The sequence below is a fragment of the Sporosarcina thermotolerans genome (assembly GCF_042658975.1).
Taxonomy (GTDB): domain Bacteria; phylum Bacillota; class Bacilli; order Bacillales_A; family Planococcaceae; genus Sporosarcina; species Sporosarcina thermotolerans.
In genome coordinates this window covers 57,672-115,342 of sequence record NZ_JBHSRM010000018.1, presented here as the reverse complement: position 1 = coordinate 115,342, position 57,671 = coordinate 57,672, and the positions used below count along the sequence as shown (strand labels likewise).

General features: G+C 40.2%; 67 protein-coding genes and 1 riboswitch (2 of these 68 cut by a window edge). Of the genes, 44 read left to right on the top strand and 23 right to left on the bottom strand.

Features of this window, described 5'->3' with window-relative positions; genetic code table 11:
• On the top strand, positions 1-631 hold the 3' portion of the coding sequence (locus tag ACFPZG_RS15215; RefSeq protein WP_317940807.1) for a metallophosphoesterase. 515 nt of this gene lie to the left of the window's left edge; only the last 631 of its 1,146 coding nucleotides appear in the window; its start codon lies off the left edge, out of view; the stop codon is at positions 629-631.
• 107 nt (positions 632-738) lie between these two features.
• Positions 739-2,544: a S9 family peptidase gene (locus tag ACFPZG_RS15210; protein WP_317940808.1), complete on the top strand. Its 1,806-nt coding sequence runs from the start codon at positions 739-741 to the stop codon at positions 2,542-2,544.
• Positions 2,545-2,592: 48 nt separating this feature from the next.
• On the opposite strand, the gene ACFPZG_RS15205 is transcribed toward ACFPZG_RS15210, so the two are convergent.
• The 8 genes from ACFPZG_RS15205 to ACFPZG_RS15170 all read right to left on the bottom strand — a co-directional run bounded on the left by ACFPZG_RS15205 (position 2,593) and on the right by ACFPZG_RS15170 (position 10,104).
• Positions 2,593-3,231, bottom strand: a complete 639-nt coding sequence (locus tag ACFPZG_RS15205; RefSeq protein WP_317940809.1) for a 2OG-Fe(II) oxygenase — start codon at positions 3,229-3,231, stop codon at positions 2,593-2,595.
• A 235-nt stretch (positions 3,232-3,466) separates the two neighbouring features.
• Positions 3,467-3,733 carry a YqhV family protein gene (locus ACFPZG_RS15200; protein ID WP_381427809.1) on the bottom strand — a complete coding sequence of 89 codons (267 nt, stop codon included), beginning with the start codon at positions 3,731-3,733 and terminating at the stop codon, positions 3,467-3,469.
• 77 nt (positions 3,734-3,810) lie between these two features.
• Positions 3,811-4,932, bottom strand: coding sequence for a signal peptidase I (lepB, locus tag ACFPZG_RS15195; protein ID WP_283734383.1), 1,122 nt, complete (start codon positions 4,930-4,932; stop codon positions 3,811-3,813).
• Entirely contained in the window at positions 4,913-5,428 is a 516-nt protein-coding gene (locus ACFPZG_RS15190) for an RNA polymerase sigma factor (RefSeq protein ID WP_283734384.1), read from the bottom strand. The genes lepB and ACFPZG_RS15190 overlap by 20 nt, the downstream gene beginning before the upstream one ends.
• Positions 5,429-5,642: 214 nt before the next feature.
• Positions 5,643-6,398: an AAA family ATPase gene (locus ACFPZG_RS15185; protein WP_381427861.1), complete on the bottom strand. Its 756-nt coding sequence runs from the start codon at positions 6,396-6,398 to the stop codon at positions 5,643-5,645.
• 302 nt (positions 6,399-6,700) lie between these two features.
• Positions 6,701-7,450 carry a class I SAM-dependent methyltransferase gene (locus ACFPZG_RS15180; RefSeq protein WP_283734385.1) on the bottom strand — a complete coding sequence of 250 codons (750 nt, stop codon included), beginning with the start codon at positions 7,448-7,450 and terminating at the stop codon, positions 6,701-6,703.
• A gap of 122 nt (positions 7,451-7,572) precedes the next feature.
• On the bottom strand, positions 7,573-8,622 hold the full coding sequence (locus ACFPZG_RS15175) for an SDR family oxidoreductase (RefSeq protein WP_317940811.1): 1,050 nt from the start codon (positions 8,620-8,622) through the stop codon (positions 7,573-7,575).
• 90 nt (positions 8,623-8,712) lie between these two features.
• Positions 8,713-10,104 carry a phospholipase D-like domain-containing protein gene (locus tag ACFPZG_RS15170; protein WP_317940812.1) on the bottom strand — a complete coding sequence of 464 codons (1,392 nt, stop codon included), beginning with the start codon at positions 10,102-10,104 and terminating at the stop codon, positions 8,713-8,715.
• A 367-nt stretch (positions 10,105-10,471) separates the two neighbouring features.
• Here ACFPZG_RS15170 and ACFPZG_RS15165 point away from each other — a divergent pair, with 367 nt between their 5' ends.
• On the top strand, positions 10,472-10,666 hold the full coding sequence (locus ACFPZG_RS15165; RefSeq protein WP_381427804.1) for a hypothetical protein: 195 nt from the start codon (positions 10,472-10,474) through the stop codon (positions 10,664-10,666).
• Between the two features lie 271 nt (positions 10,667-10,937).
• Here ACFPZG_RS15165 and ACFPZG_RS15160 read toward each other — a convergent pair whose 3' ends face one another.
• Complete coding sequence (locus ACFPZG_RS15160) at positions 10,938-11,921, bottom strand: tRNA dihydrouridine synthase (RefSeq protein WP_283734388.1); 984 nt, start codon at positions 11,919-11,921, stop codon at positions 10,938-10,940.
• Positions 11,922-12,177: 256 nt separating this feature from the next.
• Positions 12,178-12,933: an NRDE family protein gene (locus ACFPZG_RS15155; RefSeq protein WP_317940813.1), complete on the bottom strand. Its 756-nt coding sequence runs from the start codon at positions 12,931-12,933 to the stop codon at positions 12,178-12,180.
• A 196-nt stretch (positions 12,934-13,129) separates the two neighbouring features.
• On the opposite strand from ACFPZG_RS15155, the gene ACFPZG_RS15150 reads away from it, so the two are divergent.
• From ACFPZG_RS15150 to ACFPZG_RS15135, 4 genes are all read left to right on the top strand, one after another.
• On the top strand, positions 13,130-14,029 hold the full coding sequence (locus ACFPZG_RS15150) for a DMT family transporter (protein ID WP_317940814.1): 900 nt from the start codon (positions 13,130-13,132) through the stop codon (positions 14,027-14,029).
• A gap of 174 nt (positions 14,030-14,203) precedes the next feature.
• Positions 14,204-14,572, top strand: a complete 369-nt coding sequence (locus ACFPZG_RS15145) for a GntR family transcriptional regulator (RefSeq protein ID WP_317940815.1) — start codon at positions 14,204-14,206, stop codon at positions 14,570-14,572.
• Positions 14,569-15,444: an ATP-binding cassette domain-containing protein gene (locus ACFPZG_RS15140; RefSeq protein ID WP_283734390.1), complete on the top strand. Its 876-nt coding sequence runs from the start codon at positions 14,569-14,571 to the stop codon at positions 15,442-15,444. The genes ACFPZG_RS15145 and ACFPZG_RS15140 overlap by 4 nt, the downstream gene beginning before the upstream one ends.
• Positions 15,441-16,157 carry a hypothetical protein gene (locus ACFPZG_RS15135; RefSeq protein WP_283734391.1) on the top strand — a complete coding sequence of 239 codons (717 nt, stop codon included), beginning with the start codon at positions 15,441-15,443 and terminating at the stop codon, positions 16,155-16,157. The genes ACFPZG_RS15140 and ACFPZG_RS15135 overlap by 4 nt, the downstream gene beginning before the upstream one ends.
• Before the next feature lie 178 nt (positions 16,158-16,335).
• Here the strand turns inward: ACFPZG_RS15135 and ACFPZG_RS15130 are convergent, their stop codons facing one another.
• Positions 16,336-16,761 carry a ferritin-like domain-containing protein gene (locus ACFPZG_RS15130; protein WP_317940816.1) on the bottom strand — a complete coding sequence of 142 codons (426 nt, stop codon included), beginning with the start codon at positions 16,759-16,761 and terminating at the stop codon, positions 16,336-16,338.
• 194 nt (positions 16,762-16,955) lie between these two features.
• Between ACFPZG_RS15130 and hpaB the strand changes: the two genes are divergently transcribed.
• From hpaB to ACFPZG_RS15105, 5 genes are all read left to right on the top strand, one after another.
• Positions 16,956-18,407: a 4-hydroxyphenylacetate 3-monooxygenase, oxygenase component gene (gene hpaB, locus ACFPZG_RS15125; RefSeq protein WP_283734392.1), complete on the top strand. Its 1,452-nt coding sequence runs from the start codon at positions 16,956-16,958 to the stop codon at positions 18,405-18,407.
• A 162-nt stretch (positions 18,408-18,569) separates the two neighbouring features.
• Complete coding sequence (locus ACFPZG_RS15120; RefSeq protein WP_283734393.1) at positions 18,570-19,868, top strand: NCS2 family permease; 1,299 nt, start codon at positions 18,570-18,572, stop codon at positions 19,866-19,868.
• Between the two features lie 167 nt (positions 19,869-20,035).
• A complete protein-coding gene (locus ACFPZG_RS15115; protein ID WP_283734394.1) occupies positions 20,036-20,416 on the top strand; it encodes a hotdog family protein in 381 nt (126 codons plus the stop codon).
• A gap of 76 nt (positions 20,417-20,492) precedes the next feature.
• Positions 20,493-20,777, top strand: coding sequence for a DUF3219 family protein (locus tag ACFPZG_RS15110; protein WP_283734395.1), 285 nt, complete (start codon positions 20,493-20,495; stop codon positions 20,775-20,777).
• A gap of 19 nt (positions 20,778-20,796) precedes the next feature.
• Entirely contained in the window at positions 20,797-21,777 is a 981-nt protein-coding gene (locus tag ACFPZG_RS15105) for an LLM class flavin-dependent oxidoreductase (RefSeq protein ID WP_317940817.1), read from the top strand.
• A 288-nt stretch (positions 21,778-22,065) separates the two neighbouring features.
• On the opposite strand, the gene ACFPZG_RS15100 is transcribed toward ACFPZG_RS15105, so the two are convergent.
• A complete protein-coding gene (locus ACFPZG_RS15100; RefSeq protein WP_283734396.1) occupies positions 22,066-22,281 on the bottom strand; it encodes a hypothetical protein in 216 nt (71 codons plus the stop codon).
• 263 nt (positions 22,282-22,544) lie between these two features.
• On the opposite strand from ACFPZG_RS15100, the gene ACFPZG_RS15095 reads away from it, so the two are divergent.
• Together ACFPZG_RS15095 and ACFPZG_RS15090 are read left to right on the top strand one after the other, a co-directional pair.
• A complete protein-coding gene (locus ACFPZG_RS15095) occupies positions 22,545-23,801 on the top strand; it encodes a GNAT family N-acetyltransferase (RefSeq protein WP_283734397.1) in 1,257 nt (418 codons plus the stop codon).
• Between the two features lie 24 nt (positions 23,802-23,825).
• Positions 23,826-24,692: a GNAT family N-acetyltransferase gene (locus ACFPZG_RS15090; protein WP_317940818.1), complete on the top strand. Its 867-nt coding sequence runs from the start codon at positions 23,826-23,828 to the stop codon at positions 24,690-24,692.
• A 68-nt stretch (positions 24,693-24,760) separates the two neighbouring features.
• On the opposite strand, the gene ACFPZG_RS15085 is transcribed toward ACFPZG_RS15090, so the two are convergent.
• From ACFPZG_RS15085 to ACFPZG_RS15075, 3 genes are all read right to left on the bottom strand, one after another.
• Positions 24,761-25,660, bottom strand: coding sequence for a TIGR01777 family oxidoreductase (locus tag ACFPZG_RS15085; protein WP_283734400.1), 900 nt, complete (start codon positions 25,658-25,660; stop codon positions 24,761-24,763).
• A gap of 336 nt (positions 25,661-25,996) precedes the next feature.
• A complete protein-coding gene (locus ACFPZG_RS15080) occupies positions 25,997-26,638 on the bottom strand; it encodes a hypothetical protein (RefSeq protein WP_283734401.1) in 642 nt (213 codons plus the stop codon).
• Between the two features lie 13 nt (positions 26,639-26,651).
• The gene (locus tag ACFPZG_RS15075) at positions 26,652-26,939 is read right to left on the bottom strand and encodes a hypothetical protein (protein ID WP_283734402.1); all 288 of its coding nucleotides are present in this window, start codon (positions 26,937-26,939) and stop codon (positions 26,652-26,654) included.
• Positions 26,940-27,099: 160 nt separating this feature from the next.
• On the opposite strand from ACFPZG_RS15075, the gene ACFPZG_RS15070 reads away from it, so the two are divergent.
• Positions 27,100-27,915, top strand: coding sequence for a ZIP family metal transporter (locus tag ACFPZG_RS15070; RefSeq protein WP_283734605.1), 816 nt, complete (start codon positions 27,100-27,102; stop codon positions 27,913-27,915).
• 51 nt (positions 27,916-27,966) lie between these two features.
• On the opposite strand, the gene ACFPZG_RS15065 is transcribed toward ACFPZG_RS15070, so the two are convergent.
• On the bottom strand, positions 27,967-28,743 hold the full coding sequence (locus tag ACFPZG_RS15065) for a hypothetical protein (RefSeq protein WP_283734403.1): 777 nt from the start codon (positions 28,741-28,743) through the stop codon (positions 27,967-27,969).
• A 129-nt stretch (positions 28,744-28,872) separates the two neighbouring features.
• Between ACFPZG_RS15065 and ACFPZG_RS15060 the strand changes: the two genes are divergently transcribed.
• The 3 genes from ACFPZG_RS15060 to hutH all read left to right on the top strand — a co-directional run bounded on the left by ACFPZG_RS15060 (position 28,873) and on the right by hutH (position 32,484).
• Positions 28,873-29,433, top strand: a complete 561-nt coding sequence (locus ACFPZG_RS15060) for a sigma-70 family RNA polymerase sigma factor (RefSeq protein ID WP_317940819.1) — start codon at positions 28,873-28,875, stop codon at positions 29,431-29,433.
• A complete protein-coding gene (locus ACFPZG_RS15055; protein WP_283734405.1) occupies positions 29,390-30,715 on the top strand; it encodes a DUF4179 domain-containing protein in 1,326 nt (441 codons plus the stop codon). The genes ACFPZG_RS15060 and ACFPZG_RS15055 overlap by 44 nt, the downstream gene beginning before the upstream one ends.
• Before the next feature lie 290 nt (positions 30,716-31,005).
• Positions 31,006-32,484, top strand: coding sequence for a histidine ammonia-lyase (gene hutH, locus ACFPZG_RS15050; RefSeq protein ID WP_283734406.1), 1,479 nt, complete (start codon positions 31,006-31,008; stop codon positions 32,482-32,484).
• Between the two features lie 47 nt (positions 32,485-32,531).
• Here hutH and ACFPZG_RS15045 read toward each other — a convergent pair whose 3' ends face one another.
• Together ACFPZG_RS15045 and ACFPZG_RS15040 are read right to left on the bottom strand one after the other, a co-directional pair.
• On the bottom strand, positions 32,532-32,906 hold the full coding sequence (locus ACFPZG_RS15045; RefSeq protein ID WP_317940820.1) for a PAS domain-containing protein: 375 nt from the start codon (positions 32,904-32,906) through the stop codon (positions 32,532-32,534).
• 188 nt (positions 32,907-33,094) lie between these two features.
• Entirely contained in the window at positions 33,095-33,517 is a 423-nt protein-coding gene (locus ACFPZG_RS15040; RefSeq protein WP_381427858.1) for a hemerythrin domain-containing protein, read from the bottom strand.
• Positions 33,518-33,855: 338 nt separating this feature from the next.
• On the opposite strand from ACFPZG_RS15040, the gene ACFPZG_RS15035 reads away from it, so the two are divergent.
• The 4 genes from ACFPZG_RS15035 to ACFPZG_RS15020 all read left to right on the top strand — a co-directional run bounded on the left by ACFPZG_RS15035 (position 33,856) and on the right by ACFPZG_RS15020 (position 35,993).
• A complete protein-coding gene (locus ACFPZG_RS15035; protein ID WP_317940821.1) occupies positions 33,856-34,230 on the top strand; it encodes a hypothetical protein in 375 nt (124 codons plus the stop codon).
• 129 nt (positions 34,231-34,359) lie between these two features.
• Positions 34,360-34,674: a hypothetical protein gene (locus ACFPZG_RS15030; protein WP_283734409.1), complete on the top strand. Its 315-nt coding sequence runs from the start codon at positions 34,360-34,362 to the stop codon at positions 34,672-34,674.
• Between the two features lie 247 nt (positions 34,675-34,921).
• Entirely contained in the window at positions 34,922-35,098 is a 177-nt protein-coding gene (locus ACFPZG_RS15025; protein ID WP_283734410.1) for a hypothetical protein, read from the top strand.
• A 145-nt stretch (positions 35,099-35,243) separates the two neighbouring features.
• Positions 35,244-35,993 carry an alpha/beta fold hydrolase gene (locus tag ACFPZG_RS15020; protein ID WP_283734411.1) on the top strand — a complete coding sequence of 250 codons (750 nt, stop codon included), beginning with the start codon at positions 35,244-35,246 and terminating at the stop codon, positions 35,991-35,993.
• Positions 35,994-36,224: 231 nt separating this feature from the next.
• Here the strand turns inward: ACFPZG_RS15020 and ACFPZG_RS15015 are convergent, their stop codons facing one another.
• On the bottom strand, positions 36,225-36,446 hold the full coding sequence (locus ACFPZG_RS15015; protein ID WP_317940822.1) for a hypothetical protein: 222 nt from the start codon (positions 36,444-36,446) through the stop codon (positions 36,225-36,227).
• Positions 36,447-36,822: 376 nt separating this feature from the next.
• Here ACFPZG_RS15015 and ACFPZG_RS15010 point away from each other — a divergent pair, with 376 nt between their 5' ends.
• Complete coding sequence (locus ACFPZG_RS15010; RefSeq protein ID WP_317940823.1) at positions 36,823-37,386, top strand: copper resistance CopC family protein; 564 nt, start codon at positions 36,823-36,825, stop codon at positions 37,384-37,386.
• 3 nt (positions 37,387-37,389) lie between these two features.
• Positions 37,390-38,481, top strand: coding sequence for a copper resistance D family protein (locus ACFPZG_RS15005; RefSeq protein WP_283734413.1), 1,092 nt, complete (start codon positions 37,390-37,392; stop codon positions 38,479-38,481).
• Between the two features lie 40 nt (positions 38,482-38,521).
• Here ACFPZG_RS15005 and ACFPZG_RS15000 read toward each other — a convergent pair whose 3' ends face one another.
• Complete coding sequence (locus ACFPZG_RS15000; RefSeq protein WP_283734414.1) at positions 38,522-39,208, bottom strand: MBL fold metallo-hydrolase; 687 nt, start codon at positions 39,206-39,208, stop codon at positions 38,522-38,524.
• Between the two features lie 384 nt (positions 39,209-39,592).
• On the opposite strand from ACFPZG_RS15000, the gene ACFPZG_RS14995 reads away from it, so the two are divergent.
• The 3 genes from ACFPZG_RS14995 to ACFPZG_RS14985 all read left to right on the top strand — a co-directional run bounded on the left by ACFPZG_RS14995 (position 39,593) and on the right by ACFPZG_RS14985 (position 40,818).
• On the top strand, positions 39,593-39,757 hold the full coding sequence (locus ACFPZG_RS14995; protein WP_283734415.1) for a hypothetical protein: 165 nt from the start codon (positions 39,593-39,595) through the stop codon (positions 39,755-39,757).
• Positions 39,758-40,143: 386 nt separating this feature from the next.
• Positions 40,144-40,482, top strand: coding sequence for a PepSY domain-containing protein (locus ACFPZG_RS14990; RefSeq protein ID WP_283734416.1), 339 nt, complete (start codon positions 40,144-40,146; stop codon positions 40,480-40,482).
• Between the two features lie 132 nt (positions 40,483-40,614).
• The gene (locus ACFPZG_RS14985) at positions 40,615-40,818 is read left to right on the top strand and encodes a hypothetical protein (protein ID WP_283734417.1); all 204 of its coding nucleotides are present in this window, start codon (positions 40,615-40,617) and stop codon (positions 40,816-40,818) included.
• On the opposite strand, the gene ACFPZG_RS14980 is transcribed toward ACFPZG_RS14985, so the two are convergent.
• Positions 40,806-41,567, bottom strand: coding sequence for a glycosyltransferase (locus tag ACFPZG_RS14980; protein ID WP_317940824.1), 762 nt, complete (start codon positions 41,565-41,567; stop codon positions 40,806-40,808). The genes ACFPZG_RS14985 and ACFPZG_RS14980 overlap by 13 nt on opposite strands.
• Before the next feature lie 542 nt (positions 41,568-42,109).
• Here ACFPZG_RS14980 and ACFPZG_RS14975 point away from each other — a divergent pair.
• The 6 genes from ACFPZG_RS14975 to ACFPZG_RS14950 all read left to right on the top strand — a co-directional run bounded on the left by ACFPZG_RS14975 (position 42,110) and on the right by ACFPZG_RS14950 (position 46,105).
• Complete coding sequence (locus ACFPZG_RS14975) at positions 42,110-42,859, top strand: hypothetical protein (RefSeq protein ID WP_283734419.1); 750 nt, start codon at positions 42,110-42,112, stop codon at positions 42,857-42,859.
• A gap of 173 nt (positions 42,860-43,032) precedes the next feature.
• A complete protein-coding gene (locus tag ACFPZG_RS14970) occupies positions 43,033-43,470 on the top strand; it encodes a hypothetical protein (RefSeq protein ID WP_317940825.1) in 438 nt (145 codons plus the stop codon).
• Between the two features lie 132 nt (positions 43,471-43,602).
• A complete protein-coding gene (locus tag ACFPZG_RS14965) occupies positions 43,603-44,040 on the top strand; it encodes a hypothetical protein (protein ID WP_317940826.1) in 438 nt (145 codons plus the stop codon).
• A gap of 12 nt (positions 44,041-44,052) precedes the next feature.
• Positions 44,053-44,292 carry a hypothetical protein gene (locus ACFPZG_RS14960; protein WP_283734422.1) on the top strand — a complete coding sequence of 80 codons (240 nt, stop codon included), beginning with the start codon at positions 44,053-44,055 and terminating at the stop codon, positions 44,290-44,292.
• A 367-nt stretch (positions 44,293-44,659) separates the two neighbouring features.
• Positions 44,660-45,058: an NUDIX hydrolase gene (locus ACFPZG_RS14955; RefSeq protein ID WP_283734423.1), complete on the top strand. Its 399-nt coding sequence runs from the start codon at positions 44,660-44,662 to the stop codon at positions 45,056-45,058.
• 141 nt (positions 45,059-45,199) lie between these two features.
• Positions 45,200-46,105 (top strand): 5'-3' exonuclease, encoded by a 906-nt coding sequence (locus ACFPZG_RS14950; protein ID WP_381427784.1) that lies wholly within the window; start codon positions 45,200-45,202, stop codon positions 46,103-46,105.
• Here ACFPZG_RS14950 and ACFPZG_RS14945 read toward each other — a convergent pair.
• A complete protein-coding gene (locus ACFPZG_RS14945; protein ID WP_283734424.1) occupies positions 46,102-46,620 on the bottom strand; it encodes a C39 family peptidase in 519 nt (172 codons plus the stop codon). The two genes, ACFPZG_RS14950 and ACFPZG_RS14945, sit on opposite strands and share 4 nt — an antisense overlap.
• A gap of 143 nt (positions 46,621-46,763) precedes the next feature.
• Positions 46,764-47,081: a thioredoxin family protein gene (locus ACFPZG_RS14940; RefSeq protein ID WP_283734425.1), complete on the bottom strand. Its 318-nt coding sequence runs from the start codon at positions 47,079-47,081 to the stop codon at positions 46,764-46,766.
• A gap of 256 nt (positions 47,082-47,337) precedes the next feature.
• Between ACFPZG_RS14940 and ACFPZG_RS14935 the strand changes: the two genes are divergently transcribed.
• From ACFPZG_RS14935 to ACFPZG_RS14885, 11 genes are all read left to right on the top strand, one after another.
• Positions 47,338-49,722 carry a 3-hydroxyacyl-CoA dehydrogenase/enoyl-CoA hydratase family protein gene (locus ACFPZG_RS14935; protein ID WP_283734426.1) on the top strand — a complete coding sequence of 795 codons (2,385 nt, stop codon included), beginning with the start codon at positions 47,338-47,340 and terminating at the stop codon, positions 49,720-49,722.
• 43 nt (positions 49,723-49,765) lie between these two features.
• Positions 49,766-50,941 carry an acetyl-CoA C-acetyltransferase gene (locus tag ACFPZG_RS14930; protein ID WP_283734427.1) on the top strand — a complete coding sequence of 392 codons (1,176 nt, stop codon included), beginning with the start codon at positions 49,766-49,768 and terminating at the stop codon, positions 50,939-50,941.
• Between the two features lie 36 nt (positions 50,942-50,977).
• Positions 50,978-52,765, top strand: a complete 1,788-nt coding sequence (locus ACFPZG_RS14925; RefSeq protein WP_317940827.1) for an acyl-CoA dehydrogenase family protein — start codon at positions 50,978-50,980, stop codon at positions 52,763-52,765.
• 74 nt (positions 52,766-52,839) lie between these two features.
• Complete coding sequence (locus ACFPZG_RS14920) at positions 52,840-53,202, top strand: arsenate reductase family protein (protein WP_283734428.1); 363 nt, start codon at positions 52,840-52,842, stop codon at positions 53,200-53,202.
• A gap of 84 nt (positions 53,203-53,286) precedes the next feature.
• Positions 53,287-53,670: a glycine cleavage system protein GcvH gene (gene gcvH, locus ACFPZG_RS14915; protein WP_283734429.1), complete on the top strand. Its 384-nt coding sequence runs from the start codon at positions 53,287-53,289 to the stop codon at positions 53,668-53,670.
• Between the two features lie 87 nt (positions 53,671-53,757).
• Complete coding sequence (locus ACFPZG_RS14910; protein ID WP_283734430.1) at positions 53,758-54,099, top strand: toprim domain-containing protein; 342 nt, start codon at positions 53,758-53,760, stop codon at positions 54,097-54,099.
• A gap of 19 nt (positions 54,100-54,118) precedes the next feature.
• On the top strand, positions 54,119-54,418 hold the full coding sequence (locus tag ACFPZG_RS14905; protein WP_283734606.1) for a thioredoxin family protein: 300 nt from the start codon (positions 54,119-54,121) through the stop codon (positions 54,416-54,418).
• 55 nt (positions 54,419-54,473) lie between these two features.
• A riboswitch (SAM riboswitch) is annotated at positions 54,474-54,578 on the top strand.
• A gap of 96 nt (positions 54,579-54,674) precedes the next feature.
• A complete protein-coding gene (locus ACFPZG_RS14900) occupies positions 54,675-55,688 on the top strand; it encodes a methionine ABC transporter ATP-binding protein (RefSeq protein WP_283734431.1) in 1,014 nt (337 codons plus the stop codon).
• Positions 55,681-56,349, top strand: a complete 669-nt coding sequence (locus ACFPZG_RS14895; RefSeq protein ID WP_283734432.1) for a methionine ABC transporter permease — start codon at positions 55,681-55,683, stop codon at positions 56,347-56,349. The genes ACFPZG_RS14900 and ACFPZG_RS14895 overlap by 8 nt, the downstream gene beginning before the upstream one ends.
• Positions 56,350-56,404: 55 nt before the next feature.
• Positions 56,405-57,220 (top strand): MetQ/NlpA family ABC transporter substrate-binding protein, encoded by an 816-nt coding sequence (locus tag ACFPZG_RS14890; protein ID WP_283734433.1) that lies wholly within the window; start codon positions 56,405-56,407, stop codon positions 57,218-57,220.
• A 146-nt stretch (positions 57,221-57,366) separates the two neighbouring features.
• Positions 57,367-57,671, top strand: the beginning of a protein-coding gene (locus tag ACFPZG_RS14885; RefSeq protein WP_317940828.1) for a dicarboxylate/amino acid:cation symporter. The gene runs 883 nt beyond the window's last position; only the first 305 of its 1,188 coding nucleotides appear in the window; its start codon is at positions 57,367-57,369; the stop codon falls past the right edge of the window.

Below are 57,671 nucleotides of genomic sequence, written 5' to 3'. Positions count from 1 at the left end.
TCTTGAAAGCATAGTTGAGAATATAAATTTACTTGAACCCGAGATTGTTACGATAGCTGGAGATCTATTTAACGACGATTATAACGCAATTAAAAATCCTGAAAAAGCCATTGAATTACTAAAAAATATTAAGACAAAATATGGTGTATATGTTAGCTTGGGAAATCATGATGGGGGAGATACCTTTGATGAAATGGTTCGCTTCCTTGAGAAAAGCAATATAACGCTTCTTAATGATGAACATGTGATTATTGATGACAAATTTATATTGGTCGGAAGGGTAGATCCATCGCCAATAGGAGGTTTCGGTGGGTTACAACGGAAAGATATAATGGAAATTTTAACGTCGATTAATGATATAGATTTACCTATTATTGTTATGGATCACACACCATCCAAACTTGAATTATATGAAGACAAAATCGATCTATTGCTTGCCGGTCATACGCATAGAGGGCAACTATTTCCGGGCAGCTTAATAACAAATGCAATTTTTGAAGTAGATTATGGACATTATCAAAAGAACGCAACCAGTCCGCATGTTATCGTATCATCGGGCGTCGGGACCTGGGGGATGCCGATGCGAGTTGGAACGAATAATGAAATTGTAAGCATCAATTTGCGTAGATAAATGCAGATAATTAATGCTAATGACTTGTACTGAAATTTGTCATAGTAGTCTAAATAGTTTACTATATTAGTGGGGTGTAGTTTGAAAAAGGGAAAAGGGGCGAAGAAATGATTGGTGTAAAGAAAAAGTATTCTATTGAACAATTCATCAGTTGTGAAAGGCTTGTAGGGGTATCGATATCCCCGGATGACGAAAAGATTTTAGTTGGTAGTGATAGCTCGGGTGTCTACAATACGTATGCAGTATCCCGTACAGGAAACGATGTCGAACAATTAACGAACTCACAGGATAATTTTATGATACCGGTTGGTTATTTTCCCGATGGACGTAATTTTATGTACAGAAGTGATCAAGGCGGGAATGAAATAACACATCTATATATGCAAGCAGAAGATGGGACAAGTGTCGATCTTACTCCAGGCAAAGAAGAAAAAGCGGAGTTTCAACGTTGGAGCCGGGATGATAAGCATTTTTTCTATGAATCAAATGTAAGGGATCCGCGTTTTATGGATTTGTATGAAATGGATATTGAATCGCTAAAACCAACTTTATTGTTTAAAAATGAAGAAGGCTATTATGTTTCAGCGATTTCACATGATAAAAAATATATTGCCTTACACAAGCCGCGGACATCGAATGATTCGGATATGTTTATCTACACAGAAGAAGATGGTGTAAAACATTTATCGGAACATGATGGTGATGTTCAATATCAACCAGTCGCATTTGACTTGGATTCTGCTCATTTATACTATCTGACAGATGAAGACCATGAGTTTCAGTACGTAAAACGACTTTGCCTCACGTCAGGAAACAGCGAGGTTGTCGCGAAAGAAAACTGGGATATCTTAACTGCCCGCTTTTCCCCTAATCATAAATACCTTTACTATTATGTAAATAATGACGGGAAAATCGAAGTGAAAGTTATCGAATCGGAAACAGGGGAGTCTGTTGAGATAGCAAATTTCCCGGAAGGCCAAATTAGCGGGTTGTCCATTTCCAAAAGCGAACGGTATATGGCGTTTTTAGTAAACCGCTCAACAGCTCCAGCTAATCTGTATGTCTACGATTTTGAAGCAAAGGAATTAAGTTGCTTAACGGATACTCTTAATCCTGAAATTGACGAGAATGACCTTGTGAATGCGAAGGTTGTTCATTACCCTTCATTCGACGGACTTGAAATCCCTGCAATTTATTATGAGCCTCATCTTGAAGATGGTGAAAAGGCGCCCGCACTTATTTGGGTGCACGGTGGTCCAGGTGGCCAGTCGACAGTCGATTTCAGCCCGATGATCCAGTATTTGGTGAACCACGGCTATGCGGTACTTGCAGTAAATAACCGGGGGAGTTCTGGTTACGGGAAAACATTTTTCAAGGCAGCCGATTTGAAACATGGTGAAGTGGACTTGGCCGATTGTATTGAAGGGAAGAAGTTTTTAATTGGGACAGGGCGGATCGATGAAAATCGAATCGGGATTATCGGGGGAAGTTACGGCGGTTTTATGACGCTTGCTGCACTTGCATTCCAACCTGATTCGTTCGAAGTCGGGGTCAATATATTTGGGGTATCCAACTGGGAGCGAACGCTGAAGAGCATTCCACCATGGTGGGAAGCGGCGCGTGAATTGTTATACAAAAAGATTGGCGATCCATATGAGCAGACCGAATATATCCGTAGTATTTCGCCTCTTTTCCATGCTGAAAAGATTAACAAGCCACTCATCGTTTTGCAAGGCGCAAATGACCCGCGAGTGTTGCAAGTCGAGTCTGATGATATCGTCGAAAAGGTAAAGGAAAATGGCGTTCCTGTTGAGTACATCATTTTTGAAGATGAAGGACATGGCTTTACAAAACGCGAAAACCAAATTAAAGGCTATCGCGCCATCCGAGAATTTTTGGATACGTATTTGTAAGTATAAAAAACTCCAGTGCAGCATAAAGGCACTGGAGTTTTTACTATTTCACCTTACTTTTTGTTTTCTCATCCACTGTGTTGCGACCCACTTTTCTCCTTTTATAACTGGCGCTCCACCATGTAAAGTTAATTCGTTTAAATTTTGATCGTTGTAAAAGTACTCGAAGTAGACTGCCATACCTTTTTTAGGTGATACTGAAAAATTCATCTTGGGGAAGAAGGTTTCTCCACCTTCCTCAACATCATTTAAGTACATAACGAGCGTACTAATTCTATTATTGTTTATCACTTTGTTTGTTGATGAAAAGAAATCATAATGAGCTTTATACTGTTGGCCTGGAGTATACCGAAGGATTTGAAGGCCTTCTCCATGCTCAATAGGTATATTCATAATAATTGAGATTCTATTTTCGACTCTAACAACAAATTCGTTTTCGCTTTCCTCAATAAACATGCTGCTACTTGTTCTTACCTCATTTTCTTCGCGTGTCGTTCCAATCTTTGAACGGTCCATTTTGTCCTTAGATAAGTTGATCAGTTCATCGCACTCTTCGGCACTTAACACATTTCCTAAAACAACTATCAATGGCTCCTCTAATCTAGCGACTATGTCAATCTCTCTATCTGTAATAATCTTACTTCCAACGTGATTAAATATAGTTTGGTCTTTATACTCCGTTATCAACTTAAAACACCTCTTAAACTGTTTAATTTTCAAAACAAATACGGTTTTGGGTAATGGGTTTAATTGTTAACGGTTCTTGTTGTAGGGTTTACACTTCCTTTTGGAATTAAATTCAATTTATTTTACCACGTAATTTGATTTGTCGTAAAATAACTTTTTTTCGAAAATATTAATAATACGATTAAAAACAGCCATTGGAACAATATTCATTCCAATGGCTGTTTTTAATAGGTTTTTAGTCAGATTTCAAACTGATAAGAATTAGCGTGATTCCAGCAAAAAGACAAATCATCCGTGTGAGAGAGATTTTTTCAGCAAGACCGAATAATGCGATGGCGGTGGTGATGATCAATATACAAGGTCCGACAAGAGCCAATAATGTGTTGATGTAAAAAGCCTTTTCCAAATCATTGAACTTGTACATCAACAGGGCGGCGGCGATATCCACACTGCCGGAGAAAATCCGTAAAGCAATAATCATTAACAATGCTTTTTCTATCAATCAGGTGCCTCTTTTCCTACAAGACTTTTTCTACTATATGAAAGTCGTGTCGGAATCATTAAGGTACCGACAAAAATTCACTTTTCATACCCAAGTATGATACCCTCAATTTTCTCGATCGGCAAAGGTCCGAAGTCACGGCTATCCGTGCCGCGCCACCAATGATCAACTAAGAGGTAGACTGTGTTTTCCTGCACAGTGACAGCTGCCACATCCATATTGAAATAGTCCCTCCAGGACTGTGCAAGGTTTCTTTTAGGAGCCGTCCTAAAATATTCTTCTTCACCCATGCCCCGCACTGTTGCTTTTCCGTAAAACGTATCGAGCTTTTTCCCGTCAATATACACTTGACCGCCTTTAATTTCTACAGTTTCACCTGGTAAACCGACAACTCTACCGATATACATTTCGGGAATAGCCGAGTTTTTTGCAATTTCAGAAGGGGGCATATGATAGTAGACCGGCTGCCCACGCTTAAGTTCGCTGAAATCGGTTGAAACGACAAGCTTACCGTGTTCGTGGGTTTCGAAGTCATGGTCTCCTCGATCCATTGTATCCGAGCCCCATTCAATTAAAAATGTGTGTTCTGACTGTGTCGCAATATCCAAACGTTCAGGGGTGGTCATATCATTAATTACTTCTTCCAAATATCTCCAGGTATGGAATTCAATACCGTCTTCACCGACGAAGATTCGTGGACCCTTTTTCTCCAATTTGTAAGTGAATCCACCTTCTCCACTGACCTTGATTGTAAACGTATCCCCTTTTTGCTTTACGGTGTAATTTTCGTACGTGCCAGCCACTAATAGGGGTTCCTTAAATTTAAAAGTAAACATTGCCGCTAATTCGGGATTATTAATATAATAATCCTCAATCGTCAGCGTAGATCCGTCAAATATTAGTGTGTAATTTGTGGCACTCGTGTGGCTTAATTGTTGCATTGCTAATTGATCCCAAGAGGACGTAACATTCGCCGACTCGGATTCCCCAAGACCGATATACAGACCGAAGCCTACCGAAAATAAAACGATAACCGAGAGAAGAGTCGGAAGCAATTTACGAACATGAAACGGTTTCTTCGGACGTGTCTGAGTGGAAATATACCGGTGCATTTTTTCTTTTTGCACGGAAGAAGGCCGAAATGCTTCGCCAAGCTGTTCCAATTCTTTTGAGATATTCTCATCTGATAAATGTTTCAATCGAAAAACCACCTTTCTCCAATTCCTTTTTGAATGCTTGTAGTGCCCTTAGTAAACTCATCTTCACTTTTCCTTCCGACCAATTGAGGATGGATGATGCCTCTTTCGTGGAAAACCCTTGGATTTTCCGCAAAATAATTACTTGCTGATAGCTCTTTTTCAATCGATTGAGCGCCTCGTAAAATTGTTTATGCTGTGTATTCAGAAGTACGGTTTCTTCTGCGGAAGCATTATGCCTCTGGGAATCAAGTACGTGCACATCGAAGTAATACGTCAAAGGATTCTTCTTTCTAAAATGGTTCATCGTTGTTGTGTATGCAATCCGGAAAATCCATGTTTTGACGGAGGAGTCCCCCTTGAACTGCTGTTCATTTGCAAGTACTTTCACAAATGTTTCCTGAGTCAGGTCTTCAGCGGTATGGGAATCCTTCACAAGCATCAGGATATAGCTGTAGACGGCGTCAACATATTCATTAAACCAACTCTCACCGGACAAATCGCTCACCTCTCTTTATCTACTACTACTTAGACACAATCTATGAGAATTGGTAACGTTAAGGTTTGAATAACTATTTTTATCTTAATTAAAAGTAGAACATTCCGGACAATAAAACCATTGCAGTAAAAAAAGTAACAATTCACTGCTAACGTCCGAGTAAGCAGGATTGTTACTTTCGAGAAAATGTCAGGGAGCAACAGCCACATTTCCATTACTCATTTTGAAAAAGATGATACAACAAACGGTCCCGGTCGTCGAAAAACTGCTTCATGATGGAGTAATGCTCCGTTTCCTCCAACTTCGTTTCATCAATTCCGTCCTTTGTAATCTGAATAATTTTGGAGAGTGGGTGGGCCATGATAATGGGTGAATGAGTGGATATAATGAACTGGGACCCTTCCGTTACAAGTTCATTGATCCGCGCAAGCAATGCGATTTGCCGAAAAGGGGACAGTGCAGCCTTGGGTTCATCCAAAATATATAAGCCGTTCCCCCTAAACCGTTCCCGGAACACAGCAAAAAAGGACTCACCGTGAGATTGCTCGTGAAGGGATACACCTCCGAACGAATCAATGATCCTCGGTCCATATGCGGGTTGCTGGTCAAGCTCCTCGATATTCGTAGCCACATTATAAAACGTCTCTGCTCGGAAGAAAAAATGATCCCTCGCCCGTTCCGTCCCCTTGACAAGACGAATATGCTCATCGAGTTTCGAGTGGGAATTAAAACTTGAGAAGTTAAAATTCAATGTCCCACCTTCAGGATTAAATCCATAAGCAATCGCGATTCCCTCCAGCAACGTAGACTTACCCATCCCGTTTTCACCTATTACATATGTGATGTTCGGATGAAGCTCTAATTCGTGCAAGTTACGGACGAATGGAAGGGTGAACGGAAATATTCCGTGCGGTATCCCTTCGTGCTTCAGGCGCACGGCTCTTATGTATTGGGAATTTGAATTCAAAATTGCCAACTGATAAACACTCCTGTCTTTTAGAAGGTGTAAATCTTCATATCTCTTATTTTTGTATACCTACATATTTCTATTATTGATAAGGGAAATCCTTGTTTTTCAGGGAATTATAATTGTGAAGGCTGTGTAACAAACAATCGAAAATATTTACAGTTCTTGCATATAAAAAACGGTGAAACCTTAAGGTACCCCGAAAAAAACATAAAAAATAATCCATCCCCGAGGTGTTAATTCGAATCGGATGGATTATTGCCCCGTTAGGGAACCTGCAGATTTCAATCACTTAATGCGCCAGGTTAAAGGTTCTTTTTTAATTTAATCCGATAGGAAAGACAAGTGGACAACGTTGCTGTTTCCACGTATGCCCCATTGTCGAAATCCATGGCTCCGCCTGGAAAGATACCGATGATTGTTAATCCTGCTTTATTGCACATAGTGCTTATTTCATCGATTGTATAACAACGAAGCGATTGTGTGACAATTTCATCGGGCTTCTCCTTGTGCCACCAGCTATCCACCATTCGGCAGCCAACTTCGTCGAATGAATAGATCCTCTCTGCAACATCGATTTTCATTGCTTTACCAGCTGCAATGTTACGCCAGTAATTCGGGTTGTAAATATCGATGATTATGGTGCCGTCATCTGTCACCCAGTTTTTCATTCGTTTCAGAAGTGTAAGTTGATCGTCGTCTGAACCAATGCCGAAGCCATCGAAATAGCTCACGACGTCGAATTGCTTGGCAAACTCGTGTGTGTAGAAATCGCCTAAATGAATATCAATTGTTTTTGATGAACGACGTTTAGCTGCTTCGACCAATTCAGGAACTAATTCCAGCGTCGTCATTGCAATGCCCCGCGCGTCTAAAGTCCGTGCGATACTGCCGATGCCAGCTCCAATATCGAGCATCGATTTGAATTTTACTCCGATTTGCTCTTCAATCGTATCAGCTTCTTTTTGCATGTAGCCTGTCATTTCATCTTCTATATCTTGTAACCATTCAAATTGTTTTTGGTAAAAGGGGATGACCCATTGGTTTGTCGTCATGTAAATTCCTCCTGTAATTTTTATTTCATTACAGGTGGTGCTTTAAATTCCTTATGCCCATTATGCAATCGCTCCTCTCGCCACCATTGTACACAGGGGGAGGAGGGTTTGCAACTGACTTTTTAGAATACTTCCGATTGTTTGTTAGCAGGTTGCCAAGCCTCAAGGAGTTCCTGCTCCCGTTCCCGTGAAATTCCAGCTTTCCAATCTTCGTCCTGTCTTGCTTGCACACATTGGTAAATATCGGAGATTGTATCTTCAAGTGGGCGGAAGGAAAGTCCATCCTCGACAGCTTTCTTTATACTGATAAATGAACTGCCTTTCCACGGTTCGGATGCACCTCCTAACGCGAATTCCTCGGGAATCCATAAAGGCATTTCCGTCCATGGTTGCACCTTTTGATCCATCATGAATTGTTCATCTGCCCAGACGAATTCGGCATCACTTCCTGTGACGGCTTTGCATGTATTCAGAAACTCTTCCATCGTTAATTCATAACCTGGCCCCGTAACATTGAACGTTCCCGATTTCCTATTTTCCGCCATAGTTAACGCCCACGCCGCCATATCTTTTACATCAATGAATTGTACAGCACGATCCGGACGGCCCGGGACCAACACAGTTCCGCCTTGCGCTACACGCTGAACCCAGTAGGGGAGACGATCCGTATAGTCATATGAACCGACTAACAACCCGGCTCGCACATTCAAAACCTGATTTGGCCAATGCTTTTCGGTTTCCACTTCGCAAGCCACTTTCATCCCACCGTAATATTCGTAAGGGGATACGGCTCCCTTTTCGATTTTCTTCAAAACATCTTCCGGCGGAATGGAATGCACATGATAATCCTCCGCAATATTGAGGGGAATCCAATCTGGATAAACGGAGATGCTTGAGATATACGTCAAATGCTCGACGTTATCCTTAAGCACATCAGCAATTTTTTTGATTTGAATCGGGGTCATTCCACATGTGTCCATAACGACATCCCATTTTCGATTTTCAAGTTGCGACACATCCCCATTTCGATCCCCGGTCAACTGCTCCACATTAGGAAACACGTCAGAGTTGTTCCCGCGATTAAACAAAGTGACCTCATGTCCTCGTTTCAAAGCCTCTTCAACCAAAGCTCTACCTAAAAAACGAGTTCCTCCCAAAATAAGCACCTTCATACATTTTCCCCCCAAGTTTATTAATGGCTTACTATAGTAATAATTTCGAGTTTCCATTGATAAAACCCTTCAGGGCAATTCGCATTAAATTTATTCAAACACCGTTCTATCCCTATAAATCAGTTTATTATGTACGGGGTCATCCGAAGCTGTTGGAAGCAGTTGAAAGGCAATCCCTTGATAGCTCAAATTTCCTTCTTCATAGAGTCGTCGATTGTCATGGACTGTCTTTGCGAAAAGCCACAATGCGGTGAGATGGTCCAGTTCGGAAACATCGTAATCTATATGCTCTTGAAGCAGTTCGGAAAGTAGTGTCTGCGCCATCTCTTGATCCCAAAAAGCAACATTCATCTCGCAGTTGCCGAAAAGCGAAAAACGGTGGAGGTTGCATGAGCCAACAGTTCCCCATTCACCGTCAACAAGCATCAGTTTGGAGTGAATCCAAACCGGGTGCCTCTTGCCGTCATCACCTAATCCAGCGATGCCCGCCATTGTAAAGTTATTGAAAGCGGTAAGGGAGGCCAATTCCTCAGTCATTGTTCCTTCAGCGGGCAAGACCACTACTACTTCTACGCCACGTTGTAAGGCATCTCGCAAGTGCGAGACGATTTCAGGAACGTCGATATGTTGATGCTCCATATAGATCGAGCTGCGTGCAGCTTTAATCGCAGTGCAATATTGTTCGAAATTCGATTGTTCACCGGCCTCGATGTCAAAATCATTTGCGTTAGGTGAAGCTTGCCCATTCACATACCGGCCGCTATGAATCGTCCGTTGAATCTGAACGAGTGCCTTTCCTTTTTCCTCAGGAATAGCGGTAGGGAAGGGTAGATCGTGATTGCGATCAGCCTTCCAATGTCCGTCAGTCAGATTTCTTTCGCTTGATTCATTCCAACGCTGTACGAAATTATGGTGGACATCGACACACGAAGGCCCCTTAAGTTCCACGTATACATCGTGGTTTTGCCCTTTGCCTTGATGGCCGGGGGAGACTACAGAATTCGGATTCAGATTAATGCCTCCTAAAAATGCCGTCTCCGATGAAGTGCCTGCGTCAATCAGCCAGCTTTTCTGATGTTGACAATAGCCGGGCTGCGCTCGATCCCAGCGAATTCGGATTGATGAATCGCTTTCAATTAACTTATCAAAATGCCCCGGAGCTCCCCAGAATGCATTTGTTTTCAATGATGCGGTCTCAGCGTCAGGACGCCAAAAGATTACACGCACATCCAATCCGCGGTCAGCTGCCCGATTCAGAACATCGAGCGGAGTGCCTCTACCGTCAGGCATCTGGCATGTTGCCCACATGAAAGTGACGGTAACCCAAACACTCTGCTTTGCTTGTTCGATTGCCTCACAAACACGGCGAAATGCGGGTTCCCCGTCAATAAGTGGTCGAAGAAGATTACCTGAACGTATCGGGTACGATGTTCTTGAAGGTGGTGGAACCGTAAAAAGGGTGTTGCTTAAGGTGTTAGGCATATCATGAATACCTCCTGTATTATTTTGTGGTAAATAAAATAGGTACCCCAAAACAGGTACCCAAATTAATTAATCCTTCACATCATTTCAATTAAGAACTAATTACATTTTATCAAAGAATGGTGGGTTTTTGTGTGTAGTGCGCAGGCACCTTTACAATACAATTTAAATAAAGATTCTATAACTATATTGTTTGTCCATTCCAATTGATTCACTCATCCATATATTAAGGTAAGAGCTGGCCAGCTTATTATGCGATGATTGGGGTGAAAACATATGTGCTTTGACAATAATAGACGCAGACGAGATGTAGATTTAATTTGTGAGTGCCGTAGAGTAAGGTCTGAACGGGATAACAGATTTGACAATGAATTTGATCGTCGTAATGAATTTGGTCGACGCAATGATATTGATCGATTCAACGATTTTATGCGTCGCAATGAAGTTGATCGAGACAGAGATATTAACCGTAATAACGACTTTAGATGCCGATGCAGGGAAGTTAATCGCAGACGTAATTGCTGGTGATGTAAGAAAATGGACGAGATATAAATATAGTTAAGAACTAAACTGGCCTTGCACATCAAATAAGATGTGCAGGGCTTTCTTTGTCGAAAAATGTAAAGGTACCTGTGCTACACACAATCAAGAAAATTCATCGAATATACATGAAAAAGAAGTGGAAATACACGTGTATCAATCTTTGTGTAGTTAGTTCAGATGTTTTTATACAATGTGTTGAATTGTCATAAATGCGTCGTGCACAGGTACCTTTACAAAGAAAAAGTAAAAGAGGTTGAAAAATGAACTCATTTTTCAACCTCTTTTTATGATCAATTTAAATCCAGTTCCTTCTCCATAACTTCCTTCAACATGCGTCGGACCTCATCCGTCGTTTTCGTATTCATCAAATCGTTTCTCAACTCAGCAGCGCCTCTAAATCCACGAATATAGATTTTAAAGAAGCGTAGAAGTGGTTTGAATGGACGTGGTTCTGCTTCAGTTGAATATTTATCATGCAAGTCCAATTGCAATAGCAGTAAATCGAGATATTCTTTCACACTATGTTCCTTTGGTTCTTTTTCAAAAGCAAAAGGATTTGTGAAAACGCCACGGCCGATCATGACACCGTCAACGCCGTATTGCTCCACTAATTTTAACCCTGTTGCACGGTCAGGGATATCGCCGTTGATCGTTAACAAAGTATTTGGAGCGACTTCATCCCGTAACTTTTTAATTTCAGGAATCAGTTCCCAGTGTGCATCCACTTTGCTCATTTCTTTTCTTGTGCGAAGGTGAATGGACAGGTTTGCAATGTCTTGCTCCAAGATATGTCGTAACCAATCGCGCCATTCGTCGATTTCAATATAGCCGAGCCTTGTTTTGACACTAACCGGCAATCCACCTGCTTTAGCAGCTTGGATGATTTCAGCTGCAACTTCGGGGCGTCGAATTAATCCGGCACCTTTTCCGTTTGCCGCTACGTTTTGTACCGGGCAGCCCATATTGAGATCGATGCCGCGGAAACCAAGTTTTTTCATATCGATGCTCATCTGTTTATAGTACTCAGGTTTATCGCCCCAAATATGAGCGACAATTGGCTGTTCATCCTCTGTGAACATCAAACGGCCGCGAACACTTTCTCTTCCGTTAGGATGGTAATAGCTTTCTGTATTCGTAAACTCGGTGAAAAATACATCAGGTCGTCCTGCTTCACTGATGACGTGACGGAACACGACGTCTGTGACATCTTCCATTGGTGCTAATATGAAAAACGGCTTCGGTAGATCAAGCCAAAAATTATCTTCGTTACTCATTTTGTATCCTCCTGTTGCATGGAAAATCCTTTGCTCATCAAATAGTATCACTTTTTATAGCCTAATGCACTGATACATTCCTAAAAAAAACTACCTTATACCGCGAAATCTTTTATTATTCGGAGGGATCGTTTATTTGCGGTAAGAGCTCATTCATTCACCGCAAGGGTCCATTCTTTCTCGCAAGGGCCCATTCTTTCCCTGTCAGGGTCCATTCTTTCTCGCAAGGGTCCATTCTTTCCCTGCAAAGGTCTATTTAAAACTTGAACGTACGGTCTTCCACGAATTCTCCTTCTCGATACGTCCGTTCGACGAAAGTGATGTTATTTTCATGATCAATGAGCAGGACTGTTGAGGAGCGAGTGCCATACCCTTCGGATTTGATGAATAGGGGAGATAGCACCCGTTCGAGTTGTTCACCGACCCCCGTATTTGGAAGTTGCTCTTCCGGAAACGGCTCGGCATCTTGCAGTAAATCAAACAGTTCATTAGGTTGAATTACACGATTTTGTTCAACAAGCTTCCGTAGATTCGCTTTCCCTTTTACGACTTTCGGCCATGGCGTGTCGAGAAAATGATTGCACAACCCATGTGTCCCAGGTGATATCTTCTTCACATCATTTTCGATATTCGAGTAATAAAACAACTCATCCGCAGTACCGGCAATCACGTTGAAACCCGCATACTCCGAACGCTTCTGTTGTAAAGATTTCAGAAACTCAGCGGCTGTTATATCGGATTCGAGAAAATCAGTCACGATTTCACCGCGAGACCGAACGTCCTTCTTCTGTTCAGAAGGATCTCTATAATTGGTCAGTGCAGCAAATCGTCCATATTTAGTAATGCCGAGCCATGTTCCTTTTTGCGATAAGTCCCTGCCCGCCAATAAATCAGGCTTATCCACCCAAAAATGCGCCGGTGCAGTCGGTCGCTCGTAAAACTCGTCCCGGTTCGCAGCCACGACCAAGTGGTAGATCGGATGATCATGGACATGGAAATTAATCAAACACATGACAACATCACTTCTCCTTTCTAAAAGTATACATTGTTATTGAGGTTTCGGACTAGAATTAAAGAAATTGAGTATCTTCTCGTTAACGGTGAGCGACCGATAATTTGAGTGCGGGACTTCAGACGGCCTAAAGTGTTATACTCGATTTAAGAACTTTACCAATTTTCAGCAATGAGGGACGAAGGAGACTGCCCTTATGAATAAGTGGCTTTTTGGATTTTTTGTCATCTTAACAACATCTTTAATGGGCTCAGCCTTTACAATCGGAAAGATCGGATTGATATATGCTACACCAATCATGTTGGTTGCACTACGGTTCCTTATAGCAGGGGTCATTATGGCGGTTATTGTGAAATCTTTAAGAATCGTTCATCCTAAGCAGTTGTCGGATTGGATAAAAATAGCGCTGATCGGTTTCTTTCAAACAGCATGTGTCATGGGATGTATTTTCGTCAGTTTGCGAACAATCACAGCGGGGCAATCATCTATATTAACATTTACGAACCCACTTTTGGTTGTCATATTTGGAACGTTTTTCATGAAAATGACGTATAATTGGCGGCAATGGACCGGTGTTATTTTGGGTTTTGTAGGCGTATTCATTACTTTAGGCGCGCAAATGGACGTTCAAATAGGAACTCTTTTTGGTATACTGTCAGCCATTTCATGGGCTATTGGCACGCTGCTGATTAAAAAGTGGGGGCCTCAAATCAATACGTGGATTTTAACGGCTTATCAAATGTTGATTGGTGGTCTGATTCTGTTCGTCGGAAGTTTTCTATTGGAGAAGCCTTCGTTTCAAATTAACGCCATATCGATCACTATTCTTTTATGGCTGGCATTAATGGCTTCCATTGTACAATTTGCAGTGTGGTTTTACCTTCTCCAAAAAGGCGACCCTGGCAAAACAAGTGCATTCTTGTTTTTAGCCCCATTTTTCGGCGTTCTTACAGGGTCGTTATTTTTGGATGAAACGATGAAGTGGAACGTATTACTTGGCGGTGTATGTATATTCATCGGCATCTTCATGGTGAATTGGACGGCTAAGGTAAGGGGGGTTATAGATGGGCAAGGAGAGGGATTGGAGAAATTTTAGAAGGCTTTCGTTATGGTTATGAGTCGAAGATATGTGGAGAAAGAAAAATGGCCCTGTGAATTCAATCGAATTCACAGGGCTATTTTTGTGTATCTTTACAACAAGATTGACATATAATATACTTGTATAGTCGAGTATACAAGTAACCATGCCGATGAATCTGGAGGTGAAACGTTGAAGCCATCATTAGATGAAAATCAACCACTTTTTCTACAAATTGCACAAATTATATTAAATGAAATCGTGGAAGGTCATATAAAAGAAGGAGAACAATTGCCCTCTGAAAATGAATTATCCAGCTTTTACACTATTAATCGTGCAACCGTGAGAAAAGGGCTTCAAACTTTAGTGGATGATGCTTTTATTTATAAACAAAGAGGTATCGGTATGTTTGTAAGTGAAGGAGCTTATCAGAAAATAGTAGAGGAACGCCAGAAACAATTTCGACAGAATTATATAACCCCTTTGTTAGAGGAAGGGGCTCGCTTGGGGATGGATGTCCAAAAAATCATCCAATTAATTGAAAAGGAGGCACAATCATGATAGAAGTCAATCAAGTTCATTTCAGATATCATACAACCGACGTATTGCATGACTTTTCTTTGATAGAGCATGAGAAAGTCATCGTTGGACTTTGGGGGCGGAACGGTTCTGGGAAAACAACCCTCATGAAGTTGTTAGCCGGCCATTTAAAACCAAATCAGGGTGAGATCAATATACAAGGATTTACCCCTTATAACGATGATCGAACAAATAATCATCTATGTTATATGCAAGAAGATCATCCATTCAGTAAGATGTGGAAAGTAAAAGATGCATTACGTTTTGGTAATTATTACAATCCGAATTTTGATATGGATTTTGCGAAAAAGCTGTTATCCATTTTTAATTTGAATGAAAAGAAACATGTGTCTGGGCTATCTAAAGGTATGAAATCGGCGCTGCAATTCATCATCGGTATGGCCAGCAATGCAGATATCACGATACTTGACGAACCTACAAACGGGTTAGATATTGCGATGCAAAAGAAATTTAACAAAGTATTATTGGATAGTTATGAAGAGAATCCAAGGCTTATTTTATTATCCTCACATAATATCGAAGAAATTCAAACGCTATGTGAAGCGCTGGTCGTGATTCATGATGGCAACGTTCTCTTCCATGAACCAATGGAAACGATGCGGGAAAAAGGCATATGGTTAAGCGGGGAGAAGGATGCTTTTTCAACGATTATCCAGTCGCATACTGTGTTGGAGCAACAAGTAATAGGTACGAAAATGAAAGTCATGCTTGATGAGCCGTTTACGAGTGAATGGAAGCATTTTGCAATGGCCAATGGTCTAACGATTGAACCAGCCTCCCTGCATGATTATTTAGTAAATCGAACAGAAAAACGAATTGAGGTGGCCCAATGAACATAAACAGCGGGACATTCAGGATTGTTTATGAAGATGCACGATTTGCCTTCGCACAGCTGCTGATTTTGTATATTACAATCCCTATATTATTAGTCTGGTTAACCGTTGGATATTTCTTTAACTTAGGTGAAGAGGTGATCGCTGCTATCTCAGGACCAACCTATTTTTTCATTATGCTGTTTGCCGTGAATAGCTTCAAAACCATTTTCCCTGTCGCAATCGGAATGGGAAGTACAAGGACCAATTTGCTGAAAACGTTTTATGCAATAGGGTTGGCAAGTGTCCTTGTTGTCACCTTTATTTTAAATGTCTTTCAATGGATTCTCTTAACATTTTATGAGAGATGGAATGTAGCGGCTCACATCCTGCATCCAGGAACCTTTTTACATCGGGAGTATACTTTTCTATCCTATTTTTTAATGGATTTCATGGTAGGAATTTTTCTTTTCTCCTTCGCTTTTCTGTTTTATGCAATCTATCATCGACTCGGTTTGAAAAGAAGTGTCATTTGGATGACTGTATTGATAATCGTCAGTACGCTTTTGCAATACAGCGGACTGATCAACTTTTCATTTTGGAAATGGGTAGTTGCCCAGGATCTGAGTGACTCAGCGATATTCTTTTTTGTGGTTACGATTAGTCTGATTGCATTGTTAATCACATATCCGATTATGCGAAATGCGCCGTTAGCGGTTAGGTCTAAAAAGTAATAATAGAAGAGAAATATAAAGAGACAAAAAAATGAAAGTCGACTAAACAACAGTTGTCGACTTTCATTTTTTATTTATTTCGGACTATCAAAAATCAAAAGAGGACTCCTTGCATGCTTTTTCCATTAAAGAATTAAGAAAAAAGCTAGTCGACATGAAATTCGGCTAGCTATCGGTATTACAGGTTATTCAGAAAGTATAAAAACCAAACCGCATGATTTTGTTGATCGGCTGAGGCATGTGTAAAAGCGTCTCTAACAATTGGGTTATCGGTACTTCTCGCGACTTCGTGATAGAAGTCAACGGTTTCTTGTTCATCTTTGAATGCAGCAAGAACTCCGCTTTTGAAATCGGAAGGACATTGTCTTGTCATTTTGGGAGAAGGTTGCTTACCTGTTAACGAAATATAAAGATACCAAAAGGTTGTGTAGTGTCTAATTTCATCATTTCTGATTTCAAGAATGCGTTTTTTCATCTCGTCATTTGGAGCTTGGTTCGCTAATAACTCATAGCAGGCAATTGCAGTGTACTCACCATCGATCGCTTTTAATATTTCATTTAAGACTTCTGTACTCGTAGAAGTCTGCATGGAACTTTGATTCACTCTTTTTTCACCTCCACTCTTAGTCTATGGGCAACCCTCCTATTTTGGACCTTGTCTAATTGAAGAAAAGGTCATTGAACTTCTCATGGTTGGCCATTCGTCAAAGAAGGAATATTAGCATGCTCACTTCACATACAGTAATTCTATGATCGAACACTTCTTATTACATATCGATTAACATTGGGGAGTGAAACATGGGCGCTATTAATGGAAATGACTATATTACCCGATTAAATCTGCTAAATAATGAAATTTGGTATGACGGTGAAAAAATTGAGGGGCCGCTCTCTGAATATCCTGCCTTTAAGGGACTTATTCAGTCGAAAGCGGCTCTTTATGACTTGCAGCATGACCCGGAAATAAAAGATGAAATGACATTCATCTCTCCAGTTTCAGGAGAAATGATTGGTCTTTCCTATTTGCAGCCGAAAACAAAAGAGGACTTAATTAGAAGAAGAAAAATGACTGAACATTGGGCTAAGTATTCAATGGGTACCATGGGAAGAAGTCCAGATTATTTGAACACAGTTTTGACGAGCTTTGCTTCTTCAGTACCCTTTTTAAAAAATAAGGAAAATTGTTTTCCAAATAATCTACAAGCTTTTTATGAATTTGCCAGGGAAAATGACTTGTCGTTTACACATACATTTATTTCGCCGCAAGTGAACCGTTCTCAAATTTACATTGAAAATACCGATGAGCCAATCGCTGCAAAAATTGTTGCTACAAATGAAGAAGGAATTTTCGTTAAAGGCGCCCGCCTTCTAGCTACGCAAGGGGGGCTAACAGATGAAGTTTTAGTATTTAGTGTAGGTAAATTTCTATTTAATGAAGATGAAGCTTTTGCTTTTTCTATCCCCTCTAACACGAAAGGAATAAAGTTTATTTGTCGGGATACATTCATCGGAGGCCAATCTTCTTTTGATCATCCATTAAGCTCGCGGTTTGAAGAAATGGATTCTATCGTTGTCTTTGACAATGTATTGGTACCTTGGAGCAGGGTATTTTATTACAACAATGCGGAGGTAGCCGAAGAATTCCCTATTCAAAGCTCGTTCCATCCTTTTGCTAAGCACCAAGTGTTGACTAGACAAATTGTAAAAACAGAGTTCATCTTAGGGATTGCTGAACTTCTTATCGAAACGATTAATATTAGCGGATATCAACATATCCAAGAAAAGATGTCGGAAATCATCATTGGTTTAGAAACGATGAAAGCCTTATTGGAGAAAGCGGAGAATAACGCGGAATTAGATGAATGGGGGTTTATGAGGCCAGAAATTTTCCCGCTTCAAGTTGCTGGTAACATCTTTCCTAAAATCTACCCTCGTTTTACTGAAATTATCCAGCTGCTTGGAGCGAGTGGAATGATTGCATTGCCAACCGAAAAATCATTTCATTCTAGTATTAGAAAGGACCTAAATTCTTATCTTAAAGGGGCAACGAAGACAGCGGAGGAACGAGTACAAATATTTCGTTTAGCTTGGGATCTGACAATGAGTTCATTTGGAACAAGGCAAACCCAATATGAGAGATACTTTTTTGGCGACCCGATTCGATTAGCAAGCGACTTATATAAGAAGTATCCAAGAGATGAATTTGTAAAGGTAGTTAGTGATTTCTTACATCTAAAAAGAGAAGGGTAACAGAACTCCAAAGTTGGAGTTAATAAAAAATAGACTGTAGGCAAACATTTTATGTTTGCTACAGTCTTTTTACCTTTTCAAATAAAACACTTGCCAAATCCTTCAAAAACGAATAATATATGAATGTAATTAAATAATGTTCGTCTTTGGGGGAGTTTCTCTGTGTTTAAATTACAAGAAAACAATACAACTGTAAAAACGGAAGTCCTTGCAGGCTTCACGACCTTTTTTACGATGGTCTATATAGTGATTGTCAACCCAATCATATTAAAAGACGCTGGTGTCCCATTCGATCAGGTGTTCACTGCGACAATTATCGCAACTGTCATCGGGACTTTATGGATGGCACTTGCTGCTAACTATCCGATTGCGATTGCGCCGGGAATGGGCATGAATGCGTATTTTGCGTATTCTGTCGTCGGAACGAATGGACTTACATATCAAACAGCGTTCTCAGCAGTTTTCGTGGCGGGTCTCATTTTTGTTATTTTATCGTTGACTCCTTTTAGGAAAGTATTGATAGAAGCCATTCCTGAGAACTTAAAGCATGGTATTACCGCTGGGATTGGCTTGTTTATCGCCTTTATAGGAATGAGACAAGCTGGAATGATCGTAGCTCATCCATCCAATCTTGTTGCGTTAGGCGATCTTCATTCACCAACTGTGCTTTTTGCTTTGCTTGGACTTACTGTAACGCTTATTCTGATGGCATTGAGGGTGCACGGGGCATTGTTCCTTGGAATGATCATTACGGCAGTGGTCGCCTTTTTCACAGGACATCTTTCGTTCGACCAAGGGTTCGTTCAAATGCCGTCACTTCCGGAAGGGCTCATTATTTCCAATCCATTCACTGCCTTCACGGATGTATGGCAACATATGCTGTTCCCGGTCGTCTTTTCATTCCTAATGGTGACGATTTTTGATACGACTGGAACGATGATCGGTGTTGCACAGCAAGCAGGGTTAATGAAGAATAATAAAATGCCGAGAGCTCGACAAGCACTCCTTGCAGACTCTGTGGCAGCTACTGCTGGTTCTATGTTCGGAACGACTCCTACAAGCGCTTATATTGAATCTTCAGCAGGTGTTGCTGCAGGAGGGCGAACTGGGCTCACTACGGTGACTGTCGCGATTCTTTTCATCGTTGCAGCGTTTTTCGGACCACTTGTTAGTGCGGTTTCAGGTTTATCATCAATTACCGCACCTGCATTGATTATCGTAGGTAGTTTAATGATGGGGGCCATTGCGAGGATTAAATGGGATGAAATCGATGAAGCTTTCCCTGCATTTTTGATCATTTTAAGCATGCCGCTTACGTCAAGTATTGCAACAGGGATTGCGTTAGGATTCATCTCTTATCCGATCTTGAAGGTTGTAACAGGGAAATGGCGTGTCGTCCATCCTCTGGTATATGTGTTCGCAGTTCTATTCTTTTATCAATTGGCATTTCTGCCGCATTAAATATGAAAAGAGCAACCCGAAATACCTTTTGAAGGTAAGCGGGTTGCTCTTTTTGAGTTATGGCAATTGTGACAACTTGCGTTATAATTATTACAATCATCGGACCTTTGGAATTTATTGTTTGAGTTCTTTTCGAGGAACGACGGCCTTGAATAGGGGGGAGATATATGTCATTAAAAATAGGGGATATCATCACGTTTGAACGTACTTTTACAGTGAGGGATGTTGAATTATTCACGGAAGTTTCCTGTGATGAAGGGGAACATCACATTACCCCGGATGAACAAGGAAGACTTGTAATCCAAGGGCTACTTACAGCAACGTTACCGACGAAAATTGGTGGAGATGCAAACGTGTTAGCCCGGACGATGAATTTTGAGTTTTTAAGACCTGTATTTACAGGTGATACAATCAAGTGTGAAGTGGAAATCGAGGAATACGAATGGCAGGAAAATAAAAACCGAACGTCTATAAGTACGTTCTTTATATGCACAAACCAGGAAGGGATAGAAGTATTAAAAGGGAGTTTTTCAGGGGTAATTCTTTGAATGGTACCGTGAAATTAAATGAATCAATCGAAATTCATAGAGTGGGCGCGTTTATGGATTAAAGGAGTTTGATGAAGTGGTTCAGGAAATTCGACTAAATGATACGATAATCAAAATTTCACATTTTGAAAAGAAAAAGAAAGAAAATAAAATCTGGATTTCAGTAACTTTTAATGTGACAAATGAAGAGTATCATGATATTACAACACTCCTTTATAAAGGAACATTTGATGTTAAGGTGCCAGAGAAACAGATTGAATTCCGTGGAACGATCCAACAATATTCAACATCCATAACAAATTTATATGAAAAAGGAAATGTTGGTGAATATAAACTAACATTAAAAGAAGTGGAGAACTAAAAAAGGAGAGGTTCATATTATGAAATTAAGCATTTTAGATCAATCTCCTATATCGACAAATCAAACTGCCCAAGAGGCACTTCAAGAATCCATGAATTTAGCACGGCTCGGGGATACACTCGGATATTCACGTTATTGGATTGCTGAACATCATGCATTGCCGGGACTTGCGTGTTCCGTACCGGAAGTGATGTTAGGGTATATAGGTGCAAATACAAAACGTATACGAATTGGCTCCGGAGCTGTGTTATTGCCCTATTATAAACCGTATAAAGTAGCAGAAACGTATAACTTGTTATCCATCCTCTTTCCAAATCGGATTGATGTGGGGATCGGGAGGGCACCGGGCGGCCCGGCTGAAGCATCAAATGCATTATCCGACAATTATTTACAACATGTTTATAAAATGCCTGATTTAGTAAAGGAATTAATTAAATACGTAGATAATGAAGACGCCATATTACAGGCTTCTCCATTGCCGGAAATTAGTCCTGAACTTTGGATGTTAGGGACCAGTAAAAAAAGTGCAAGTTTTGCAGCGGAAAATGGTTTAGCCTATTGCTTCGGACAATTTATGAGCGATGATAACGGTGAAGAAATCATTCAACACTATCGTGATTCATTTCAACCTAGAAAAAATGGCCAGAAACCTTATGTCATTATGACCTTAACAGTAATTTGCGCAGAAACTACACAAGAAGCAGAAGACATTGCTTTAAGCTCTATTGTTTGGGGCCTGCAAAGAGAGAATGGCGAAGGGAAACAAGGTGTTCCTTCTATCGAAAAAGCAAAAGAATTTCAATTAAACATGGGTGATCAGGAGTCAATTGAAAGAGCGAAAAGTAAAATGATTATCGGGAATCCGGAAAAAGTGAAAAGCAAACTTATGGAGATCAAATCCCGTGTGCTTGCAGATGAAATCATGATCGTTACCATTACTTATTCTCCGAAAGATAAGCATAAATCATATCAATTGATTGCTGAACAGTGCATTGAATGAAAATAGAAATGTAAATCCCGATGTAGCAATGACTTCATAGCTGCATCGGGTATTTTTATACAATTTGTAAAGGTGCCTGTGTAATACACAATAGAGAAAATTCAACGAAAATGCATAAGGAAGAAATGGAAATCCCGAAATGACAATAACGCTATAGTTACATCGGGTATTTTTATGCATTTCTTCGAATTGTCATAAATGTGTCATGCACAGATACCTTTACAAACGGACTCCCATTTAGGAAGTCCGTTGCACATACCATGATCCACGGTTAAAGGATGACTTTACTTAATATTTATCTCTGGTTTTGGGGCCATCTTTATTGTCATCGACGTTACCTTCCCTCGCCTTGTTGTCCGGCGCTTTGTCAGAATCAGAAACAGCAGCAGTACCAAATGGATCAAGAGCAGTAGCCATAGTATCCCCAGTAAATGCACCTACACCTGTTCCTGCTGCCTTGCCAGTATCGTTATCGTTAGGTTTGCGTTTGTTAAAATCAGTCACTTAATTTCACTCCCTCGTTTTTTTATGGTGAAGTGCTATGTTCTAAGTAGCACTGGTCCCGTAATATATTTTGTTCAATAGGGACAAATTTATGAGGAGTGATTAATAAGCATCTGTATTTCTTCCCCCCGGCGTTATTCCGGTGTTATTCAACAATTTGACCAGATTTGCTAAAACGTGTTTCTTCAACTAACCCGACTCTTTAGCTAAAGCTGTTTACTCGCACAATTCTAAGATTTATAATTTTAGAAGGGGGGATGTATGTGATTCGTTTATTAACTAAAAGTGATTTAGAACAAGCGGCTTCTCTCGTGGCAATGGCTTATCCAGGGATGCAACTATCGGGTGAGGAAGCTCAGAAAGCATTTATTGAGCGTCTTACTATCGAAATTGAATCTCAAAATAACTTGAAATTCTACGGGTTATTTAATGAACAAAATGAGTTGTTAGGGTTATACAAACTTCATAAACTTAATGGGAATGTTAACGGAGAAATTGTTCGTATTTGGGGAATTGGCATGGTAGCGGTTCATTTTTTCCATAAGAAAGAAGGTATAGCGAAACAGTTGTTGCAACATTTTCACGAGCTTGCAAGGCAAGAAAATGTCGGGATTGTATCGTTATACCCTTTTAATACTTCTTTTTATCAAAAGATGGGATACGGATATGGACCAACTCGCTACCAATATAAATTGAAGCCTGCAAGTTTCCCAAACAGTGGTGATCGAAAAAAAGTGGTCATGTTGTCTGCGGCCGAAGAAGAAAAGATTGTTGCTGTCTACAATGAATTTGTATCTATGCATCATGGAATGATGGAGCGGACTTGGCATGAACGAAACGTAATTAAGAAAAAAGTTTCCCATTATGCAGGAGTGTATGAAGGGGATGCATTAGTTGGTGCACTTGCATATACGTTGCAACCTGTGAAAGATAGTCATTTTCTTCACCATGATATGAATATCCTTGAATGGGTATGGACGAAGCCAAGTGCTTTCGTCGATATGTGTACTTGGATTCATTCACAACAGGATCAAGTGGATCGTGTGTATGTTCGGACGCATGATGAATCACTTATCTATCATTTTGATGATCCTCGAAACGATAGCAATCGTTTGATTCCAAGTGTGTATCATGAAATCGGAACTGTTGGTACGGGAATCATGTATAGAATTAGCTCAATCGAGTCATTTGTACAACAAACTAACTTTAATTCATTGAATCGACCTGAAAGCCCTGTAACCATTTCCATATTTCTCAAGGATTCGTTTATTCAGGAGCAAAACGGTAGGTACCAGTTAACATTCAGTGAAGATACTTGGAGCATTGAAAAATCCTTCGATTCTATTGAAGACGTTGACTTGAGCATTGCTGTTTCAGATTTAAGTTCCTGGTGGATGGGCTGTGTCAGCATGGAGCAGTTAGTCCAATATGGAAAAGTGGAAGTGAATAATTGGCCGGCAAAACAGTTGGATCGGTGGTTTATGCCTACTACAAAGCCGGTATGTTTAACTTCGTTTTGAAAATAAAAAAATCTGGGGGAAGCCATGAACATCTCGTATAAATTGATTTCTTCGTTAAGCTTTGAAAAAGCGCATGACCTGTTTAATCGTGGGTTTGAAGGATATATAATGCCAATGAATTTATCTTTGGATACATTCGTAGGCCGTTTTGGTAATGATGGCTTATCTCCGGCGTTATCCGTCGTTGCATATGACGGAGCGGACCCAATCGGCTTCGTGCTTCAAGGAATAAGAGAAGTGGATGGTCAAAAGATTTCCTGGAATGGTGGAACGGGCATTATCCCGGAATACAGGGGGAGGGGGCTTGGTTACCCCTTAATGGAGGAAGCGGAAAAACGTCTAAACGAATGTGATGTTTCTATAGCGACTTTAGAAGCGCTTTCTGAAAATAAGCCAGCCATTTCTTTGTATGAAAAGTGTGGCTACAAAATAGAGGATGAATTGCTCTTTTTACGTTCAAACGGTGTTGTAAACAGCCAGTTACCAAGCCTTGACGGTTATGAAATGATAAGAATTCCATCGGCTCAAGCTATTGGCTCAGATTTATTTCCTGGCATTGTCCCTTGGCAAACCGATGTCAGTGGCACACCGAAAATAGGTGGGGAAGCTGTATTGATTACAAAGAATGGAGCTGTGCAGGCTGCTTGTTTGATCCGTAAGAAATCTGTGTTTGGGAATGAAGCGGAAGGCATTACGTTGTTTCAGGTAAAGGAAAATGGGAATGAAGATGCTTTCAACAAACTTCTTGCTCACGCATTGGAATATGATCAACCGATTACCCGTACAACTTACAACTTCCTAAAAGGGGATGGCCGTGTAGTTTCATCTTTGGTTTCAAACGGTTTCGAAAACACGCCAGTATCGCAGGTTTTTATGACGAAGACTTTCTGATTTTTGGTGGTTTCTTTCAGTATGAAAAGAAGAAGGGGGCGTTCCCCCTTCACAGGTACTTTACAATTTTACGTCAATAAATCCCTCAAAGCTGACTCTAACTTTGGAAATTCAAAATCAAATCCCTTTTCAAGTAACACTTTCGGCAATACTTTTTGACCTTCAAGGACCAATTTGCTCTTTTGTCCCAATGCCATTCTCATAGCGATTGATGGTGCGGGAATCCAATGTGGCCGGCCTAATACGCTGCCAATCGTTTTGCCGAATTCTTTCATTCTTAGAGGGAAGGGGGCTGTGACATTTACGGGACCTCGCAACCGTTCACTTCTAACCGCGAACAAAATCGCGCGGACCACATCAACGACATGTATCCATGAAACCCACTGTTTTCCCGATCCAACCGTCCCGCCCGCAAATAGTTTATACGGCAATGCCATGAGAGGCAGTGCGCCGCCGTCATTTCCTAACACGACTCCGAATCTCATGAAGACCGTGCGTATCCCGAATTCCTCTGCGCGCTTCGCCTTTTTCTCCCAATCATGAACTGTTCTGCCTAAAAAGTCATCAGGCATGTCAGTCGAATCTTCCGTATACACATTATTGAGAGATACAGGGTAAATGCCAATTGCACTGGCGTTTATAAATACGGATGGTTTCTGAGGCATTTCGGAAATGATCCTCAGCAGCTCATATGTCGCGACCATCCTGCTGTCATAGATCTGCTTTTGATGTTTCTCCGTCCATCTTCCGTCATTTATCGAAACGCCAGCCAAGTTAATGAACACATCGGCATTTCCAATTTCCTTTTCAGGACTTGTATTGTCTTCAAGCCAAACTACATATGACAAATTGTTTGATGAGGGTCTTACTTTCCTCGTTAGAACAATCACTTCATGGCCTTCCTGTAGAAATAAGTCTATTAATTTATTCCCAATAAAACCGGTGCCACCCGCAATAACGATTTTCAACGTTTCACCTCCCATATAGCAAACTCGCATTTATTTTGTATATTCAGTCTACCATTAATGCATGCCTGACTCCCGACAAATATAGAGAATTCCCTCATATTCTACCGAATGTATACATGCTGATGTTAAGGTACCGATGTTAAGGTACCTGTGCCAAACACAATCAAGAAAATTCACTGAAAGTGTATAAAAAAGAAATGGAAAGACTGATTTTATGCCGTTTGCATGTCAACTTTAAGTATTTTTATACATTATATAGAATTGTCATAAATGTGTCGTGCACAGGTACCTTTACAAACAAAAAAGGAAGCCAATCAAATTGGCTCCCTAACGGTATTATAATGTAGGAAATGTGATTATCATTTCTCCATCACTGTTGATAACATCAATAATTTGGTCATCAAATAGATACGGGGTGTCTTTCTCGTCTTGCGGTTTGACTTTCTCATACATGTTTTTCACTGACAAAACAGGGAATGTCACTGGTATGAAACGTCCTTTATGCAAGACCTTCATATTGCCCATTAAAAATAATTCCTTGCTGGATGCCGCAAAACTTAGATGACCTACTTCTTTCTGTAAGCTTCCTGATACCAATTTAACGTTTTGAAGCAACGAAATAATGCATAAAAGAAGATCGTTAATGACATCATGTGATAGCTTTTCTAACCCATGTTCGATGAATAAATTGTTGAAACCGTTTCGTATCTCTTTAAAAGAGAACATCGTTTCAATCTTTTTAGGCTTTCCTTTTCCAAGATTGTTAATGATCTCCTTGCAGTCCTCGAAAAACTCTTTGATATACCCCGTATTATTTTCCCTATGTACGATAAAATCTCCAAGTTCCTTCATCACTTTATTATCTTGTACATCATTTTTTACAAATAATAAAAAGCTCAAGACGTCCTTTTCGTCAAAGTGTCTTTCTGCAAATTTATTGTAATAGTAATTAAAGAGTTGTCTCTCTTTTTTATCCAAAATACTTCACTCCTTAAGGATCATTCTCTATGAAACGTTCATTTCTTAATAATACCATGGAACGTTTTGGAGAAATAATATTTGGGATGTAAATACGCGGTTTTAATTTTGTGAACTGAAACTCCGACCGTGGTGAGTTCTCCTTTTCGTCAAGAGAGTTCTCGTTCTTATGCGATAAGTTCTCATTAACGCCAAAAGAGTTCTCGTTCTCTCCCAAAGAATTCTCCTTTTCGTCAAGAGTGTTCTCAATCTCTCCCAAAGAGTTCTCCTTTTCGTCAAGAGTGTTCTCATTCTCTCCCAAAGAGTTCTCCTTACGCCAAGATAGTTCTCGTTCCCGCCCAAAAACTTCCCATTCATTCCACTGCAATATTTTATTTTTTGATTAAAATATTGCACAAGGGAAACATCACACATATAATAGCTATAATATATAGAACCTTGTAGAAATAAGGAGAATCATGATGATAGATTATTTTATAGGACTTAGTCCAATTAAACAGGCAATAATTGCCACCTTATTCACCTGGGGAATGACCGCTATCGGGGCAGCCTTGGTGTTTACAACAAAGAAAGTCAATCAAAAGTTTATGGATGGGATGTTAGGCTTTGCAGGCGGTGTCATGATCGCAGCAAGTTTTTGGTCATTGCTTTCACCTTCGATTGAAATGGCGGAAAATGGACCATTTCCATCCTGGTTTCCGGCAACAGCTGGTTTTTTATTGGGCGGCCTATTTCTATGGCTGGCGGATGCGATTATTCCGCACTTACACCCAGGCTCTTCCATGAAAGATGCAGAGGGGATAAATCCCGCAGGCAGAAGACGTAGCACGCTTCTTGTCTTTGCTATTACGCTTCATAATATTCCCGAAGGGCTTGCGGTCGGAGTTGCCTTCGGTGCAGTGGCGGCCGGAATGCCATCGGCTACAATCGCTGCGGCAATCGCATTGGCTGTCGGCATTGGAATCCAAAACCTTCCGGAAGGGACAGCAGTATCCATGCCGCTTCGCAGGGATGGTATGTCTCGCAGGAAAAGCTTTTTCTATGGACAGTTGTCAGGCGCGGTTGAGCCTTTTTCAGCTGTGATAGGCGTCTTAGCCGTTACAACGATGCAACCACTACTTCCATTTGCCCTAAGTTTTGCAGCTGGAGCGATGATCTTTGTCGTAGTCGAAGAGGTCATTCCAGGTTCTCAGGAAAACGGGAATAAAGACCTCGCTTCAATTTGCCTAATGATCGGTTTTGCAGTCATGATGATCTTAGACGTGGCATTCGGGTGAAATAGAAAAGAAAAAGGAATCCTTCATTAGAAAGGATTCCTTTTTCATTCATCAAAAACAAGTAAACTGATCGATACGATTTAAGTCAATTCCAAAGAATTCCCATCTTCTTCGGCTTGGGCTCCAACGGTATCCCGCGACCGAAGTACGACCTACGAATGTTGGGTAATACCAGAAACCATTTCTTCTGGACGTCCATACATACGTATATCTAAATAGGCAGCCTCTAATTGCACCTGGGTCAACCCTTAAAAGCGATGCACTTGGGTAGGCCGGTGTATGGCCCGGCGGTGGTGAAGTTGGTGATTGCTGATGCCCTCCACCTTGCCCCGGGAATCCGCCTCCAGGGAATCCGCCTCCAGGGAATCCACCTCCAGGGAATCCACCCCCAGGGAATCCACCTCCAGGCAATCCACCTCCAGGCAATCCACCTCCAGGAAACCCGCCACCTGGAAATCCTGGCATTGGCTGAAATGCGCTGCTGTTTCCTTGACTCCACTCATTACCGTAACTCGGCATCCCCATCCCTGGCATTCCGCCCATTCCATAACTCGGCATCCCCATCTCTGGCATTCCGCCCATTCCATAACTCGGCATCCCCATCTCTGTCATTCCGCCCATTCCATAACTCGGCATCCCCATCCCTGGCATTCCGCCCATTCCATAATTGGGCATTCCCATCCCTGGCATTCCGCCCATTCCATAATTCGGCATTCCAGCTCCAGGCATCCATCCGTCCATTCCATATCCATTCATATCTTGTGCCCCTCCCGTATATCCTTCAGGTAATTTTGGGTACCATAACTCATCTTCGTGACTATTCGTCATTATTTCTCTCCTTTCACGCACTTCCCCATATCCTATGTCACAATAAAAGAAATGGGTTGGACTCTTGGGTATGAAAACTTTTTTTGTGTTTAAGGGTCTAATGTATAGAGGGCAATTGGAGGTGGGGAATTGACAGAGATAGAACTTGCTGAAAAAGCAATACATGGGGATGATGAAGCGTTTTTACAATTAATCTCCATTCATAAAGAGTCGCTATATCGAACAGCGCTCGCCTACTTGAAAAATGAAGAAGATACGCTTGAAGCGGTACAAGAAGTGACATATCGTGCCTATGAAAAAATAAAAACTTTACGTATGCCTGAATATGCTAAGACATGGCTTATCCGGATCATGATGAACCATTGCCATGACGTCCTTCAAAAAAGGAAACGTTATGTGTTCGATGAAAGCATCGGCGAATTAAAAGGAATCAGCGATGACTTCACTTATATGGAAGTGGAAGAGGCGCTTAGTCATTTATCGGAAAAAGATCGGCAATTAGTGCATCTCAAATATTTGCATGACATTAAAATAAAAGACATTGCCGATATGACGTCAACTCCGGAGGGAACCGTGAAAACAAGATTATACAAGGCGGTCAAATTATTGCGTACATTTTTTGATGGGAAGGAGGGGAATCAACTTGATGGAAGAGGAAAGAAAATTGAAGAAGTGGAAAGAGGAAGTTGAGAAAAGGGAAGTCCCTGCTGATCGATTAGATCAAGCTATACAAATCGGGTTTGAAGCAGCTAAACGGAATCATACAAACAAAAAACGTGGCTTCATGAAACGTAGTATATGGTCTACAGCTATCGCCGCGGTTCTCATTCTCGCTTTTGTCACATCTATCCGAGTATCACCCGCCTTTGCAAATGCTCTGTCGTCAATCCCCGGACTGTCAGGGATCATTGAACTAATTCAAGATAATAAAGGGATTCAAATGGCAATTGAAAATGAGCATTACCAAATGATCGGAACGACCGGCGAAACAGACAGCATGAAAGTGACACTCGAAGGCATTATTACCGATGAAACGAGTTTAATCGTCTTTTCCAAAATCGAAAATAATAAAAAGTACCCTAAGAGTTATCTAAGTGGATATCGGATACTGGATAGCAATGGGAAAGAGATTCCAAATGGGCAATTCTTTAGTACGGTGTGGAATCAAAAAAATGACTTGTTAGCGACCAATACGACTGAGATAAAATTTGAGAGTCCAGTACCGACCGAAGAAATGATTTTGGAATATGAAATTACTGGGGAGTTTAACGGTGAACAGGTAATAGATACAATACAAATTCCATTCAAAGTGGAATTGAAGCCCGTTAAAAAAGAACATTATGCGGTTAACAAAACGGTTGTCGTCGATGGACAAAAAATCCACATCCACTCAATAACGATTGGACCTATAAAAACAGCTGTCGAAGTAGAATATGATGCGAAGAATACAAAGAAAATTTTCGGATTCGAAGACTTGCGCATTTTGGATGAAAAAGGTGAAGTATGGAGTGCTATCAAAAACGGATCAACGGCAAGCTGGAGTGAGGATTCCGCTGTTATTAGCTACTTCTTGCAAAGTAATTATTTCAGAGATACCGAGCATCTTTACCTCCAGTTCAACAAGCTGATGGCGATGGATAAAGACGAAGCTGAATTGATCATCGACACTGAAACAAAAGAAATTTTGAAACAACCGAATGATAAGAGATTCAGTAACTTAAAAATCCATGGCTCGCATTTGGAAATTGAACTGAAAGGCGGAAAAGGGTACTATCATGATCCGTTTTCAACTTTTTATGACGCAGAAGGCAAAGCGCTTTCTCAGATGTCCGGAACCTATCGTCCCGGCTCTGACGATGTTAATTACTTTGGACTGGAGCTTCCAGACGTGGAATTTAAAAACCCTTTGACATTTCCTTTGCACGCGTATCCTTCCTATATTAAAGGAGACGTAAAAATCAAAATCAAATAACTTATAGAGGCCTGCCAGGATGTTGTCTGGATGGCCCCTTTTTATCAGTCAGCGTCCAAAGTGAGTCCCCCTCCGTCCAAAGTTCACCGGTCCACGTCCAAAGTATGTTCTTTCGCGTCCAAAGCAACTCTTTCCGGAATATATAGTTTCACCATTTTTCAACACGTCATCACACTAAAACAACAGCACATTACCATAGAACAAATTTTCGTAAAAATCGACAAACTCGTTTCCTTTTCGTGTACGATGAACATAGTAAGCGTATTTTTAGAGGCGGAAGGATGGTTGGTATGATCGAATTAACAGGAGCTTCTCTTACTCTCGAACAGATGGAAGCAATTCTATATAAAAGGGAAAAAGTGGTATTAAATACGGATGCATTGGAACGCGTGAAAAAGAGCAGGGAAGCGGTTGAAAGAATTGTAGAAAATGACAAAACTGTATACGGTATCAATACTGGTTTCGGTAAATTCAGTGATGTGAAGATTGATGAAAAGGATACGAAAGCGTTGCAGCTTCACCTTATTCGCTCTCATGCATGCGGGGTAGGGGAGCCATTTTCTGAAATAGTTTCCCGGGCAATGATCGTTTTACGTCTAAATGCGCTGTTGAAAGGATTTTCCGGAATTCGTGTCGAAGTGCTTGAGCGTTTTGCATTTATGGTAAATAATGGAATCCATTCGGTTATCCCTCAGCAAGGATCGCTTGGAGCTTCTGGGGATCTTGCCCCGCTATCTCATTTGGCCTTAGTCCTATTAGGAGAAGGGTTCGTTTGGCAAGATGGCGCACAAATTCCCGCCGAATTGGTTTGGAAGGAGTTAGGTATTAACCCAATTATCCTTGAGGCAAAAGAGGGCCTCGCATTGATTAACGGAACACAAGCGATGACTGCTCAAGGCGTAGTGAATTACTTGGAAGCGGAAAAACTCGCGTATGATAGCGAATGGATTGCCGCCATGACAATGGAAGCTTTGCACGGAATTACGGATGCCTTCCATCCTGCTATCCATGAGGCGCGCGGTTATAAGGAGCAAGTAGATGTTGCTGCCCGCGTATTGAATTGGTTAGAGGGAAGCGAACTGACGACTACTCAAGGTGAAAAACGTGTCCAGGACGCCTATTCCATCCGTTGCATCCCACAAGTTCACGGGGCAAGTTGGCAAGTATTGTCATACGTAAAAGAAAAATTAGAGATTGAAATGAATGCTGCAACGGATAATCCACTTATTTTTGAAGACGGGGACGTCGTAGTGTCCGGTGGAAACTTCCATGGACAGCCAATTGCATTCGCAATGGATTTCCTGAAAATCGGCATGGCAGAACTTGCGAATATTTCTGAACGCCGCATTGAGCGTCTCGTAAATCCACAATTAAATGAAGGATTGCCACCGTTCCTTAGCCCGCAACCAGGTTTGCAATCGGGTGCCATGATTTTACAATATTCGGCAGCAAGCCTTGTTTCGGAAAATAAAACATTGGCACATCCTGCATCCGTCGATTCAATTCCGTCTTCAGGCAACCAAGAGGATCATGTATCAATGGGAACAATCGGCTCAAGACATGCGGGGCAGATTATAAAGAATGCAAGAAACGTCCTTGCTATCGAAGCACTATGCGCAATGACTGGCTGCGTATACCGCGGGGTTGATAAAATGGCACCTAACACACGCAGGGAATTGGATGGTCTTATGGAAATTGTAGCTCCGATTAATGAAGACCGGATTTTTGGACCGGATATTGAAAAGATAGCCGATTATTTGAAAGCCTAAAAAACATCATGTCTCCCTTTCATCGAGGGCAGACATGATGTTTTTTATTACTCAAAATCAATCTCACTAAGTCCTGTTTTCACCTTGCTTGGCAATTCGAAGAAATGCTGAATATCTTGGACATATTCCAATACCCCTAAAAATTCCCCTTCTTTGTTAAATATCGCTTTATAAGTAAGGTGAATGTACTGATCTTTCTTTTTGAACCACATGCTTTCAGAAGTCCGTATCCCTGTTTTTAAATCGCGGATAACTGTCATCACTTTCCGCAAGCTTTTGGGTGGATGACAATTGGCCACATGACGGCCAATCGAACTTGGGGTTCGTACGAGCATCATTTCCGATGCTTCCGTCATTTCATTAAAGTATTTAAACAATCCCTGTTTATCAATAAATGTGATTTCCAATGGCAAACTGTTCAAAATAAGATTTGCTTCTTCCGGTGTTAAGTAACCTCCGCCAAATTTAAAGGTTTGACTAAAAATTGCATCACTTGCCGTCTGATTACGTAATTTTGCTTCTACAATTGACTCTTCGGATTCAGGAACCCATTTTTCTTTCGGAGCCTCAATTAACGCATAGCCGAATGCATAACTTTCGTTTTTAATATCTATCCAATCTTTTTCGCTAAATATTTTTCTAGGATTGGTAATATGATTTCCTCCTCATAGAGAATCATTTCTTTGAATTCCTGTTCAAATGCATCATATTTCTTTCGAACTCGTGAAAATATCACATCGGGAAGTTGAGCAACCTGTCCTTTTAAGCCTTGATATAGGACGCGAATTTGGTCATCCCTTTCCCATACTGCTCTCGTTGGTACAACGTGTCCGTAGCGTTCTAAAATAGGGAAGAAGAGTTTTTCTTTACGATGATAATGGTTATGGAATTCTCCCAATCGAAACAGATGGTTTTTTACTTGATCTACCAATTCCGTATTCTGAAGTTGAGTTGGATCTGACTCAAACGATGTTAAAAGGTGATTGTTATGATTCAAAGCAAATTGAAATGCATTATTTTCTTCTTTGAAAATTTGAATGGGATGTCCTCAGTGATACGCCGTAGTAACCTTTTTACTAGGATACACAATCGAAAACCTCTTAACATCCTCCATCGTAACTCCAAAGTCTCCCGTTAATAATCTTAGCTCCAGTAGCAAGATGTCAACGACTTTTTTAAAACAATTTACTACTAAAATAGAAGGCGATATTCTAATTGATATCTTTAATCGATGGAATGATAAATTCAAAGATAAGTGAGGCATCCTAACGATTGAAAAAGGTTATTAGAATAAATCAGTAACTTATTTTGCCTTAATCGGTCTAATGGTATGAGGAGGGATATCGTGAGAGTACAAGACTATTTTTTAGTTTGGTTATTTTTATAATATTAACTGCTTTTGTATGTTCTAATTCATCAGGTACAGGTGAATTAGATGTTCATAGTACTGGAAATCCTGATGCGAAAGAGATTTTAACATTAGACCCTGAAGCCGATATATTTCAGTTCGAGGGTGTGATTTATAAGACTGGAATTGATTGGGTTGAAGAACTAACTTTAACAAAAGGCGAGCAAGTAGGGGAAATCAAAAAAAGAAGTGATACAGATACAAACTTTGAAAATGAAATGTCGAATAAGCTACCTGTTGGTGCAAAGATTTTTTCAACAATAGAAAAAGAAGGTCCTATTTTACTCGTGGAATCAGAAGGGGAAATCTTGAAATACTATGCAATTGTAGAGGGTTAATGAACTTTCCTATTTTCCAAAACGGGCGCAATTGTTGTTTATTGAACTAACGGGGCAGTTTAGTTGAAGAATGGTGTTTAACATGAATTCATATTGGCGGGAGTGCTTTCAAAAGGAAGGAATGAGGATATGAAGGTAAAGGTTAATAATTCCTTGGTGATTATCGGTGCAATCATCAGTCTTATATTTGCAACTATTTTAGGGATTTACGGTCAAGATATATCTTATTATTTGAATAACCGTTACCCAACCATTGAATTAAAAACAGTTATTACGATTGTAACTTTCCTTAGTATTGCATTGTATATAGTTACACCTGTTTTAGTATTAAAAATCCTTAAACTTAAAGGGGTATATCTTCTTGCGTGCATTACTGTATTTACCTTAATAGGGCTGCCAATCTCTTTGTTTTCATTTTTTGTTTGGGCGATGTGGATGGGTTAATTTTTTTATATTTACGGGGCACAAAGCGTCCTTGCTCTTATTAAACTAACGAGGCAGGTTAGTTGAATAAGAAGGTTTTTTTAAGATTCTGTTGAATAATTTAATATATGTAAAATGTTGTGTGGAAGGGGTGATTTTCTAATATTCTGGGTTGGCACTTTTATTGAACTAACGAAGCGGGTTAATGGAATAAGAGATGTTAAATTGAATATGTAATATTTAAGTTTTTTAAAAAGGGGTGTTCAAGGTGAAGAAATACCAAAAGCGTTCTGTTTATATTTCAATTGTAGCACTTGCTTTCTTCTTAGTATTAACTTTAATCACACACCAATGGGGATTCTTTTTATGGAGTTTATTACCTGTTTTCATGGTTTTGATGACTACGTTTTCCACCAAGATAGACAATAAAAATAATGTAAATTAAAGAAATCTTCTTAAGCTAACGGGTGCTTTACTTAGAGAAGAAGTAAAGTATTTTTCCTTATTGAACTAAAGGGGCAGTTTAGTTGAAGAAGGGGTTCTTTTTATCTAAGTAGAGTTCTTAAAGCAGATAACAAAGGGTGATATTGGTGGTTGAAAAATACATTACAGTTGATAATGGAAGGATATGGACTGAAAAAAGAGGGAAAGGCAGTCTTCCAGTCATTTTAATAAGTGGGGGACCTGGATCTAGTAATTATTTAGAACCATTGTCTTTTCTTATTGATGATATTTGTGAGGTTATAATGTTTGATCCTAAAGGTTGTGGTCGTTCCGATTACGATGGAAACGGGTATGATTTAGAATCTTGTCTTGAAGATATGGAAAGAATTCGTAAAGAGTACGGGTTTAAAAAGTGGGTGGTAATTGGTCACTCTTGGGGAGCTGATTTAGGTTTAGCTTACTCATTGGTATTTCCTCAGTCTATTTTAGGATATGTATCCATATCGGGAACTGGAGTACAAAATGATAGGGACTGGAAGGATGTCTATAATCGAAAAAAAGAAGAAATTGGTGAATTGAAACCAGATTTTGAGTATGAGGCTAATGTGATGGTTCATCGTTCGCTGATTAATTCTTGGAGAGCATTCATTAAAAAACCACTGTTACTAAAGGATATCTCACAACTTCAAATACCCTCATTGTTTATTTATGCAGAAAATGATATTCGTCCTTCTTGGTCAATTAGGCAGATTTCCAGACTTATTAGTAATTCTAGATATATCGAAATTAAAGGGGCTGAACACTATATTTGGCTTAGTAAAAAGAATGAACTAGGTGAAGTTCTCAGAGCTTTTATTAAAACATTTGTTAAATTTACTTCCAGATATGACAGTTGATGATGTTTTGAAACGTTTTAGTGACTTTTGCTTATTCAACTAACGAGGTGCTTTAGTTCAAAAAGGATATTAAAATATTACGCTGAAAAACGCTCAGATTGAGCGTTTTTACTTTTAAATAGATTTTTTTTCAGTCTTGAAATATACCTCCCCGTCAACCGAACCCGTTACTATTACACCTGTGCCATGAATGCCGAATTACTTTTTCCTCCATAGCAATTAGCTGTATTATTACTTTTTTGAAATCTCTTCAGCTTTCTTTTGTATTAATCCATCTATTTCTTCTAACACGATCTTTGTACAAAAAACTATAAGCCCACTAAGTAGAATTAGTCCTGAATAAATCGGGAACAAATCCCATCCTTCTGGACCTAGGAAATACTGAAAAATAATTTGTAAAACCACGAGACTAAGAAAGATGAAGCCAACCATTGTTCCGATTGCAGCTTTCAATAAAACCCCTCCTAATGCTGAAATTACAATTACGTTCTTCGTTTATGCAACAAATTGCTGCGTCTTCCTCGAATCAATTTTAGCGCAAAATCTCTATCTCTTCTCTAAATTTTCATGTATTTCAGAATTACTTTCGAGGTAGTGATTCTTTTCAAGAGAACAATAGAATGGATGAACATTGAATGGAATAGAAGATAATTGTTTAGACTTAGTTGAACGAAATTGACTAGTCGTATAGTTCGGATGAGTTTTTTAATGTTCATTGTTTATACATATATATAATATAGCCCTACTAACTTCATCACAAACTCACTTAATTATTGTAAGATAATAGTTGGAATTTAGTAATGCTATTAACAATTTAGGAGGAGTTATTTTGAAGCATATTCTTACTGCAGCAACAGCACTTTTACTAGCAATGACTATTTCTACTAGTGCGTTTGCTCATTCTCATTTAAGTGGAACGAATCCAGCAGATGGTGAAGTTGTCACGGAGCCATTACAGGAAATTGTACTGGAGTTTGACGGTGAAATTGAACAAGGCAGTTTTATAGATGTAACAACGACGAGTGGGGAAGCAATTGAAGTACAAGATATTATTATAGGCGAGGGGACGTTGACAGCTACTGTTGCTGAGCCATTCCCAAATGACGATTATCAAGTGAACTGGAGTATTATTAGTGTAGACGGGCATCCATTAGAAGGCGAATTTTCATTCAAAGTGAATGCGCCTGTTTCTGGAACTGTGGAAGAAGAAGTAACTGAAGAACCGGCTGAAACAACTGAATCAGCTGAAGAAACGACAGAAGAGCAAGAAAGTGGAGCTGCAGCGGACGAAGTCGAGGAAAAAGAATCACCCTCTATGACTGTTATTCTACTTGTTCTTTTGGTTGTCATTGTAGCAGGTGGTTTCTTCTTGCTTACGAAAAGAAAGAAATAATAAATGGAAATCGTAGTGATGATTAGTCAGACATTATTATATGTATGCTTTGCGGTATTAGCAGGAAGTTTTATACTCCTGCTCGTCCCAAGCAAATATCGTCCTGAGCTAAAGATTTCAAAACGGCTGTTACTTGTTAGTGCTGCGACGCTACCTGTTTTTGCGTTTATTCCTGTGCTTGATATTACGTTATTTATCGCTCCAAGGCTTGGTTTCGTTGAAGCGTTAAAAATTGTGTTAACAACTTATACAGTTGGCACTGCCTGGGATTTTACCCTTCTTGGATCCATTATTCTAGTCCTAGTAATCGTTTTTGCAAGATCTACTGAAACGAGCAGCTTAACAATATTAGGAGCCATACTGACATTTGGATTGATGGTAACGATTGCTTGGTCAAGTCATGTAAGTACAATTCGTCCTGCTGTCGGAATTACGAGCCACTTTATCCATCTGGCGGCTGTCAGCATTTGGGTCGGGATATTACTTATTGTCGGTTGGTGCTCCGCCAATCATAAAAACTGGCTTGCTTATCTAAGCTGGTTTTCCATTGTCGCTTTTGGCTGTTTATTCGCGACGGGCTTTAGTGGTTTGCTCTTGATGGATACAATGGTGGATGGGTACACTGATTCGTGGATGGTTAATTATGGACAGGGATTATTCATCAAGCATTTGTTTCTGCTGCCAGTTGTTTTTTATGCATTGGTGAATGGGTTCATTGTGAAATATAAGATTACAAAAGATGCTGCATTTAACCCGATTCCGTGGATTCGTGTAGAAGGTATTATCTTGTTTGTAATTTTTGTGATTACAGCTATTTTTTCACTTCAAGCACCTCCTCACGGCAATTATTTGACGGCGGATGCTGTGTCGCCGTTATTTCGTCTGTTTCATGATGGAGTCATCACTGCCAAGAGCACGATTGGCTTTGTTGTGAATGTAAATACAGTAAGTTTATTTTTCATCTCCATATTATTTTTCGGATTAATGCTCCTATCGTTTTTCAAAAGAGCATCGATCATTGTATCTTTTGTTTTTAGCTGTCTATTTGTAATGAGCGTCTATCTTATGTTCATGGTGACTGTTGTGATACGTTAAAAAAAGTGATCAAAGTTGATCACTTTTTTGTTGGTTTCACTCATATCCACCAAGTTTCCCCGATAAGTAATTTCTTTAATTGAGTAGTATCCAATTGTAACCTCTTCCACTCCGCATCCAATCTTTCCATTGCTTCCGGGCCGGTGTCATCCGCCAAATAATAAGCGCCATAATGCAAGGGAATGAATGTCTGTCCATTCAACTCCAAGAAGGCATGTACAGCGTCTTCCGGGGTAATATGGCTCTCTTTCATGAACCACTCCGGCTCATAGGCGCCGATCGACATGAGCACTGTTTGGATGTTGAACTTTTCGGCAATCTCTTTGAATCCACGGAAATAGCCTGTGTCCCCGACGAAATAGATGGAGTGATCATAATGCCCATGGGAGATGAAAACGACGTCGATTTCAGGCAGATCTTGTAATGCGATTCCTGGTGCTGTCAGTCGTTTCTGAAAGCCCAAACGGTTCGCCCAGACTGGATCCGTCAACATATTGAGGCCGTTCATCTGTATTAAAAATGTAGCGTGCCCGATCCATGTGATGGACATATCCTTCCGATTGCTGTTTAGTTTTTCAATTTCCTTGTAGGGCGCTTGCTCGATTTGGAGGCTTAGATCCTTTACTATTTTCTTCGCCCAGCGTTCCTTCTGCCAACGCCAAAAGTCCGCGAATGACTTCGTCGTTTTCACGTGATCTAAATTTTCAAAACGGTGCTTCGGTGACATGATGACTCCTCCAACTGTCAAGTTGCAATTAGTTTACCATGTGAAACTTAAATACCTATCCTAACAACACTTAAGGTGTCCAAAAAGGTTTACCATGTTACATATGTGCTGGTCTGTTTTAGGTACTACATCACTCATTCAATACAGTTTTATATAATGAAAATGATGAAAAAATATTTGCTGTACCTATCGAAATTACGCAGACTTGAAAAACTTGCAAATTCCAAAAAGTGATCATCGACTTGAACACTTTTTTGTTGTTATTTAAGATTTCTGATTAATGAAACTTATTCTGCGTGAAGAACGTATAGATGTTAGTGCTGTTTTTACAACGAACGGAAGTTAGTGCGGGTAGAATCATTCGGAATGGGAGTGGTTTCGGTTATGGAAGAAAACTGGAATAACAAGGGGAAGGTTAACGAAAATAAATTAATGATGAGAGAAGCAGGTTTTGTAGCATTAGTAATCATACTTTTTCTTCAATATTTTAAACTAGCTGCTTACTTGTCAAATGAATACTTTTTTACTTTTTTAATAGTCATTTTATGAGCTATCTTGTCTTGTTTTTAGGTATTCCTTTATCATACTTTGGTGCGAAATACTTAGTTCGAATAATAAAGAAAGTAATATAAGTAAAGCAGAAAGTATATCTATTCACAAGAGTTGTTTAAACTGACGGTCTTTACTGATAGTTTCTTAACTGCTGGTAGTATACTTTTTTGGGATTGTTGGGCTCCTAAGAAGGCACAATGTGCTTATTGAACTAACGCAGCAGTTTAGTTGAATAAGCAGTTATTAATTAAAGGGGGCTTAGCTAAATGCTTACGGTTAAAAGTTTCGAGTCAGGGGGACAGTTAGTATCTTCTGGTGGTATTGAAGTCCAAAGGGATGTTGTGTTAGGGAAGTTCTATGACTAAAAAGGAGAGAGCTATTTCATGAAAAAGAATATCTTGATATATGCTTTACTAATATTACTATTGTCAGTGGTGACTTTTACATTTTTTTATGAAAAACCCATTCTGACAACGTATGAAGCAACAAAAAGAGCTGAAGAAATCCTTAAAAATCCACCAGAAGGTTGGGAAAAGGCAAATCTAGATGTAGGATTGAAAGTTACTCCAGAAAATATTATCGCTAACTTAATTAAACGTGAAGGTCGTTTTTTTAATAGATATAAATGGGAAATCACGGTTATATATAATGGAAAAGAACCTACCGTAGTTATAGATGCTTACAGCGGGAAATTCATTGAAATTTACGGTCCATTAAGTTAAGAGATTATATAAATTAGAAGATCTAGGTCTTATTCAACTAACGGAGCAGGTTAGTTCAATAAGAAGATTTGATGAGAAAATGAAATATGTGCAAAAATACAACTTAAAACTACTGGATTAAGGAGGAAAGGAATGACAAAAGATAAAAAACGAGATAAAAAAATACACCGAATAGCAGACGAAGAACGATATAAAAATGGACACAATAAAAAACAGACAACTATATTTGTCGTCTGTTTTATTATCTGCTTTTTGTTTGCGTTATCTTGCCTTCAAGCAGAGAATTATTATCTGGAATATAAGCAATTGAGTTTACTTCATTATCATCTTGCTTGATCTTCATAATAGGCTTCATTAGCTGCCTTGTGATTATTGCCCTTGAGATAAGCTAAAATCATATCAGGTCGTTTAAGTAAAACCCAGTCCCCATAATGGTCAAATCGTCTGCACGAAGTAATCATTCCATTCTTAATCGTTCCATATTTTTTACCATTTTTCTTACCCCATTGTTTTAATCGCTTTGCAAAATCAGCATCTTCTGCCATTAGCATATTCTCGTTAAAACCTTTAATTGCCTGAAAATCTTTTTTATAGCACCAAAAAATTCCTACAGAGATAAAACCATACTTGAACAGTAAGGGAACAATTAGTAGCATGGTAGAAACCACTATACCTATGGATATTCTTTCGAGATTTCCATTCACGCCTCCCCCAATGTATTGATTGGATGCTAAATGCTTTTCAACCACAGATAACAAATGTTCTGTCATTCGAGTATCAGCATCAATTGTAATCAGGATTTCACCTTTTGCTAGTGCGGCCCCTGCATTTCTAATTTTGGATAAATTCTTATCGTAATTTTCCAATGTCACGCAATTGTATGACTTTGCAATTTCCTCTGTTTTATCCGTACAACGATTTAGCACAACAATCACTTCAACTTGATTTTTATATGGTTGTGCGGCCTTTGCAATTGATTCTAGGCATTCCCCTAAGTACTTTTCTTCATTGTGAGCAGGTATTATAACGGAAAATTTCACATCCCTAACAGGAACATCTTTTATAAATCGTTTGCTTTCGGACATATAAAATCCCTCTTTCTTGTAAATTGGTCCTTATAAACTCAGTGTATCATATGCATATTATTCTGAATTCTATATTTTATGTCTATTTTGTAACGATATATTCAAAGTGCATCTGACTTCATCACATCCAGAATTCCTTTTAATCTTACCGATTTGCGCTATTGGGGTACTATTGCTGTGGAGAATCTTTCCAAAGTAAAATTAGAAAATACTTCTTTTTTTAAAATTAAATTGAACAACTTTTTAATTTGGGTTACTATCCCTATCGGTTTTATATTCTCGCATCTCTTTATATAAGAAGATTGGGGAAAAGAAAAAGAATTTAGTTGTTTTCTTATTAAACTAACGGGTAGCTTTACTTGAAGATCGTTGAGCTTTGACCGCACCTTTGTCTTATTCAACTAACGGAGCAGTTTAGTTGAATAAGGAAATATTACAAGGTCTATTATTCGATTGAATATGCAGAAGGGGAAGCTGGAAACGGTACTTTTACAAGCCACACGAATGGATAATGGAATTTTTTTAAACTGGGAGGGTTGTCCATGAAATATAGATATACGATTATCTTACTTTCTATATTGATCATCAGTGGATGTTCTAATAACGGATCTGATAATAATCTAAAACAAGAAAATGAAGAATTAAAGGTAGAAAATGAAGAATTACAGCAAGAAATAGCAAGATTATCGGAAGTTAACGAGGAATTAGAATTAGATTTGAAGATAGCTGGGTTAGAAGGATCTAGGAAGGTTGATCAATTAACTAATAAAATAACTTCATTACAATTCGATAATGAAAGGCAAAAAGAATTAATTAATCGTTATCAGAGGGTATTAAAATTTCCCGTTTCGAATACTCGTACCATCTCTGATACAGCAAACATCTTTTCACCCGATCAAGTAAAAGTTAATAACCAAATCGCTGGTTTAATCGTATCAGATATAAAAACGGAGGCAATTAATGACGCGATAGCTTATTTTATTAAATTCACGGGTGAATTTGAAGTTAAAGGCACCATAATTCGTCAGGGTAATGATTATTCCTTTATGGTCAATGAGAATTTGGAGTCCATGCCACATACACTCTGGGAATTTGAAAGAGGAAGTATTTTCTTTGATATTAACAATGGTGAAGAGTTAAGAAAAGCATTAGGTGACCAATTAGATACGTTACCTGAGGATGGTCAACTAGAGATAGTTGGAGTCTTCAAAAACTATTACTATAACGAAATTCCTGATTCGGACTCTCTCCCAAGTTACGCTGAATTTGTAAGATTGATATCAGAGAATTAATCTTTGATTTGTAGGGCTGTCTTTTTCAACTAACGGGTAGCTTTACTTCAAGAAGGAGTAAAGCTTTTTTTCTTCTTGAACTAACGGGGCAGGTTAGTTTAAGAGCGAGGTGTTTTTGGAGATGTGTCGAAATAGTTATTAATACAGCACAATTTTTTTCGGGGGGTGTTAAGTTGAAGAAAATATGCATTTTATTAATATTTTCAATACTGATTTTAACAGCTTGTTCAGAGACTACGCACAACGATTATTTATTTAGTGGGGAAAGTAAGCATTGGGAAGCAGAATACACCTACAATGGAAAAGAAACATGGGGAGAAAAAGACGGGCAAAGGACTTACTCGAACGAACATGACTTTAGGTTTATATTAAAATACAAAGGTTCTTTAGAAGAGTTGTCTTCATTACAAAAACTTGAATACTACTACGAAACCAATAGTGGTCATGGGAGTGGCACAGAAGTGTTCACGGAACCCCCATTGTCAGGAATATTTTCGGCTTCAGGAAGTTCGATAGGCGGGGGAAAAGTACATGAAGATGCAGTTATCAAAGTACATGTAAAATGGGATGACTTTGAAGAGTCATTTGAACTGCATAATAATAGTAAGTAATTTTATTGAACTAACGGTGCAGGTTAGTTGAAGAGGGTCCCAAGATTGTGAAACCGTTTTATTTGTCATTCGTATAATATAGGACCGATCATCAGCTAAGCAATTACCCAAGATTTATAAGGAGTGTCATTTATGAGGGAGTATGAGTCTTTTTTCTTTAATAGAACATTCAGGAATGAAAACATTGAATTTTTCTTAATTGGTGGGGTTAACAATCAGGAAAACTTTACTGACTATTGGGACGGAAGAGAGACTAAATTATTAGGGTATTTAACTATTTTTACAGACGTCGAGCTTGATAAAGAGCTTGAACAATTGAACTTAATTCATTTAATAGAAGGAGTAAGTCAAGACAACGAGAGAATTATTAAACATACAAAAAAAATCATTTCTCATATGACAATTTCAAATAAATATTTAGATATCGAGAATGTAAAAGTATATAATACTCAAGTTCATGCGAATGGAACTAGTGCTCCTTATAATGATCTTATTAAGAGTATTATTCAAAATGACGTTCCTTACAATTTTGTAGAAAAACTCAAGTTTCCGCGTAAGCTTAATGAATAGGAGGAAGAAAAAATGAAGAAAATTATTGGGATATTCATTGTTGTACTGATTTCAATAGGGGTAGCTGATGTGTTACAAGGAGTTATTTTAACACTAATGTATACACCGAACCCTAACTCACAAGGTACACAAGAAATGGCGACCTATCTGCAATACATAATTTCAGCTATAACGGTAACCTTAGCCCTTTGGAGTATTCACAAGGTGAAAAGTTTAGTGAAAAACCCTAGTTCATCAGTTAAAGTATCATGAAGTTTTATGCATTTAAGCAATTAAAGAGAGTGTAAAATAGAGGACCATCTTAAACTAACGGGTGCTTTACTTGAAGATTATTAAGCTGTTTAGAAGGATATTTTTTCTTGTTAAACTAAAATTATATTAGGTGGAAACCATGAAAACTAAAACTTTACCGATTGTAATAATCCTTATTGCCTTAGTCGTTGGTGCTCTAGGCTACTTCCTATTTATGAAAGTATTTATTCCAAATATGATGTAATGATTATCCTAAGTAACGGGTGCTTTACTTGAAGAACATTGAGCAGCTTAAACTACACTTTTTTCTTATTCAACTAACGCGGTAGGTTAGTTGAATAAAAGTTTCAGATGGGGGAGTATAAGAATGAAAAGCTGGTCAGGATCAGCTGGTATTTGTATCAATGAACACAAGGAAATACTAATGGTCAAAAGTTTCGAGTCAGAGGGATGGGCAATACCTTCTGGTGGTATTGAAGAAGGCGAGAGTCCAGAGGAATGTTGCGTTCGAGAAGTTAAAGAAGAAACAGGATATGACGTGAAAGTCATCGAACAATTAAGAGTTAAAGAAACAACCATTAAAGATATAAAGGTAAAGACATATTATTTTAGGGTGGAAAAGATCGGTGAAAGCAGTGGAATTAATGATCCTGATGAAATTATTGTCGAAGCTGATTGGAAGTCATTATCAGAAATAAAAACTATTCACCACGTCTATCCTGAGGATTTAGAGTTTTTAGTAGAACAATTGAAGAGTTTTGTTTAACTGGTATTCAACTATTACTATGGAAATACTTCTCATTCAACAAATCCAAGAGTATCTGTTCATTCCACACATGAATTTTGATATGATTAGATTATTGGAATGCACGTGGATATAAGAGATAACGAGAGGGAGGACAAAATATTGGACAATAAGCCACATATATTGCTCATCGATGGCATGGCCGTTTTATTCAGATCGTTCTTCGCGACTTCCGCAATGGGACATTTCTTCCCGAACGCGGATGGTGTTCCGACGAATGGCGTGCAAGGATTTGGACGTCATGCATTGACGGCCGCTTCTATTTTCAACCCAACGCATATTGCGGTTTGTTGGGATATGAGTGCACATACATTTAGAAATGACTTATTCGATGGGTATAAAGCGAACCGTCCTGAACCGGCGCCGGAACTTCTGCCACAGTTCGATATGACGCGTGATTTATCCGAATTGATTGGTTGGAAGAATTATGGAATAAAAGGGATGGAAGCGGATGATCTGATCGGTTCGCTTGTTTGCGAGTGGGAAGGGAAGGCGGATATCACTATCGTTACAGGTGATAAGGATCTGCTACAACTGCTCCGGCCTGGTGTGAAGATTGCATTCATGAAAAAAGGCTATAATGTTTATGATATTTATGATGAACAGCGTTTTATCGAAGAATATGAAATTCCTCCACATCGCTTCGTCGAGATAAAAGCATTTACAGGGGATGCGAGTGATGGGTATCCGGGCGTAAAAGGCATCGGTCCTAAAACAGCCTTAAAGCTGATCAAAGAGTACGAGACTGTCGAAAAAGTCGTTGAATCCTTACATGAACTCGCACCAGGTATGAGGAAAAAGATTGAAGCCGATCTCGAAATGCTTCACCTTTCGAAAAAATTAGCCCAAATCCATTGCGAATTAGACTTCGAGGATCCGATAGAAGCACTGAATTTGCCTGATTTCTCTTCTTCTGAATTAAGAGAGGAGTTGGAACAACATGGCTATTCAATGATCCTTCGACAACTGAATTCACTTTTTCCTGAACAAACAAAAACCACTGTCTAAGCGACAGTGGTTTTCTCTATTTTTACAAACGAAAGAATGTCTTTATGCGATTCATAGGCAATCTCACGAACCCGACTATCCCGATTCCGCCCACCATTATCATGGACAATCAGCATGATGCCATTTGCAGTTTCCTTAAAACCGATGACAGGCACCCAGTGATAATCGAAAACAAATTTGCCGAACCAATGGAATGAAAACCATTTATCGAATTTGGCTGCGACTGGGCGACCTTCGTCAATTTCTTTCTTGAGCCCCTCGATACCACAATCTACAACAATCCACTCAGGACCAAGCAACTTGCGCAACCGTCTAACGAACCGCCATTTGAACAGTCCAATTTTCGTCCCGCCAAGTAAGCGATAGAGATGATCGATACTGTCATTTGTCGTTTCGTTTTTATGGTAGCGAAGAATCGTATATGCTGTTACAGGGCCACAAGCAGAAGGGCGAAAACGTACATCAATGTCATTGTCGTATTGGGATTTTCCTTGAAATCCTTTAATAGAACTCATTTGCTGCACTCCAGACTCGGCGTTGTCCAGCTACAGGCGTTAGAAGCTCGGGTCATAAGTCAAAGCTGCTATGTGGCAAAAAACGCCACTCCGCATCTTCGCCTTATGCCTGTCGCATCTGATCAAGCGCCTTCCGCATTTCTTTATTCTACAGTCTCAAGAAAATCCGTTACTTGATCTGGAGTTTTCGCGTTTGCACTATGCAAATGAGCTTTCTTCTCGCCATTTTCGAAAATCAATAAGCTTGGAATTCCCATTACATCATATTTCTCCGCGATTTCAGGCAATTCATCACGATTCACGTCATACCATGTATACATATCGTATTCCTTAACAATCGGGTCAATGAACATGTCCATACGCGTGCAGTCAGGACACCAGCCAGCCTGGAATTTGATAAGTGCTTTGCCTTCTCCGTTAATAACTTCGTTGAATTGCTCTACAGTCTTAATTGATTTCAATTTAATTGCACTCCTTTTGCTGCTATATTTTTAGCGTGTAGTTCGTAATTCCACATATTTAGTTTACAATTATATCGTGACTTTAGGGTAATTAAATGCCCGGGACAGATTATTAACTATAAAAAAACCATTTTCGCAACATTTTAATATTGCAGAAACGACTGGAATGTTTTAGACTAATAGATAGAGAGGTTCTATTTTTTTTACCTATAAAATGAATGAGTGTTCATTCAAGACGAAAAGGGAGGCTTCTAAAGTGTCATATCAAATTAAGAAAGCGGCAGTATTAGGCTCAGGCGTAATGGGATCTGGTATTGCAGCCCATCTCGCGAATATCGGAATTCCTGTACTTCTGTTGGATATCGTTCCAAACAAATTGACTGAGCAGGAAGAAGCAAAAGGTCTTACGTTGAATGATAAGTCGGTGCGTAATAAATTCGCAATGACTGCAATGGAAAAGCTTTTGAAACAGAAGCCAGCTCCATTAACAACGAAAAAGAACCTAACGCTCATTGAAGCAGGCAACTTTGAAGATGACTTGGAAAGATTAAAAGACGTTGACTGGATCATCGAAGTTGTCGTTGAAAATCTTGAAATCAAAAAAGCGTTATATGAAAAAATAGATGCGGTCCGTACACCGGGCACAATTATTACTTCGAACACTTCAGGAATCAGCATCGAAGCAATGGCGGAAGGCCGTTCCGAGGATTTCCAAAAGCACTTCCTTGGTACACATTTCTTTAACCCACCGCGTTATTTGAAATTGCTTGAAGTGATTCCAACGAAAAAGACGGATGCGGAAGTACTGAACTTCATGCTTCAATTCGGTGAAAATCGATTAGGCAAGGGAGTTGTTGTAGCAAAAGACACTCCGAACTTCATTGCAAACAGAATCGGAACGTACGGTTTACTTGTCACACTACGTGAAATGGAGAAACGTGGCTACTCGATCGGTGAAGTCGACTCGGTAACAGGGACTCTGATCGGCCGTCCAAAATCAGCAACATTCCGTACACTTGATGTTGTCGGACTTGACACGTTCATGCATGTCGCTAAAAACGCATACGACAAGACGGAAGGCGAGGAACAAAAAGTATTCGAGCTTCCGGAATTCATGAAGAAAATGATCGATAACGGATGGCTTGGTGCGAAATCGAAGCAAGGATTCTACCTGAAGGAAAGCAAAGAGATTCTTGAACTCGATCCAAAGACTTTCGAATACAGTCCGACGAAAAAAATGAAAACGCCTTCAATTGAAATGGCGAAACAGCAAAAGGGACTTGCGAACAAAGTGAAGACGCTTGTCTATGCAAAAGACCGTACAGGGGAAATCCTTTGGAGCATCCTTTCACCGACACTCCGCTATTCAGCAGGTCTAATCGGTGAAATTGCAGATGATATCGTTGCGATCGACAATGCGATGAAATGGGGCTTCGGCTGGCAGCAAGGTCCGTTCGAGGTTTGGGATGCGATCGGCGTTGCAAAATCGGTTGAAAAGATGAAGGAAGAAGGGGATACAATCCCTGCATTCCTTCAAACCATGCTCGATAACGGTTTTGAATCTTTCTATAAAGAAGAAGAGGGAGAGCTTTATTTCTACGACGGTGACGGATATATGTCTGTGCCTGTCAATGAAAAAGCGATTGACTTGAAACGTTATAAGAAGAAGCACGGCGTCATTAAGAAAAATTCTGGCGCAAGTCTTATCGATCTTGGCGATGGAATTGCGCTGCTTGAGTTCCATTCCCAATCGAATGCAATCGGCCCGGATATCATCCAGATGATCAATTTTGCAATTGACGAAGTGGAGAAGAATTACAAAGGTCTCGTCATCGGGAATCAAGGTAAGAACTTCTGTGTAGGTGCAAACCTTGGCATGATTTTGATGGAAGCACAAGACGATAATATCTTTGAACTTGATTTCATTATCCGTTCCTTCCAAAATTCAATGATGAAAATCAAATATAGCCGTAAACCGGTTGTTGCTGCACTGTTCCAAATGACACTTGGCGGTGGTGCTGAAGTCTGCTTGCCTGCAGCCCATATTCAAGCGTCAATGGAAACGTATATCGGTTTGGTTGAAGCGGGCGTTGGTCTCATTCCTGGGGGTGGCGGAAACGTCAATCTTTATTCCAAGCATCTGAAAGGTTTGCCGAACGGTGTCCAAGTAGACTACCAGTTTGTTGCAAATAAAGTGTTTGAAACGATTGCGATGGCAAAAGTTTCAACATCCGCTGAAGAAGCGATAGAGAATAACTTCCTCGATTTCGCAGATGGCATCAGTGTCAATCCAGATCATCTAATCTATGACGCGAAACAAGCGGCACTTGCATTGTACGAAAGCGGCTACACACCGCCTAAAAAAGCAAAAATCCCAGTCACAGGTGATTCCGGTTATGCAACGATGCTCCTTGGAGCGGAAGGCATGTACCTATCCGGGTACATTAGCGACCATGACTTGAAAATAGCTAAAAAGCTTGCATTTGTTTTATCTGGCGGGAAAGTGCCTTTTGGAACACTTGTCGATGAACAATATATGTTGGATCTTGAACGTGAAGCGTTCTTAAGCCTTGTACAGGAACCGAAATCCCAACAGCGGATGCAGCATATGCTCCTTAAAGGGAAGCCATTGCGCAACTGATTTGCCACAGATTTAGATAGATAGCAAAAAAGGAGGAAGTCGAATGCGTGAAGCAGTAATTGTAGCAGGTGCGAGAACACCGGTCGGAAAAGCGGGACGCGGAAGCCTTGCGACCGTGCGCCCGGACGATTTAGGGGCACTCGCGATTAAAGAAACTTTGAAACGTGCAAATGGATATGATGGACCAATAGATGACTTAATAATGGGTTGTGCAATGCCCGAAGCGGAACAGGGAATGAACATCGCGCGTAATATCGGTGCCCTCGCTGGGTTGCCAGACACAACACCCGCTATTACGGTAAACCGCTTCTGTTCATCAGGCCTTCAATCAATCGCCTATGCAGCTGAGCGGGTCATGTTAGGACATTCCGAAGCAATCATTGCTGGTGGGGTCGAGTCAATGAGTATGGTTCCAATGATGGGGAACACGATTAGACCAAACTTCAAATTGGCCGAAACAGCACCGCAATATTACATGGGGATGGGTCATACAGCTGAACAAGTGGCGATGAAATACGGCGTAAGCCGCGAAGACCAAGACGCTTTCGCTGTACGCTCACATGAAAAAGCGGCAGCCGCAATTGCAGCAGGCAAATTCGTCGACGAAATCGTCCCTGTCGAAGTCGTAAAACGTTTTGTGAATGAAAAAGGAAAATACGAGGAAAAAACATTCACATTCGAAATGGACGAAGGCGTCCGCCACGGCACATCAATGGAAGTATTGGCGAAATTGCGCCCTGCTTTCTCAGTGAAAGGATCCGTAACTGCGGGCAACGCTTCCCAAACATCCGACGGCGCGGCAGCAGTCCTCGTCATGGACCGCGAAGTCGCTGAAGGAAAAGGCCTGAAGCCAATCGCCAAATTCCGTTCATTCGCAGTAGGCGGCGTACCACCTGAAGTAATGGGAATCGGCCCAATCGAAGCCGTTCCAAAAGCATTAAAGCTTGCGGGACTATCAATCGACGACATCGACCTTTGGGAATTAAACGAAGCATTCGCATCCCAATCCCTACAAGTCATACGTCACTTAGGCCTCGACATAGATAAAGTAAACGTCAACGGCGGAGCCATCGCCCTCGGCCACCCATTAGGCGCAACAGGTTCAGTATTGACACTTCGTCTAATGAACGAACTAAAACGCCAAGGCAAACAATTCGGCGTCGTCACAATGTGTATCGGCGGCGGAATGGGAGCGGCGGGCGTATTTGAAATGCTATAAGAATAGGAATTTTATTTTATCAAAGGAGGAATTTCAATGACTGAATTACAAACAAAAGATTTTATCCGTGGAGGAGCATTCCTCATCGAAGACATCGATGCATCACGCGTATTCACACCCGAGGACTTCTCCGACGAACAAAAAATGATTTCTAAAACAACAGAGGACTACGTCAAAAACGAAGTACTCCCTGTCGTCGAAAAGCTCGAAAACCATGAATTCGAACACTCTGTCAGACTACTAAAATCGGCTGGAGACCTTGGACTTCTTGGAGCAGACGTACCTGAAGAATACGACGGCTTAGGCCTCGACAAGATTTCTTCAGCCCTGATCTCTGAAAAGATGTCCGTAGCGGGCGGCTTCTCCATCACTCACGGTGCACACGTAGGAATCGGCACACTCCCGATCGTCCTATTCGGAAACGAAGAACAAAAGAAAAAGTACTTGCCGAACTCCGTCACAGGCGACAAAATCTCTGCTTACGCATTGACTGAGCCAGGATCCGGATCAGACGCACTTGGTGCGAAAACAACAGCAAAATTGAACGAAGCAGGTACTCACTACGTATTGAACGGCGAAAAACAATGGATCACGAACGCTGGATTCGCGGATGTATTCGTTGTCTATGCGAAAGTAGATGGCGACAAATTCACTGCCTTCATCGTTGAAAAAGAATTCCCTGGCGTTTCTGTCGGCGCAGAAGAGAAGAAGATGGGGATCAAATCATCCTCCACACGTACGTTGATCCTTCAAGATGCACAAGTTCCTGTTGAAAACTTACTTGGAGAAATCGGCAGAGGGCATATTATCGCATTCAACATTTTGAATATCGGCCGTTACAAATTGGGCGTAGGAACAGTCGGCGGTTCGAAACGTGCATTTGAATTGGCGGTTACGTATGCGAATCAGCGCCAACAGTTTAAAACACCGATCTCTTCATTCAACCTTACAAAAGAAAAGCTTTCGACAATGGCATCGAAAATCTATGCGGCTGAAAGCTTGATTTACCGTACGGTCGGTTATTTCGAAGAGCGCAATAGCCAAATGACTGCTGAACAACAAAAAGACGGTAAAGCAGTTGCGGCATCGATCGCTGAATACGCTATCGAATGCTCCATCAACAAAGTTGTCGGTTCCGAAGTGCTTGACTATGTTGTGGACGAAGCGGTCCAATTGCATGGCGGTTACGGTTTTATGCAAGAATACGAAGTTGAGCGTGCTTACCGCGATTCCCGTATTAACCGCATCTTTGAAGGAACAAATGAAATCAACCGCATGATCGTCCCGGGAACTTTCTTGAAAAAAGCGATGAAAGGCGAATTGCCTTTACTTGAAAAAGCGCAAAGCCTACAAGAAGAACTTCTCATGATGATGCCTGAAGAAATTGGCGACGAAGCACTTGCACAAGAAAAGGTACTTGTGAAAAACGCGAAGAAGATCGGCTTACTTGCAGCTGGAATGGCAGCACAACGTTTCGGCACGAGCCTCGACAAAGAACAAGAAGTTCTTGTAAATATTGCTGACATCGCAAACAATGTCTTTGCAATGGAATCCGCACTATTGCGTACGGAAAAAGCAATTGCCAAAAACGGCGAAGAGAAGGAACAACAAAAAATCCTTTATACAGAAATTTTCTGCCAAGAGGCATTCGAAGCAATCGAAAAGGATGCAAAGGAAACTCTTCTTGCTTCCGTAGATGGGGATAACCAACGTATGATGCTGTCGGCGCTTCGTAAATTGACTCGTTCAAATCCTTACAATATCATCGCGAAGAAACGCGAAGCATCTGTCAAATTGATCGACGCTGAAAAATATATCGTATGATTCCAACCCACCCAGGGGTTTCATCCCTGGGTGGATTCTCTGTTATACTGGAGAAAATGTGGAGGTGTTACGATATGACAATAACTTATTACGGTTATCCGAAATGCGGGACTTGTAGAAAAGCAAAAAAGTGGTTGGAAACCAACGGATTGGAATTCGAAGATATTAATATTGCCGAGAATCCACCAACTGAAGAAGAGCTTCGAACTATGATCGGAAATTCAGACCTGGACATTAAAAAGTTTTTTAATGTCAGTGGGATGAAATATAGAGAATTGAATTTGAAGGACAAACTTTCCAACATGACAGATGATGAAAAAATTCAACTCTTATCCACAGATGGAATGCTCATTAAAAGACCGATTGTAACAGACGGTTCCAAAGTGACTGTAGGCTTTAATGAAGCACAGTTTGGGGATGTATGGAGTACGAAATAACTCACTTGTCTTTATCATTGAAATATGTGAGAATTGAGTAGAAAGAAACAACTAACGAAATGTATATTTATGGAGGGGTACGGGATGAGCACACCTAAAGATTTACGTTATTCCGAGGAACATGAATGGGTAAAAGATGAAAGCGGTAAATATCGTATCGGTATTACGCATTTTGCACAAGCTGAGCTTGGCGATATCGTTTTCGTTGAACTACCACAAGTTGGAGATGAAGTAAAAGCGGACGAACCATTCGGCAGCGTTGAATCCGTTAAAACTGTCTCTGAATTGTATGCTCCGATTAGCGGTAAAGTAGTTGAAGTGAACGAAGAATTAGAAGATAGCCCTGAATTGGTGAACGAATCTCCATATGAAGGCGCTTGGATGATCGTAGTCGAAGCTTCTAACGACTCAGAACTTGACGCGTTAATGTCAGCTGAAGACTATGAAAAAATGACTGATGGAGAGTAATTTCCCAAAGCGCTGGCCATACAGCGCTTTTTTTGATTCAATAATTTAAAGGGATGTGGATAAACTATTATAGAAGGCGGTGAGGAGATGGATTCAAATAAAGTCATAATAGTCGAAGGTGGATCAGACCGAAAAAGACTTCAACGAGTATTGGCAGAACCGATAGACATCATTTGCACAAATGGTACAGTCAGCCCCTATCGCATCGAAGAAATGCTCATGCCGTATGAAGACTGCGACCTATACATCTTTTTTGACGCTGACGAATCCGGAGAGAAAATCCGAACACTATTCAAAAGGGCATATCCTGAAGCAATCCATCTCTACACAGAACGTGTCTACCGCCAAGTCGAAACAACCCCTTACCGCACTCTCGCCGCGATTCTTATCGCTGAAAACTTTGAAGTGCATCCCGAATTCTTACTTTGAAGGTGAAAACATGTCAACTATCGAAAATTGGACAATCGAACAATGGGAAAAAAGTAAAAAAGAATCCTCTAAATCCGTGTTTTATCTATATACACCAATGTGTGGAACTTGCATGGTCGCTTCCATTATGGTCGAAGTCATATCCGCTATGAAACCGGACCTGCCAATTGGCAAAGCAGACTTGAACTTTATAGAAGACCTTGCCATTGATTACGAAATAGAAAGCGTACCTTGTCTATTGATTCAAGAGAATGGAAAAGTGACCCATAAAATCTACGCATTCCAATCCGTTCCCTATCTTCTTGAACAAATAGGTTGACCCTATTAGTCGTCCATGTTATAAATATATCTATTAACTTAACTGAATATCGTCGCTCTTATTAAGAGAGGTGGAGGGAAGTGCCCTATGAAGCCCGGCAACCGTCACGAAAGTGAAATGGTGCCAAGTCACGCAAAGCGTTTGCTTTGATAGATGAGAGATTGGATGAACGTTTACTTTTAATATAACGTTATGCCTTTCTGCTTGTCTGCAGAAAGGCTTTTATTTTTGGTTAAGATTATATAGAGGTGAAAACATGATTCATTTACAGGGTGTAAATAAACAATTCGGCAATGGCTCGAATGCTATTATCGCTGTTGATAAAGTGAATTTGGATATCGCGGAAGGTGAAATCTTCGGCATCATCGGGTATAGCGGAGCGGGAAAGAGTACTTTGATCCGACTTCTGAACGGACTCGAAAAGCCTTCCTCAGGAACGGTGAAGATTGCAGGTTATGAAATGTCTTCCGTAAATGCCCGGGAGCTAAGGAATGCAAGGAAGAAAATCAGCATGATCTTTCAGCACTTCAATTTACTTTGGTCTCGCACTGTCAAACAGAACATTTCCTTCCCACTTGAAATCGCGGGAATTAAAAAGGCTGAACGTGAAAGAAGAGTGAATGAGTTAATTGATTTGGTCGGTTTAAAGGGAAGAGAGAATGCCTACCCTTCCGAATTATCCGGTGGGCAAAAGCAACGAGTGGGCATTGCAAGAGCATTGGCAAATGACCCTGAAGTTCTTCTCTGCGACGAAGCTACTTCCGCACTTGATCCCGAAACGACAGATTCTATCCTTGATTTATTGACAAGCATCAATGAACGGCTTGGATTGACAATTGTATTAATCACACATGAAATGCATGTCATCCGGAAAATTTGCCATCGAGTAGCTGTCATGGAAGCAGGTAATGTCGTTGAAACTGGATCTGTTCTTGAAGTTTTCCAATCACCGAAGGAGCCAATTACAAAACGGTTTGTTTCCCAAGTGACCGAGCCTGTTGGTACTGAACAGGTACTCGCACATATACCGGGAGGCACGCTCATCAAACTTGCATTTGTCGGAGAGAAGACAGAGCATCCTGTGTTGGCAAGCTTGATTCGGAAATTCGACATTGACGTGAATATCGTACAAGGGAATATATCCCAGACTAAAGGCGGCGCTTATGGCACGCTTATTTTACAGCTTTTAGGTAATGAAAAGGATGTTGATATGGCGATTGCCTATCTCCATGAATTAGGTGTGCAGACAGAGGTGATCACCAATGAATGAAAATTTATTTCAACACGTTAACTGGGATAAAATGTGGGAGGCAACAGTTGAAACGTTATATATGACCGGAATCTCCACTTTATATACGTTCATATTCGGGCTCTTACTTGGCGTACTTCTATTCTTATCGAGCCCTGGCCAGCTTTGGAAAAATAAATTGGTGTATGGCATCACGGGAGCGTTCGTCAATATTTTCCGATCGATTCCTTTCATCATTTTGATCATTCTACTGATTCCATTCACAACACTTTTCGTTGGGACGATGCGCGGTCCGGAAGCGGCCATCCCGGCACTTGTTATCGGGGCTGCACCGTTTTATGCGCGAATGGTCATGATTGGCTTGCGTGAAATTGATAGGGGCGTTATCGAAGCTGCAAGATCGATGGGTGCAAAAACAAGCACGATTATCTTCAAAGTATTGCTTCCCGAATCGATGCCTGCCCTCATATCCGGAATTACGGTAACTGCGATTGCGCTTGTCGGATATACGGCGATGGCTGGAGTTATCGGCGCAGGCGGGCTCGGAAATCTCGCATATTACGAAGGGTTCCAGCGAAGCCGCACTGATGTGATGATTGTTGCAACAGTTATTATTTTGATTATCGTATTTATCATCCAAATAATTGGCGACTTCGCCGTGAAGAAATTGGACAAACGTTAATTTGCGGGCTTGGCCTGATAATTATAAAAAACATCTAAGAATGGAGAGAAGAATAATGAAAAAGATATTATCCGCATTATTATTAACGGTTCTCGTGCTCGCTCTGGCAGCATGCGGAGCGAAAGATAAAGAAAAGGTGAAGACGAAAATCGTCGTCGGCGCTTCCAATACACCACATGCCGTTATTTTGGAAAAAGTGAAGCCGTTATTAAAAGAAAAAGGCTTCGACTTGGAAATCGAAACATATCAGGAATATATATTGCCGAACAAGGACTTGGAATCGGGTCTATTGGATGCGAACTATTTCCAAACCATCCCTTACTTGGACAGTCAAATGGCTGATTTCGGCTACGACTTTGTCAATGCGGGAGAAATCCATATCGAACCGATGGGTGTTTATTCGAAGAAATATAAATCATTAGCTGAATTGCCGGACGGTGCGACGATCCTTATGAGCAACTCAGTTTCGGATCATGGTCGTGTGCTTGAAATGCTTGAGGAAAATGGCTTGATCACACTTGCTGAGGGTGTTGATAAAGTGAAAGCGGAACTTACAGATATTGTGGACAATCCGAAAAACCTACTGTTTGAGCCGGATTACGAAGCAGCATTACTTCCAACTCTTTACAATAATAATGAAGGCGATGCTGTTTTGATCAACTCTAACTATGCAATCGATGCGGGCTTGAACCCTCTTGAAGATTCAATTGCTATTGAAAAAACGGATTCACCCTACGTAAACGTCATTACGGTTCGTTCTGGTGATGAAAACAATCCTGCAATCAAAGCACTCGTCGAAGTGTTGACGTCCGAAGAAATCCAGGAGTTCATGTTGAAAGAATGGTCCGGCTCTGTCGTACCTGTAAAATAAATAACTAACAAAGACTGGCAAATCCCTATGGATGACTGCCAGTCTTTTTTTATTTTTTAATAAAAATACATTCCTATTCCTTCTCTATTATGTTAAAGTAGTTTTATTATTTTAGAACACAAATGTGTTTTTGAGGAGGACATTGGATGAATAGAAAAATAGGACTCATATGGCGAATCATTATAGCCATAGGGCTTGCAATAGGTTTGGGAATGTTGCTTCCAGCAATACACGAAGGTTTCGCTCATTGGTTTGTCCGTCTAGCGGCGACGTTTAATATGATTTTTGGAGGATTTCTTAACTTTGTTGTTCCATTGATTATTATTGCATTCATCGCTCCTGGTATCGCGAAACTTGGAAGTGGGTCAGGGAAGTTATTGGGATTAGCAACAGTATTTGCATATGCTTCCACAGTCTTTGCGGGAATTCTTGCGTTTTTTGCAGCAAAGAC

Bases quoted from the DNA above. Each gene is read 5' to 3' on its own strand.
- ACFPZG_RS15210 (WP_317940808.1), top strand. From the start codon at position 739: ATGATTGGTGTAAAGAAAAAGTATTCTATTGAACAATTCATCAGTTGT.
- ACFPZG_RS15180 (WP_283734385.1), bottom strand. From the start codon at position 7,450: ATGACGACAAACCAATGGGTCATCCCCTTTTACCAAAAACAATTTGAA.
- ACFPZG_RS15175 (WP_317940811.1), bottom strand. From the start codon at position 8,622: ATGAAGGTGCTTATTTTGGGAGGAACTCGTTTTTTAGGTAGAGCTTTG.
- ACFPZG_RS15170 (WP_317940812.1), bottom strand. From the start codon at position 10,104: ATGCCTAACACCTTAAGCAACACCCTTTTTACGGTTCCACCACCTTCA.
- ACFPZG_RS15165 (WP_381427804.1), top strand. From the start codon at position 10,472: ATGAATTTGATCGTCGTAATGAATTTGGTCGACGCAATGATATTGATC.
- ACFPZG_RS15160 (WP_283734388.1), bottom strand. From the start codon at position 11,921: ATGAGTAACGAAGATAATTTTTGGCTTGATCTACCGAAGCCGTTTTTC.
- ACFPZG_RS15155 (WP_317940813.1), bottom strand. From the start codon at position 12,933: ATGTGTTTGATTAATTTCCATGTCCATGATCATCCGATCTACCACTTG.
- ACFPZG_RS15150 (WP_317940814.1), top strand. From the start codon at position 13,130: ATGAATAAGTGGCTTTTTGGATTTTTTGTCATCTTAACAACATCTTTA.
- ACFPZG_RS15140 (WP_283734390.1), top strand. From the start codon at position 14,569: ATGATAGAAGTCAATCAAGTTCATTTCAGATATCATACAACCGACGTA.
- ACFPZG_RS15135 (WP_283734391.1), top strand. From the start codon at position 15,441: ATGAACATAAACAGCGGGACATTCAGGATTGTTTATGAAGATGCACGA.
- hpaB (WP_283734392.1), top strand. From the start codon at position 16,956: ATGGGCGCTATTAATGGAAATGACTATATTACCCGATTAAATCTGCTA.
- ACFPZG_RS15115 (WP_283734394.1), top strand. From the start codon at position 20,036: ATGTCATTAAAAATAGGGGATATCATCACGTTTGAACGTACTTTTACA.
- ACFPZG_RS15105 (WP_317940817.1), top strand. From the start codon at position 20,797: ATGAAATTAAGCATTTTAGATCAATCTCCTATATCGACAAATCAAACT.
- ACFPZG_RS15090 (WP_317940818.1), top strand. From the start codon at position 23,826: ATGAACATCTCGTATAAATTGATTTCTTCGTTAAGCTTTGAAAAAGCG.
- ACFPZG_RS15070 (WP_283734605.1), top strand. From the start codon at position 27,100: ATGATAGATTATTTTATAGGACTTAGTCCAATTAAACAGGCAATAATT.
- ACFPZG_RS15065 (WP_283734403.1), bottom strand. From the start codon at position 28,743: ATGACGAATAGTCACGAAGATGAGTTATGGTACCCAAAATTACCTGAA.
- ACFPZG_RS15055 (WP_283734405.1), top strand. From the start codon at position 29,390: ATGGAAGAGGAAAGAAAATTGAAGAAGTGGAAAGAGGAAGTTGAGAAA.
- hutH (WP_283734406.1), top strand. From the start codon at position 31,006: ATGATCGAATTAACAGGAGCTTCTCTTACTCTCGAACAGATGGAAGCA.
- ACFPZG_RS15030 (WP_283734409.1), top strand. From the start codon at position 34,360: ATGAAGGTAAAGGTTAATAATTCCTTGGTGATTATCGGTGCAATCATC.
- ACFPZG_RS15005 (WP_283734413.1), top strand. From the start codon at position 37,390: ATGGAAATCGTAGTGATGATTAGTCAGACATTATTATATGTATGCTTT.
- ACFPZG_RS15000 (WP_283734414.1), bottom strand. From the start codon at position 39,208: ATGTCACCGAAGCACCGTTTTGAAAATTTAGATCACGTGAAAACGACG.
- ACFPZG_RS14995 (WP_283734415.1), top strand. From the start codon at position 39,593: ATGGAAGAAAACTGGAATAACAAGGGGAAGGTTAACGAAAATAAATTA.
- ACFPZG_RS14990 (WP_283734416.1), top strand. From the start codon at position 40,144: ATGAAAAAGAATATCTTGATATATGCTTTACTAATATTACTATTGTCA.
- ACFPZG_RS14985 (WP_283734417.1), top strand. From the start codon at position 40,615: ATGACAAAAGATAAAAAACGAGATAAAAAAATACACCGAATAGCAGAC.
- ACFPZG_RS14980 (WP_317940824.1), bottom strand. From the start codon at position 41,567: ATGTCCGAAAGCAAACGATTTATAAAAGATGTTCCTGTTAGGGATGTG.
- ACFPZG_RS14975 (WP_283734419.1), top strand. From the start codon at position 42,110: ATGAAATATAGATATACGATTATCTTACTTTCTATATTGATCATCAGT.
- ACFPZG_RS14965 (WP_317940826.1), top strand. From the start codon at position 43,603: ATGAGGGAGTATGAGTCTTTTTTCTTTAATAGAACATTCAGGAATGAA.
- ACFPZG_RS14960 (WP_283734422.1), top strand. From the start codon at position 44,053: ATGAAGAAAATTATTGGGATATTCATTGTTGTACTGATTTCAATAGGG.
- ACFPZG_RS14955 (WP_283734423.1), top strand. From the start codon at position 44,660: ATGAAAAGCTGGTCAGGATCAGCTGGTATTTGTATCAATGAACACAAG.
- ACFPZG_RS14945 (WP_283734424.1), bottom strand. From the start codon at position 46,620: ATGAGTTCTATTAAAGGATTTCAAGGAAAATCCCAATACGACAATGAC.
- ACFPZG_RS14930 (WP_283734427.1), top strand. From the start codon at position 49,766: ATGCGTGAAGCAGTAATTGTAGCAGGTGCGAGAACACCGGTCGGAAAA.
- ACFPZG_RS14925 (WP_317940827.1), top strand. From the start codon at position 50,978: ATGACTGAATTACAAACAAAAGATTTTATCCGTGGAGGAGCATTCCTC.
- ACFPZG_RS14920 (WP_283734428.1), top strand. From the start codon at position 52,840: ATGACAATAACTTATTACGGTTATCCGAAATGCGGGACTTGTAGAAAA.
- gcvH (WP_283734429.1), top strand. From the start codon at position 53,287: ATGAGCACACCTAAAGATTTACGTTATTCCGAGGAACATGAATGGGTA.
- ACFPZG_RS14910 (WP_283734430.1), top strand. From the start codon at position 53,758: ATGGATTCAAATAAAGTCATAATAGTCGAAGGTGGATCAGACCGAAAA.
- ACFPZG_RS14900 (WP_283734431.1), top strand. From the start codon at position 54,675: ATGATTCATTTACAGGGTGTAAATAAACAATTCGGCAATGGCTCGAAT.
- ACFPZG_RS14895 (WP_283734432.1), top strand. From the start codon at position 55,681: ATGAATGAAAATTTATTTCAACACGTTAACTGGGATAAAATGTGGGAG.
- ACFPZG_RS14890 (WP_283734433.1), top strand. From the start codon at position 56,405: ATGAAAAAGATATTATCCGCATTATTATTAACGGTTCTCGTGCTCGCT.